At 58.3% G+C, this 56441-nt stretch carries 55 protein-coding genes (2 of these 55 only partly in view); 42 read left to right on the top strand and 13 right to left on the bottom strand.

Annotated elements, in window-relative coordinates; translation table 11 throughout:
• The 3 genes from AC07VG_RS12775 to AC07VG_RS12785 all read right to left on the bottom strand — a co-directional run.
• On the bottom strand, positions 1-1182 hold the 5' portion of the coding sequence (locus AC07VG_RS12775; RefSeq protein WP_495003928.1) for an OprD family porin. The gene continues 147 nt to the left of window position 1, outside the view; 1182 of the gene's 1329 nt are visible here — the first part of the coding sequence; the start codon lies at positions 1180-1182; the stop codon falls past the left edge of the window.
• Between the two features lie 65 nt (positions 1183-1247).
• Complete coding sequence (locus AC07VG_RS12780) at positions 1248-2792, bottom strand: MFS transporter (RefSeq protein ID WP_495003927.1); 1545 nt, start codon at positions 2790-2792, stop codon at positions 1248-1250.
• A gap of 10 nt (positions 2793-2802) precedes the next feature.
• The gene (locus AC07VG_RS12785; RefSeq protein WP_495021283.1) at positions 2803-4011 is read right to left on the bottom strand and encodes an aspartate transaminase; all 1209 of its coding nucleotides are present in this window, start codon (positions 4009-4011) and stop codon (positions 2803-2805) included.
• 309 nt (positions 4012-4320) lie between these two features.
• On the opposite strand from AC07VG_RS12785, the gene nac reads away from it, so the two are divergent.
• The 13 genes from nac to AC07VG_RS12850 all read left to right on the top strand — a co-directional run bounded on the left by nac (position 4321) and on the right by AC07VG_RS12850 (position 15309).
• Positions 4321-5226 (top strand): nitrogen assimilation transcriptional regulator NAC, encoded by a 906-nt coding sequence (gene nac / locus AC07VG_RS12790; protein ID WP_495003925.1) that lies wholly within the window; start codon positions 4321-4323, stop codon positions 5224-5226.
• 114 nt (positions 5227-5340) lie between these two features.
• Positions 5341-5763, top strand: coding sequence for an acetyl-CoA carboxylase biotin carboxyl carrier protein (locus AC07VG_RS12795; protein ID WP_495021284.1), 423 nt, complete (start codon positions 5341-5343; stop codon positions 5761-5763).
• A 31-nt stretch (positions 5764-5794) separates the two neighbouring features.
• Positions 5795-7147 carry an acetyl-CoA carboxylase biotin carboxylase subunit gene (gene accC, locus AC07VG_RS12800; protein WP_495021285.1) on the top strand — a complete coding sequence of 451 codons (1353 nt, stop codon included), beginning with the start codon at positions 5795-5797 and terminating at the stop codon, positions 7145-7147.
• A complete protein-coding gene (gene pxpB / locus AC07VG_RS12805) occupies positions 7144-7815 on the top strand; it encodes a 5-oxoprolinase subunit PxpB (RefSeq protein WP_495003922.1) in 672 nt (223 codons plus the stop codon). Before accC ends, pxpB begins: the two co-directional genes overlap by 4 nt.
• Positions 7812-8783, top strand: coding sequence for a 5-oxoprolinase subunit C family protein (locus tag AC07VG_RS12810; protein WP_495003921.1), 972 nt, complete (start codon positions 7812-7814; stop codon positions 8781-8783). The genes pxpB and AC07VG_RS12810 overlap by 4 nt, the downstream gene beginning before the upstream one ends.
• A 12-nt stretch (positions 8784-8795) precedes the next feature.
• On the top strand, positions 8796-9200 hold the full coding sequence (locus AC07VG_RS12815) for a biotin/lipoyl-containing protein (RefSeq protein ID WP_495003920.1): 405 nt from the start codon (positions 8796-8798) through the stop codon (positions 9198-9200).
• A 19-nt stretch (positions 9201-9219) separates the two neighbouring features.
• Positions 9220-9987, top strand: coding sequence for a LamB/YcsF family protein (locus AC07VG_RS12820; RefSeq protein ID WP_495003919.1), 768 nt, complete (start codon positions 9220-9222; stop codon positions 9985-9987).
• Positions 9988-10151: 164 nt separating this feature from the next.
• Positions 10152-10904 carry an SDR family oxidoreductase gene (locus tag AC07VG_RS12825; RefSeq protein WP_495003918.1) on the top strand — a complete coding sequence of 251 codons (753 nt, stop codon included), beginning with the start codon at positions 10152-10154 and terminating at the stop codon, positions 10902-10904.
• Positions 10905-11029: 125 nt separating this feature from the next.
• Entirely contained in the window at positions 11030-11731 is a 702-nt protein-coding gene (locus AC07VG_RS12830; RefSeq protein WP_495003917.1) for an amino acid ABC transporter permease, read from the top strand.
• A 6-nt stretch (positions 11732-11737) separates the two neighbouring features.
• Positions 11738-12478, top strand: a complete 741-nt coding sequence (locus AC07VG_RS12835; RefSeq protein WP_495003916.1) for an amino acid ABC transporter permease — start codon at positions 11738-11740, stop codon at positions 12476-12478.
• A gap of 27 nt (positions 12479-12505) precedes the next feature.
• Entirely contained in the window at positions 12506-13234 is a 729-nt protein-coding gene (locus tag AC07VG_RS12840; protein ID WP_495003977.1) for an amino acid ABC transporter ATP-binding protein, read from the top strand.
• 57 nt (positions 13235-13291) lie between these two features.
• Positions 13292-14125: an ABC transporter substrate-binding protein gene (locus AC07VG_RS12845; protein WP_495003915.1), complete on the top strand. Its 834-nt coding sequence runs from the start codon at positions 13292-13294 to the stop codon at positions 14123-14125.
• 293 nt (positions 14126-14418) lie between these two features.
• Entirely contained in the window at positions 14419-15309 is an 891-nt protein-coding gene (locus AC07VG_RS12850) for a LysR family transcriptional regulator (RefSeq protein ID WP_495003914.1), read from the top strand.
• 7 nt (positions 15310-15316) lie between these two features.
• Here the strand turns inward: AC07VG_RS12850 and AC07VG_RS12855 are convergent, their stop codons facing one another.
• A complete protein-coding gene (locus tag AC07VG_RS12855) occupies positions 15317-15799 on the bottom strand; it encodes an Lrp/AsnC family transcriptional regulator (protein WP_495003913.1) in 483 nt (160 codons plus the stop codon).
• Between the two features lie 181 nt (positions 15800-15980).
• Here AC07VG_RS12855 and AC07VG_RS12860 point away from each other — a divergent pair, with 181 nt between their 5' ends.
• From AC07VG_RS12860 to AC07VG_RS12905, 10 genes are all read left to right on the top strand, one after another.
• Positions 15981-17261 carry a cystathionine gamma-synthase family protein gene (locus AC07VG_RS12860; protein ID WP_495003912.1) on the top strand — a complete coding sequence of 427 codons (1281 nt, stop codon included), beginning with the start codon at positions 15981-15983 and terminating at the stop codon, positions 17259-17261.
• A 26-nt stretch (positions 17262-17287) separates the two neighbouring features.
• Positions 17288-19975: an alpha-ketoglutarate dehydrogenase gene (gene mdeB / locus AC07VG_RS12865; RefSeq protein WP_495021286.1), complete on the top strand. Its 2688-nt coding sequence runs from the start codon at positions 17288-17290 to the stop codon at positions 19973-19975.
• A gap of 42 nt (positions 19976-20017) precedes the next feature.
• The gene (gene metC, locus AC07VG_RS12870; protein WP_495003910.1) at positions 20018-21193 is read left to right on the top strand and encodes a cystathionine beta-lyase; all 1176 of its coding nucleotides are present in this window, start codon (positions 20018-20020) and stop codon (positions 21191-21193) included.
• A gap of 92 nt (positions 21194-21285) precedes the next feature.
• Positions 21286-22128 (top strand): ABC transporter substrate-binding protein, encoded by an 843-nt coding sequence (locus AC07VG_RS12875; RefSeq protein ID WP_495003909.1) that lies wholly within the window; start codon positions 21286-21288, stop codon positions 22126-22128.
• Positions 22129-22169: 41 nt separating this feature from the next.
• Complete coding sequence (locus tag AC07VG_RS12880) at positions 22170-22865, top strand: amino acid ABC transporter permease (RefSeq protein WP_495021287.1); 696 nt, start codon at positions 22170-22172, stop codon at positions 22863-22865.
• A gap of 2 nt (positions 22866-22867) precedes the next feature.
• Positions 22868-23557, top strand: coding sequence for an amino acid ABC transporter permease (locus AC07VG_RS12885; protein ID WP_495003907.1), 690 nt, complete (start codon positions 22868-22870; stop codon positions 23555-23557).
• A 5-nt stretch (positions 23558-23562) separates the two neighbouring features.
• Positions 23563-24318: an amino acid ABC transporter ATP-binding protein gene (locus AC07VG_RS12890; protein WP_495003906.1), complete on the top strand. Its 756-nt coding sequence runs from the start codon at positions 23563-23565 to the stop codon at positions 24316-24318.
• A 132-nt stretch (positions 24319-24450) separates the two neighbouring features.
• Entirely contained in the window at positions 24451-25764 is a 1314-nt protein-coding gene (locus tag AC07VG_RS12895) for a dihydrolipoyllysine-residue acetyltransferase (RefSeq protein WP_495003905.1), read from the top strand.
• A gap of 74 nt (positions 25765-25838) precedes the next feature.
• Positions 25839-27314, top strand: coding sequence for a dihydrolipoyl dehydrogenase (gene lpdA / locus AC07VG_RS12900; RefSeq protein ID WP_495021288.1), 1476 nt, complete (start codon positions 25839-25841; stop codon positions 27312-27314).
• 98 nt (positions 27315-27412) lie between these two features.
• Positions 27413-27871 (top strand): Lrp/AsnC family transcriptional regulator, encoded by a 459-nt coding sequence (locus tag AC07VG_RS12905; RefSeq protein ID WP_495003903.1) that lies wholly within the window; start codon positions 27413-27415, stop codon positions 27869-27871.
• A 440-nt stretch (positions 27872-28311) separates the two neighbouring features.
• Here the strand turns inward: AC07VG_RS12905 and AC07VG_RS12910 are convergent, their stop codons facing one another.
• The 4 genes from AC07VG_RS12910 to pnuC all read right to left on the bottom strand — a co-directional run bounded on the left by AC07VG_RS12910 (position 28312) and on the right by pnuC (position 32301).
• Complete coding sequence (locus AC07VG_RS12910; protein ID WP_495003902.1) at positions 28312-28872, bottom strand: lipid-binding SYLF domain-containing protein; 561 nt, start codon at positions 28870-28872, stop codon at positions 28312-28314.
• Between the two features lie 166 nt (positions 28873-29038).
• On the bottom strand, positions 29039-29524 hold the full coding sequence (locus tag AC07VG_RS12915; RefSeq protein WP_495003901.1) for a Spy/CpxP family protein refolding chaperone: 486 nt from the start codon (positions 29522-29524) through the stop codon (positions 29039-29041).
• 419 nt (positions 29525-29943) lie between these two features.
• Positions 29944-31536, bottom strand: coding sequence for a lactate dehydrogenase (locus AC07VG_RS12920; RefSeq protein WP_495021289.1), 1593 nt, complete (start codon positions 31534-31536; stop codon positions 29944-29946).
• A gap of 171 nt (positions 31537-31707) precedes the next feature.
• Positions 31708-32301 (bottom strand): nicotinamide riboside transporter PnuC, encoded by a 594-nt coding sequence (gene pnuC, locus AC07VG_RS12925; protein WP_495021290.1) that lies wholly within the window; start codon positions 32299-32301, stop codon positions 31708-31710.
• A gap of 278 nt (positions 32302-32579) precedes the next feature.
• On the opposite strand from pnuC, the gene AC07VG_RS12930 reads away from it, so the two are divergent.
• The 3 genes from AC07VG_RS12930 (at position 32580) to AC07VG_RS12940 (ending at position 36398) form a co-directional block, all read left to right on the top strand.
• The gene (locus AC07VG_RS12930) at positions 32580-33767 is read left to right on the top strand and encodes an RDD family protein (protein ID WP_495002107.1); all 1188 of its coding nucleotides are present in this window, start codon (positions 32580-32582) and stop codon (positions 33765-33767) included.
• A 770-nt stretch (positions 33768-34537) separates the two neighbouring features.
• Complete coding sequence (locus tag AC07VG_RS12935; RefSeq protein ID WP_495002108.1) at positions 34538-34981, top strand: hypothetical protein; 444 nt, start codon at positions 34538-34540, stop codon at positions 34979-34981.
• 175 nt (positions 34982-35156) lie between these two features.
• Positions 35157-36398, top strand: coding sequence for a M20/M25/M40 family metallo-hydrolase (locus AC07VG_RS12940; RefSeq protein ID WP_495021291.1), 1242 nt, complete (start codon positions 35157-35159; stop codon positions 36396-36398).
• A 55-nt stretch (positions 36399-36453) separates the two neighbouring features.
• On the opposite strand, the gene AC07VG_RS12945 is transcribed toward AC07VG_RS12940, so the two are convergent.
• A complete protein-coding gene (locus tag AC07VG_RS12945) occupies positions 36454-36741 on the bottom strand; it encodes a HigA family addiction module antitoxin (RefSeq protein WP_495021292.1) in 288 nt (95 codons plus the stop codon).
• A gap of 469 nt (positions 36742-37210) precedes the next feature.
• On the opposite strand from AC07VG_RS12945, the gene AC07VG_RS12950 reads away from it, so the two are divergent.
• From AC07VG_RS12950 to AC07VG_RS12990, 9 genes are all read left to right on the top strand, one after another.
• Positions 37211-37789 carry a LysE family translocator gene (locus AC07VG_RS12950; RefSeq protein ID WP_495021293.1) on the top strand — a complete coding sequence of 193 codons (579 nt, stop codon included), beginning with the start codon at positions 37211-37213 and terminating at the stop codon, positions 37787-37789.
• Positions 37790-37872: 83 nt separating this feature from the next.
• Complete coding sequence (locus AC07VG_RS12955; RefSeq protein WP_495002112.1) at positions 37873-38640, top strand: COG4705 family protein; 768 nt, start codon at positions 37873-37875, stop codon at positions 38638-38640.
• A 28-nt stretch (positions 38641-38668) separates the two neighbouring features.
• Positions 38669-39118, top strand: a complete 450-nt coding sequence (locus tag AC07VG_RS12960) for a hypothetical protein (RefSeq protein ID WP_495021294.1) — start codon at positions 38669-38671, stop codon at positions 39116-39118.
• 141 nt (positions 39119-39259) lie between these two features.
• Entirely contained in the window at positions 39260-39925 is a 666-nt protein-coding gene (locus AC07VG_RS12965) for a response regulator (RefSeq protein WP_495021295.1), read from the top strand.
• The gene (locus tag AC07VG_RS12970; RefSeq protein ID WP_495002115.1) at positions 39901-41259 is read left to right on the top strand and encodes an ATP-binding protein; all 1359 of its coding nucleotides are present in this window, start codon (positions 39901-39903) and stop codon (positions 41257-41259) included. Before AC07VG_RS12965 ends, AC07VG_RS12970 begins: the two co-directional genes overlap by 25 nt.
• Before the next feature lie 174 nt (positions 41260-41433).
• Positions 41434-42471 carry an isopenicillin N synthase family dioxygenase gene (locus AC07VG_RS12975; RefSeq protein WP_495021296.1) on the top strand — a complete coding sequence of 346 codons (1038 nt, stop codon included), beginning with the start codon at positions 41434-41436 and terminating at the stop codon, positions 42469-42471.
• A 27-nt stretch (positions 42472-42498) separates the two neighbouring features.
• A complete protein-coding gene (locus tag AC07VG_RS12980) occupies positions 42499-43314 on the top strand; it encodes a MetQ/NlpA family ABC transporter substrate-binding protein (RefSeq protein WP_495002117.1) in 816 nt (271 codons plus the stop codon).
• Positions 43311-44129: a methionine ABC transporter ATP-binding protein gene (locus AC07VG_RS12985; RefSeq protein WP_495002118.1), complete on the top strand. Its 819-nt coding sequence runs from the start codon at positions 43311-43313 to the stop codon at positions 44127-44129. Before AC07VG_RS12980 ends, AC07VG_RS12985 begins: the two co-directional genes overlap by 4 nt.
• Entirely contained in the window at positions 44126-44797 is a 672-nt protein-coding gene (locus AC07VG_RS12990; protein ID WP_495002119.1) for a methionine ABC transporter permease, read from the top strand. The genes AC07VG_RS12985 and AC07VG_RS12990 overlap by 4 nt, the downstream gene beginning before the upstream one ends.
• A gap of 63 nt (positions 44798-44860) precedes the next feature.
• Here AC07VG_RS12990 and AC07VG_RS12995 read toward each other — a convergent pair whose 3' ends face one another.
• Entirely contained in the window at positions 44861-45604 is a 744-nt protein-coding gene (locus tag AC07VG_RS12995) for a GntR family transcriptional regulator (RefSeq protein WP_495002120.1), read from the bottom strand.
• 143 nt (positions 45605-45747) lie between these two features.
• Between AC07VG_RS12995 and AC07VG_RS13000 the strand changes: the two genes are divergently transcribed.
• The 5 genes from AC07VG_RS13000 (at position 45748) to AC07VG_RS13020 (ending at position 51220) form a co-directional block, all read left to right on the top strand.
• Entirely contained in the window at positions 45748-46596 is an 849-nt protein-coding gene (locus AC07VG_RS13000) for an ABC transporter ATP-binding protein (protein ID WP_495021297.1), read from the top strand.
• Positions 46593-47594 carry an ABC transporter substrate-binding protein gene (locus tag AC07VG_RS13005; RefSeq protein WP_495021298.1) on the top strand — a complete coding sequence of 334 codons (1002 nt, stop codon included), beginning with the start codon at positions 46593-46595 and terminating at the stop codon, positions 47592-47594. Before AC07VG_RS13000 ends, AC07VG_RS13005 begins: the two co-directional genes overlap by 4 nt.
• A gap of 8 nt (positions 47595-47602) precedes the next feature.
• Positions 47603-48352, top strand: a complete 750-nt coding sequence (locus AC07VG_RS13010) for an ABC transporter permease (RefSeq protein WP_495021299.1) — start codon at positions 47603-47605, stop codon at positions 48350-48352.
• A 50-nt stretch (positions 48353-48402) separates the two neighbouring features.
• Positions 48403-50772 carry a CehA/McbA family metallohydrolase domain-containing protein gene (locus tag AC07VG_RS13015; RefSeq protein WP_495021300.1) on the top strand — a complete coding sequence of 790 codons (2370 nt, stop codon included), beginning with the start codon at positions 48403-48405 and terminating at the stop codon, positions 50770-50772.
• Between the two features lie 118 nt (positions 50773-50890).
• Entirely contained in the window at positions 50891-51220 is a 330-nt protein-coding gene (locus AC07VG_RS13020) for a DHCW motif cupin fold protein (protein ID WP_495002125.1), read from the top strand.
• On the opposite strand, the gene AC07VG_RS13025 is transcribed toward AC07VG_RS13020, so the two are convergent.
• The 3 genes from AC07VG_RS13025 to AC07VG_RS13035 are packed head-to-tail and all read right to left on the bottom strand — an operon-like array spanning position 51207 to position 54841.
• The gene (locus AC07VG_RS13025) at positions 51207-52175 is read right to left on the bottom strand and encodes an FAD:protein FMN transferase (protein WP_495002232.1); all 969 of its coding nucleotides are present in this window, start codon (positions 52173-52175) and stop codon (positions 51207-51209) included. The two genes, AC07VG_RS13020 and AC07VG_RS13025, sit on opposite strands and share 14 nt — an antisense overlap.
• A complete protein-coding gene (locus AC07VG_RS13030) occupies positions 52165-54345 on the bottom strand; it encodes a PepSY domain-containing protein (RefSeq protein WP_495021301.1) in 2181 nt (726 codons plus the stop codon). Before AC07VG_RS13030 ends, AC07VG_RS13025 begins: the two co-directional genes overlap by 11 nt.
• 25 nt (positions 54346-54370) lie before the next feature.
• Positions 54371-54841, bottom strand: a complete 471-nt coding sequence (locus AC07VG_RS13035) for a DUF2271 domain-containing protein (RefSeq protein WP_495021302.1) — start codon at positions 54839-54841, stop codon at positions 54371-54373.
• A gap of 197 nt (positions 54842-55038) precedes the next feature.
• Between AC07VG_RS13035 and AC07VG_RS13040 the strand changes: the two genes are divergently transcribed.
• A complete protein-coding gene (locus tag AC07VG_RS13040) occupies positions 55039-55698 on the top strand; it encodes a response regulator transcription factor (RefSeq protein WP_495002128.1) in 660 nt (219 codons plus the stop codon).
• Positions 55695-56441 carry the 5' portion of an ATP-binding protein gene (locus tag AC07VG_RS13045; protein ID WP_495002129.1) on the top strand. It continues 597 nt past the right edge of the window, so the window shows 747 of its 1344 coding nt (coding positions 1-747); its start codon is at positions 55695-55697; its stop codon lies off the right edge, out of view. The genes AC07VG_RS13040 and AC07VG_RS13045 overlap by 4 nt, the downstream gene beginning before the upstream one ends.

A 56441-nucleotide genomic window follows, 5' to 3' on the forward strand; every position in this document is an offset into this window, starting at 1 on the left:
GTCATCTTCCCACTCTTTTTTGTCGCCAGTGGGGGTGCGAATGTTCGAGCCGCTTTCGGACACGCCGAGAAAACTTAACCCGGGAATTCCGACGGCCGCGAAGTCATAGCCGTAACGAACCTGCCAGGTGGTTTCCCCGGCGCGCTGGAACTTGCCGATCATCGACTCCGTCATGAAGTAAGCGGTCGAGCCGTCACCCTGGTTCAACCAGACGGCGTCGCTGGCGCCACTGACCTGCTGCAGGCCAATGGCGAAGGTATGGCCGCTGACCAGGTAGGTGAACTGCGCGCTGCTCAGACGACTGTCGACTTTGCCTTTGGTCACGCCGTTGCCGTAGTAGCCAAAAGTGTAGAAATCAGGGTCATGGCCGTTGGCGCCATCGGAGCGGTTATCGAAATGACGCAGGTCGGTGCGAAGGGTCCCGGGACCGACTTGCCAATCGTATTTGAGGCCGAGGAAGTTCTGTTTGTAGAAGTCCTGGAGGTTGCCGTAGTAGTACTGCAAGGTCAGGTCTTTGGTCGCTTTGTAATCCACGCCAGCGTAATAGAACTTATTGACGAACTCGCCGGTCAGCGCGTTATTCGCACCAGGAATGGACATACCCATCTCGTGAGTGACACCGCGACCTTTGACATGGTCCAACTGACCGAGAACGAAGGTGAAGTTCTCCAGGTCCCTGGATTGGATCTGCCCGCCGTTGAACGTTTGCTGCAGCAAGCGGTCAGTGGACATCACCACCGGCAGCATCGGCACCAAGGTGCCGTATTTCAGTTCGGTATTGGAAATCTTTGCTTTGGCGGTCAGGCCCAGGCTGCCGAACTCGTCGACCGCTCGGCCATTATCGGTGGGGAAAACGTTACCGGTGAAGGTATTACCTTGCGGGTTGTAATGCCGTCCTTTGCCGGAGTCCAGACGTATACCCCACATACCGATGGCATCCATGCCGAATCCGACCGTGCCTTGAGTGAAGCCGGACTGAAAGTTGGCGATGAAGCCCTGACCCCATTCCTGGGTGTAATTGGGGGCGGCGGCACCACTGCGGTTGTCGGCATTACTGAAAAAATTGCGGGCCAGTACGTTGAGCTTGCTGTCTTCTACAAACCCAGCGGCATAACCCTGTTGAGCGATGATCAGGCCGCAAATGCCGGCCACTACTTTAGGTGCGCGATTGAAAAGCTCCATCGGAGTCATCCCCATGATGTTGTCGAGTGTTGTGAGAGGGCAGTCAAAGGCGGCAGCAAAGGTTTTTATTGTTTTTCAGGAGCAGCAGTGGTCGGTGTGACGTTCAGTCTCACCGGCGGCAAACGGTGCAGAATAAATAGCGCCAGTACGCCGATACCTGCGCATAGCAATAGGCCGACACCCACCGATTGGGCCAGTGCGTCCCGTGCCAGGTTGAGCCATTGGGGGGGCTCAAGACGGGCGGGGAGAGGGTGCAAGAGTGCCTGCGGGTCGAAGTACTCCCTCAGCCCTTCAGTCTGTCCCTGAGCGATAAACAGACGTTGCAGGTTGGCGCTGTACAGCAGGTTGACCAGAACACCCATGCTGGCGGTTCCGAGTAACCCGCCGACCAGTCGCAAGGACTGGGTCAGCGCGGTAGCAATCCCCAGGAACTGGCGCTCGGCGAGGGTTTGGGTGAAGACGGTCAGGTTCAACAGGATGAAACCCAACCCCAGCCCCGCCAGCAATATCAGGCTGAGCAGGCGGTTGAACGACGCGTCACGCCCGGCCATGGCCAGACCAATGCAGGCCAGCAGCAGTGCTACAAAACCAAACAGCGGCAACAGGTTCGGATTGCGCAGGCGGGTGACGATGCGCCCGTTGACGATCGCGCCGAGGGTAATGCTCAGCGCCAGCGGTGTAATCAGCAATCCTGCATCCTGCGGTGAATACCCATAGCTGCCTTGCAGCAACAACGGCAGGTAAAACAGCAACGAAAACATGATCGCGCCGGCCGCCATCGACAACAGAAACAACAGGCGCATGCTCGGTAGTCTGAGCAGTGCCGAGGGCAACAGCGCATGAGGGCAGCGCCGCTCCCAGAACCACAACGCGACGGTCGCTGCCACACCGCTCAATCCGAGTGCCAGACTCAACGTCAAGCTGGAATGCCCCAACCACTCGACGAACAATTGCAGGCTGCCCAGCGCCAGAGCGATCAACACTGCGCCTGGCCAATCCAGGCTGATTTTCGTCCGTTGTTGCGGGCGGTAATAAGGTAGGTAGCGCCAGGCAAAAAGCAGCGCCAGGCAGCCCAGCGGCAGATTGAGATAGAACACCGAGCGCCAGCCAAAGGCGCCCGTCAGGTAGCCGCCGAATCCGGGCCCGATGGCGTTGACCACACTGAACAGGGCGCTCAGTAGCATCTGCCAGCGCAGGCGTTGTCGAGTGTCTGGAAACAGTTCTGGAATGCAGGCGAACGCCGTGCCGATCAACATGCCGCCACCGACACCCTGCAAGGCGCGGCCGATCACCAGCCACAACATATCGTTGGCCAGGGCGCAGGCCAGTGACGCCAGGGTGAAGATCAGTGTGGCGGCAATCACAAATGGCTTGCGGCCATAATCATCACCCAGTCGGCCAAAGATCGGGATGGTGACGATCGATGCCAGCATGTAACCCGTGGCGACCCAGGCATAAAGCTCAAAGCCTTTGAGCTCGGCGACGATGCTCGGCAAAGCGTTGCCGATCACCGTCTGATCCAGCGCCGAGAGCATTAACACCAACGAGATGCCCAGCATCGCGAGCAATGCCTGAGTGAAGCTCAGGGGAGGGTGGGGCGCCACGGTCATCGTCGGTTCCTCAGCTTAGCGCCGCAACGGCCGCGGCAATACGCGCGCAACCTTCATCGAGGGTCTTGATGTCGGTGGCTATCGACATCCGGAAGAATGGAGCCAGGCCATAGGCGGTTCCTGCCACGACGGCAACCCCTTGGCTTTCCAGCAGGTACATGACCACGTCGTAGTCGCTGTCCAGTTGCTTGCCTTGGGCGGTGGTCTTGCCGAGCAAACCGCTGCAGTTGACATAGAGGTAGAACGCACCGTCGGGCTTGCGGCAACTCAGGCCGTCAATGCCGTTGAGCAGGTTCAGGCAGCGATCACGGCGTTGCTGGTAGACCTGCACACTTTGCTTGACGAAACGTTGGTCACCGTTGAGCGCTTCGACGGCTGCCGCCTGGCTGACCGAGCAGGCGTTGCTGGTCGATTGCGATTGCAGCGTGGCCATGGCACCGATCAGATCGGCCGGGCCTGCGGCGTAGCCGATACGCCAACCGGTCATGGCATAGGTCTTGGATACGCCGTTGATCAGCACTGTGCGCTCGGTCAACGCCGGTTCGATGGCGAGGATATGCGGGTTGTCCAGGCCTTCATAACGGATGTGTTCGTAGATGTCGTCGGTCATCAGCAATACATGCGGATGCTCAAGCAGTACATCGGCCAGGGCTCTTAGCTCGGCGGCGTTGTAGCTGGCACCTGTCGGGTTGCTGGGGGAGTTGAGCAGCAGCCAGCGGGTGCGTTTGGTGAGCGCGCCGCGCAGTTGCTCCGGGGTCAGTTTGAAGGCGTTTTCTTCGGAGCAAGCGAGGGTAATAGGTTCACCTTCGCAGGCCAGCACCATGTCAGGGTAAGACACCCAGTAAGGTGCGGGGATCAGTACTTCATCACCCGCGCCCAGGGTGGCGGCGAAGGCATTGAAAATCGCACTCTTCGCGCCGCTGGTGACCAGGACCTGATTCGCACCGTAGGTCAGGCCGTTTTCCCGTGTCAGTTTGTCGACAATCGCCTGGCGCAACTGCGGGGTCCCGGCGTTTTGCGTGTAGCGGGTTTCGCCCCGTTCGATGGCGGCACTGGCGGCCTGCCGAATGTGCTCTGGCGTATCAAAGTCCGGCTCGCCGACAACCAGGTTGATGATGGACTTGCCTTGCCGACGCAGTTCGTTGGCGCGATCGGAAGCGGCGCTGCTGGGGGATGGTTTGATACGTTGCACACGGGCGGCGATGCGGGAGGTGGTCACGTGTCGTTCCTCGTTGATGACGTTGACGAGGCACTACAGTACGAGCCGTCACCCGGGCAGCCATAAGACGAGATCGTTCTGGTCGGATAGGAATCGCTTATGGCTGGAACTGAACAGTACCCGCACCAGAGTGGTGCGCTTCGGCCTGTATGGCCATTGCGAGTGTCGATCCCGGCAACACTGATCGATCTATAGCAAAGGCTTATGGTTGAGCTTCACAGTCAAGTGTGCGCCCGAGGTTTCGGGCTGGCCTGCCTCTTGCTAAAGCCTTTGGGCTGCCTCCCTTTTTCGAGCAAGAGCACCGCCACCGTGAATCTGCGCCGTTTGAAGTATTTCGTGAAACTCGTCGACATCGGCAGCATGACCCAGGCTGCCGATGTGCTGCATGTCGCGCAGCCGGCACTGAGTCAGCAATTGGCGACGCTGGAGGCAGAATTGCAGCAGCAATTGTTGATCCGCACCAAACGCGGCGTCACTCCGACCGAGGCGGGGAAGGTACTTTATGGCCATGCGCAAATCATTTTGCGCCAGTGCGAACAAGCCCAGAGCGACATCAATGCAACGGGGCACGCTTTGTCCGGACAGGTGTCGGTCGGCCTGGCGCCAGGCACGGCGGCTTCCGCGCTGTCCTTGCCCTTGTTGCGCACCGTGCGCGAACGTCATCCGGGCATTCTGCTGTATCTCAATGAAAACTTCGGCACCACCCTGAGCGAGTTGATCATGAACGGCCGGATGGACATGGCCGTGCTCTATGGTGGGCGAGAAGTGCATGGTTTGAGCTTCGTCTCGCTGCTTCGCGAGAACCTCTATCTGGTGAGCGCCGATCCTTCTGTCCGTGCGCGCGAAGAGATTGCCCTGGCCGACCTGGCGGACATTGATATGCTCCTGCCGCGGCCCTACAACGTCATGCGTCGGTTGGTGGATGAGGCCTTCCAGCGCATCGGTATGAGCGCGCGGGTGGTGGCTGAAATCGAATCTTCGATCACCTTGACCGCCGCCGTCGCCGAGCACTTCGGTTCGACGATCCTGCCCGAATCTTCGGCGCGAGTGATGGTCGCCGCCACCTCGGTGCATATGTGTCGCATTGTCGAACCCGAGATCGAGGCGCCACTGGCCCTGTGTTTATCCGGTCACCTGCCACTGTCCGTGCCTGCCCAGGCGGTCAAGGCAATCCTGTTGGAGCTGGTCGCCGAGATGCGCGGTAGCCTGATCTGAGTGGTCATAAGGCGCGCTTATCACCCCAAAGCCAAAGCGTCTTGGTCGTTTTTCGGCGGGATCGCTACATTGACCCCATCCACTCAGACACGCTCGACAGGCAGGGGCCCAGGCATGGATTCAGAACGTATCAAGGGGTTGATCGATTTACTGGCTGAGTCTGATCTGCTCGAACTCAGCCTGACCGAAGGCGACAGTACGATTCGTCTCTTCAAGCAGGCAGGGCAGGTGCTGGCCGCCGAGCCGGTTGTCGTCCCTGCGCCGATACCGACCCTGGACTCAGCCACGACAGCGCCCCCCGCAGCGCTCGAGATCAAGGCCAGCCTGTACGGCGTTCTGCATCTGACGCCCGCCGCCGGGGAAGCGCCGTTCGTCACGCTCGGTGAACAGATCGAAGCGGGTCAGACCCTGGCGGTCATCGAAGCCATGAAAATGTTCCACCCGCTCAAGGCCAAATCCGCTGGCAAGATCAGCGCAATCCTTGCCCAGAGTGGTACCGAAGTCGAAGCCGGTCAGGCGTTGTTCCGTCTCGGCTGACTCCAAGCCCATCTTCTTTCAGGTGAATTCAATGTTCGACAAAGTGCTGATCGCCAACCGTGGCGAAATCGCCCTGCGTATTCAGCGTGCCTGCCGTGGCCTGGGGTTGCAAACCGTGGTGGTGCACTCCGAGGCTGATCGCCACGCCCAGTATGTGCAAGACGCTGATCAGGCACTGTGCCTTGGACCGGCCGCACCGAGCCAGAGTTATCTGAATCAGACCGCGCTGCTGTTTGCCGCCAAGGTCAGCGGCGCTCAGGCGATCCATCCCGGCTATGGCTTTCTTTCGGAGAACGCCGGGTTTGCCGAGCGCATCGAGCTCGCTGGCCTGACCTTCATCGGTCCGAGCGCGGCATGTATTCGGACTATGGGCGACAAGGTCGCCGCCAAACGGGCGATGCGCGATGCCGGCGTACCCTGCGTGCCCGGGCCTGATTCGGTCATGCCAACCGACGATGACAGCATCCTCGCCATCGCCCGGGAAATTGGCTACCCGGTGATCGTCAAAGCGGCGGGCGGTGGCGGTGGACGCGGCATGCGCGTGGTGAACGAAGAGGTCGAACTGCTCGATGCCATTGCGCTGACCGGTGAGGAGGCGCGGCTGGCGTTCGGCAACCCGGAACTCTATATCGAGAAGTTTCTCGGTCATCCACGGCATGTCGAAATCCAAGTGTTATGCGATGCCCATGGCCACGCGATCTGGCTGGGTTGTCGGGATTGCTCCTTGCAACGTCGGCATCAGAAAGTCCTGGAAGAAGCGCCTGCACCGGGAATCGACCCGGATCTGATTGCCAAGGTCGGGGAACGCTGCGCGGCGGCTTGCCGGCAGATCGGTTATCGCGGTGTCGGCACCTTCGAGTTTTTGTATGAGAACGGCGAGTTCTTCTTCATCGAGATGAACACTCGGCTGCAAGTCGAGCATCCGGTGACGGAGATGACGACGGGTATCGATATCGTCCAGCAGCAACTGCGCATGGCCCGAGGCGAAGTGCTTGAGCTGCGCCAGCAGGACGTGCAACTCAATGGTCACTCACTGGAATGCCGGATCAACGCCGAAGACCCGATCACCTTCATGCCGACGCCGGGGTTGATTCAGCGCTGGGAAGTCCCCGGTGGCTTTGGTGTGCGGGTCGATTCCCACGTCACCACCGGGTATCGGGTGCCGCCCTACTACGACTCGATGGTGGCCAAGGTCATTACCCACGGCGCGACCCGCGATGAGGCCATGGCGCGTATGCGCCTGGCCCTGAGTGAAATGCGCGTGGAGGGCATCTCGACCAATATCCCCTTGCACCGCGAGATTCTCGACGATCCGGCGTTCTGCTCCGGTGGCGTGGACATCCATCACCTGGAGCGTTGGCTGCAACAAAGGAGTGCGACATGAGTACTGCTTCTGTATCAAAGAGTCCGCTCATCAGTCTGCTGGGGTCCACGGCTTTGCTGTTCGAAGCACCGGGTGAGCTGGATCTGGCGCCGCAACAACGTATTTGGAGCCTGGCCCTGCAGGCCGGGCAATGGGCCGAAATAGACGAAGCCGTTCCGGGCATGAACAACCTGATGCTGACCTTCATCAAGCCGCCGCGCGACCTCAACCGGCTCTGCGAGCGCCTGCTGGAAGCTTGGGATGCCTGCGATCCGCTGCCGCTCGCAGGGCGCATCGTCGAATTGCCGGTGATATATGGCGGCGAATACGGTCCTCACATGAGTGATGTGGTGGCGCACACCGGACTGGACATCGACACCATCGCCAATCTGCATTGCGAGCCGCTGTATCCGGTGTATGCCTTGGGCAGCCATCCCGGCTATTGCTATCTCGGTGGTATGGATTCGCGTCTGGCTACACCACGACGGCAAGTGCCGGTGCTTAGTATCGCCGCCGGCTCAGTGTCGATCGGCGGCGTGCAGACCGGTGTTTCGGCATCAGCCGGTCCCAGCGGCTGGAACACCATTGGCCGGACCGAAATGTCATTTTTTGACCCAAGCCAAAACCCTCCGGCCATGCTGAGGCCGGGCGATATGTTGCGCTTGCGCATCGAGAGGATCATTCGATGATCGAGATTTTATCGGCCACCGCTCTGGCCACCGTGCAGGATTTCGGCCGCTTTGGCAGCCTCGGTTACGGGGTGGGGACCTCCGGCGCGATGGACCAATTGGCGTTGGCATTGGGCAACCTGTTGTTGGGGAATCTCGAAGATGCGGCGGCTATTGAAATTCCGCTGTTTCCGTTCGAGGTGCGGTTTGTTCAGGACTGTGCATTCGCGGTAACGGGTGTCGCCTGCGAGGCCAGCCTGGATGATCAGCCGCTCCCGCCATTCTGGGTGGCACAGGCGAAGGAAGGGCAGGTACTGAGCCTTGGCTATCCGACCTCCGGCAGTCGAGCCTATCTGTGTCTGGCGGGGGGCGTCGACGTACCGCAGGTGCTGGGTTCACGCAGCACTCAATTGCGCGGTGAGTTCGGTGGACTGCAAGGACGGGCCTTGCAGCAGGGCGACCGGCTTTCGGCGCTGCGCCCTGGAGTCAGTGTGCTACCCACCGATTTCGGGGTGGTGTCGCCGAGTCTGGCGTTGCCATTGCAGCTCGCCGGGTTGCCGGCCATGCGCGTACTGCCAGCTGCCGAATATGAGTACTTCCTGGAGGCCTCACGTACGGCATTCTGGGCTGGAGAGTGGAAAGTCACCACCCAGAGTAACCGTTACGGTTATCGGCTCGAAGGCGCACCGATCTTGCCCGCGGCCCCCCTGGAGATCCGCTCCCACGGCATCGTTCCGGGGGTTATTCAGGTGCCCCACGGTGGTCAGCCGATCATCCAGATGCGCGACGCGCAACCCAGTGGCGGTTATCCGAAATTCGGCACGGTGATCGAGGCAGACCTCTGGCGTCTGGGGCAGGCACCGATTGGCAGCAAGGTCCGTTTTATCGAGTGCAGCTACAGCGAAGCTATCGCGGCCCTGGAAGATAATCAGCGCTACCTCGAAGAAGTTCGACGTCTGGTCGAGCTTCACGGGATGGCCTCGCGTTAAGGATATTCAAACATGACAAATCAGGACATCCGACAGTTGGCGGCGTGGCTCAAGGAGGCGCACCTGACTGGCGCGGAAATACATCGCCCAGGGCTGCATCTGATGCTCAAGCGCGGCGCCGACGAAATTGCGAGGTCGGTTCAGCCCGCGACGCCGGTGGTCTCAACGGCTGAGGATGAGCCGCTACTGAAGACACCAGGCCTGGGCCGGTTGTTGCTGGCGCATCCTGAACAGCCCGACGTTCTGGCGTCGCTTGGCAGCCGAGTGGAGCAAGGGCAACTGGTGGCCTTGCTGCAAGTCGGCGACCTGCTGTTGCCGGTACGTAGCCAAAGGGCTGGGCGGGTTGCCGCGGTGCTGCTGCCCTGTGGCACCACCGTCGGTTATGGCGAGGCGTTCATGCGCCTGATAGCAGCATGAGTGTGTGAGGGGAAAAGCGATGAACATTGATTTGAACGCTGATCTGGGCGAGGGCTTCGGACCTTGGCGCATGGGTGAAGACGAAGCGTTGATGAGCCTTATCTCATCGGCGAACGTGGCGTGCGGTTTCCATGCCGGTGATCCGCTGATCATGGACAACACCGTACGCCTGGCGAAGGCTGGCGCCATTGATCTGGGCGCCCATGTCGGTTTCCCGGACCTGATGGGCTTCGGGCGTCGGCGGATGAACATCGAGATCAGGGAGCTGGCGACCTACGTGGTCTATCAACTCGGTGCCCTGGCGGGGATGGCGGCGGTCAATGGCCACCGCATGACCCATATGAGCTTTCACGGTGCGCTGGGCAACATGGTCGCAGCCGATGCAACGCTGGCGGAGCCATTGATCTGTGCGGTGGCCGCTTTCGATCCGACGCTGATTGTCAGCTCATCGAGCAGCCGGGCGATTGAAAACGCTGCCGAAAAATGTGGTTTGCGAGTCGCCACGACATTTCTCGCCGACCGCGCCTACGACGATGACTGCCTGCTGGTCCCGCGCAACATACCGGGGGCGGTGATCAAAGAACCAGGGGCCGTGCTGCAGCGGGTTCGACAGTTGTTGGAGGAGGGTAGCGTCACCAGTCTCAATGGCAAGCGGATTGCCGTGCCCGCGCACTCGATCCTGCTGCACGGCGATACGCCTGGCGCGGTGGAACTGGCGCGCACGATTCGTCGTGAAATCGAGCAGGCCGGGGGGTGTATTACGCCGATTTCGCAGTTGCTGGCGTAACGGTCGCACAGTCATAAGCAGGGCTTATCGCCACACAGTCATTCCGTCTTGGTATCCGGCCTCCGTGCTGGATAGAGTCGAAGTCATCGAGATCAGCCAAGTGATCCACACATAATCGGTCGGTACAGCCTTGCGTTGTCGACCCGTAACACGAGGACAGAGACATGCCGTTTTCAGATTACAAAACCGCGCTGGTGACCGGCGCGTCTTCCGGTATTGGTGCCGCAGTCGTCGAGCGCCTGTGTCAGGAGGGCGTGCAGGTGCATGCCTTGGCCCGCAGTGCTGACAAGCTGCAAGACCTCGCCGCCAAGACTGGCTGTATCGCTCATGCTATCGACGTGACCGACCTGGCTGGGCTGACACGCCTGTTCGAGGCGCAGCAGTTCGACATTCTGGTGAACAACGCTGGTGTTGATAAACCGGGTTCGATTCTCAAGGCCGACGCCGAAGGCATCGACTTGCTGATCGATGTCAATCTGCGTGCGGTATTGCACCTGGCGCGTCTGGCGTTGCCGGGGATGGTGGCACGTGATTGCGGCCACATCATCAACATCAGCTCGATTGCCGCGGCGTACAACTTCGGCGGCAACTCCACGTACCACGCAACCAAGGCTGCCGTGAGCATGCTGTCGCGGCAACTGCGCATCGATGCCTTCGGCAAGCGGGTGCGAGTTACCGAAATTTGTCCGGGTCGAGTGGCCACCGACATTTTTGCCCACGTCCACGGTGACTCCGAAGAGACCTACAAGCGTTTCGTCGAAGGCTTCGAGCTGCCCCAGGCCAAGGACATTGCCGACGCCATTGCCTTTGCCATTGCCGCACCGATTGCGGTCAACGTCGGGCACATGGAAATCACCCCGACCCTGCAAGTGCCTGGTGGTCTCTCGACGGCCCGTCCACAGGATTACCCAGGCTGAGCTTTCCCTTCGCAACACGCGCTGCATAAGAACGGAACAATCCGTCATCGCGGCACTCACGCCACGGCCGAGCCTGGCGACTTTGTTTATTTCTGCCCTTAGCCCAATGCCGATGGGGATTGACCATGAAGCATGACTTCGATTTGGCCGCGGTTCTGCAAGGTGAATATGCCGAGCTGATCGTCAAGGGCATCGAAATAACTCTACAACTGGCGCTGTTCGCCTGGTTGCTGGCGATGGCCCTGGCGCTGTTGCTGGTGACCGTACGGTTGACCGGCAACAAACTCGCGGATCGTCTGGTGGCGGGTTACGTGTCTTACCATCGCAACGTGCCGACGCTGGTGCAGTTGATGCTCTGGTATTTCGGCGTGCCGACGTTACTGAGCGAGTCCACGCAGCTTTGGCTGGCGAATTACAGCAGCGAATATCTGTTCTCGGTGATTGCGTTGGGGTTGTGTCAGGCCGCGTATTTCTGCGAAGACATCCGCAGCGGACTGCGTGCCATTCCGGCCGGGCAGACCGAAGCTTCCCGGGCGCTGGGGTTAGGGTATGTGCGCTCGATGCGCTACGTGATCCTGCCGCAAGGTGTACGCAATTGCCTGCCGTCGCTGATCAACCACACCGTGCTGTTGTTCAAAAACACCAGCCTGGCCATGGCCATCGGCGTGGTCGAGCTGACCTACGCCACCCGCGAGGTCGAGAACTACACCTTCCGCACGTTCGAGTCATACCTGGTCGCCACGCTGTTCTACCTGGTTTTTTCACTCTTGTTGATGGGGCTCGGCGCGTTGTTGGCGCGACGCTTCAGCAAAGCGCTGGCGAGGTAGACGACGATGTTCGATGTCTTTTCGATTGTGCAGCAAAACTGGACCTTGTTTCTCATCGGTCAGTACCCGCACGGCCCTTTGGGCGGATTGGCGAGCACGTTGATTCTGGCGGCGCTGGCCCTGTTGCTGGCATTCCCTTTCGGCTTGCTACTGGCTTTGGCTCGGGTTTCGCCGTGGAGCGGACTGCGCTGGGCCGCCACGGTCTGGGTCTATGTGCTGCGGGGCATCCCGCTGTTGATGGTGATCTTCTGGACCTACTTCCTGGTGCCGTTGTTGATCGGCCATAACATCACCGGATTCGTGACCATGCTCTGCACGCTGGTGATCTACCAGAGTGCCTACCTGTGCGAAATCATTCGTGGCGGCATTCAGGCGCTACCAACGGGACAGTACGAGGCGTCCCGGGCGCTGGGTCTGGGTTACCTACGTACGACGATCTGGGTGATCTTGCCGCAAGCCTTGTACAACGCGCTGCCTAGCCTGATCAGCCAGTTCGTTTCCATTATCAAGGAAACCTCGCTTGGCTATGTCATTAACGTCCAGGAGGTGACTTTTGCCGCCAACCAGGTCAACAACCAACTGCTGACCAAGCCGTTCCAGGTGTTTTTTATCCTGGCGATCATCTACTACCTGCTCTGTTTCGGCCTGACCCATCTGGCCGGCTGGGTGGAGCGCCGTATCGCTCGCAAGCGTCTGGGCAACGGCGGTCCGGCCGCGGCTGCCGAGATCCTTGCTGGTTATCGATAATTGAAGAGGGTTGCGTCCATGCATCCAATGATCATGTTTTCGAGCGTCAATAAATGGTATGGCGAGTATCACGCGCTGACCGATATCACTGCCGAAGTGAAACCCGGTGAGGTGGTGGTGCTCTGTGGTCCGTCCGGTTCCGGCAAGTCGACGTTGATTCGCACCGTCAATCGTCTGGAAAACATCCAGAAGGGCCAGATCCTGTTCGATGGCCAGGATGTACACGGCACCGATGCTCAGGTTAACCGGCTGCGCAGTCGAGTGGGGTTCGTGTTCCAGAGCTTCAATCTTTTTCCGCACCTGTCGGTGCTGGAAAACATCACCCTGGCGCCCAGCAAAATCCGCAACTTGAAAGGCTCGGCCGCCAAACAACAGGCCATGCAATTGCTTGATCGGGTAGGGCTGGCACACAAGGCGGGGGCTTATCCGGCGCAGTTATCCGGCGGTCAACAACAGCGAGTGGCGATTGCCCGAGCGCTGGCCATGGATCCTCCGGTGATGTTGTTCGATGAGCCCACCAGTGCCCTCGATCCGGAAATGGTCGGTGAAGTGTTGAGTGTGATGAAAGGGTTGGCCAAGGATGGAATGACCATGATGTGCGTGACCCACGAGATGAATTTTGCCCGTGAAGTTGCTGACACCATCTGGTTTATGGACGCGGGTCAGATTCTGGAAAAGAGCACGCCCGAGAGCTTCTTCAGTCAGCCCGCGCACCCGCGGGCACAACGATTTATCGCCGATCTGCGCGCCCATTGAGTCGCCGGGATTTTGCGCCCTCTGCCCTCTGAATTTCCCATCCCCAGGAGTTTTTCCATGCGTATGAAATATCTGCTTGTCACGCTGGCGTTAGGTCCTTTGGCTGTTGCGGTAGCGCAGGCCGATCAATTGAGCGATATCATGGCTAAAAAAACGCTGAGTTGTGGGGTGTACGCCGACGTGCCACCGTTCTCTGCTCCAGATCCGGAAACCCGCGAACTGGTGGGGATGGACGTCGATTTGTGCAAGGCCCTGGCCAAGACCATGGGCGTGGCGCTGGAGCTCAAGCCGCTGTCTGTTGAAGCACGGATTCCCGAGGTGAAAATGGGCCGTGTCGATGTGATTTTCGCCAACTTGGCCTACACCAAGACCCGTGCCGAGCAGATCCAGTTCAGCGATCCGTACTACATCGCCAAGGAAACCCTGGTGGTGCGTGCGGCCAATGCCGACCAACCGAAAAGTTTCTTCAAGGACAAACGCATCAGCTCCACCAAAGGCTCGACTTCCGAGCAATCGATTCGCATCGCGGGTGCCACGCCAGTGACCTTTCAGGATACCGGTTCGGCTTACATGGCCTTGCAGCAGAACAAGGTTGTTGGCCTGGTGACCAACACCATGACCGCCCTGAAACTGGTCAACCAGGCTAAAGAGAGTGGTGTCGAGTTGGCGCTGGCCAAGGAACCGATGGCGCTTGAACCGATTGGGGCGGGTATGCGTAGAGATGAGCCGGCCTTTCTGGCCAAGGTGAACGAGTCACTGATAGCGATGGATAAGGCCGGTGAAATCGACCTGATCTGGGACCGCTGGATCGGACCGAATACGGCCTACAAAATGGTCCGCGAGGACAAGGTTCAAAGCCTCAGTAATCTGAAGTTCGATCCCTTGCCTTAAACGTTCACAGGTTGTGTCCAGATCAGGGAGCGTCGCCAAGGACGGCATTGCTCAAAGATGAAATTTCCATCGATGTAAGCATTGCGAAATAATCTTTCTCTTGTTGCGATTATAGGGAGTGTTTGTTCTGTAGGTGGACTGGCTTGTAGCATAAATTGAAAGGTAATTTTTCCAGCTCAGGTATAGCCTTTATCGGTATTAAAGCCGTGTCGGTACGAGCCAGATCCCTCGCTGAGGGAGACCTGATTCCAGGTCACACTCGTTGCGCAACATGAGCAGAGCGAGAGGTTGCCATGCTGGAAATTCGTCACCTTATGGGCATGCAGATGCTGCGCGAGACCGGCAGTATGCTTGAGGCAGCCAAGAAGCTGCAGTTGACACAGTCGGCGCTGTCCCACCAGTTCTCGGGATTGGAAAAACGACTGGGCACCTTACTATTCGAGCGTAGAAGCCGGCCCGTGCGGTTCACTCGTACCGGTAGGCGAATTCTGAAACTGGCTGATTCCCTTTTGCCAGAGCTGTTTTCCATCGAACACGATCTGGTTGGACTGGCCGACGCTGCCAATGGCCGGATCAACATGGCGGTGGAAAGCGCAGACTGGGCCCACTGGCTGATCCCGCTGATAAACCGGTTTCGGGGGGAGTGGACAGAGATCAAATTGGACGTATTGACGCAATACCCCGCTTTACCCTTCGCTGCGCTTGATGGGATGGACGTCGATCTACTGCTGACAACCGAGAGCACAAGGCTTCCAGGCATTGTCAGTGTTCCTTTGTTTACCTATGAGGTGTTGTTGGGCGTGGCCAACAATCATCCATTGGCCAGAGAAGCCTTTATTGCGCCCAGCGATCTTGCCAATCAGGTCCTGATTACTTCTCCAGGTGAACGTCGCCACCTTCCGGTCTTTGAGAAGTTTCTAACGCCTGCCGGTTTCGAACCGGCATCACATCGCCAATCGGATTCTTTGGTGTCACTCACCCATCAAGTGGCGTCCGGTCGCGCTGTTTGCTGCCTCCCTGAATGGGTGATACGAGGCGTGAGTGCTCGTGGCGTTTTATCAGCCAAGAAGCTGGGCAGCGAAGGGCTGCATGTGACGCTGTATGCCGTTCTTTCCCAAGAGGCCTTGAAGGCCCCGCACATGCGCCATTTCCTCCTGGCGGCCCAAGAAGGGCCGCGAGGTTAACGCCGATTTACCGAACACAAATCTTGCTGGAGGCCTTTAGCTCCAGAAGCGAGAAGCTTGACTGCATCTCCTTCACGCCCGGAACGGTTCGCAAGCGGTTGAGGGCAAATTTGGAGTAGCTTTCTAGGTCCTCTGCCAGCACCTGGAGCATGTAGTCGTGCTGCCCGGAAATGTTATGACAGGCGATGACCTCGGGCATTTCCAAGACCCATTTTTCAAATGTGCGGCATGTCGATTCTGTATGGTTTTCTAACAGAATGCTCACAAACACCACCACCCCAAGCCCTAGCAGATGCCTGTCCAGGACGGCTTGGTAGCCGCGAATCACGCCGATCGTCTCCAGGCGTTTCAGGCGTTTCCAGCACGGTGAAGGTGAGAGCGAAACGCGCTCTGCCAGCTCCGAATTGCTCAGCCTGCCATCGTCTTGCAGGATTCTCAGGATTTTTATATCTATATCGTCTAGTTCAATTTTTGCGTACTTAGATTTCATGTTTGCTCTTCGTTGTAGAAGGATATTTCTCATATTAGGTTTTATGGGATGCAAATGGAAAGAATCTTTTTTGCGGTTATGGATACACTGGATTTGCCCACGACGAAGCTCGAATCCCTCGTCAGACAGGCCTGCGGGCGGGGGCGTGTGGTCTCGATTCCAATACCAAGAAGAGGCGCAAATGTCTTACTCCAGCTACCACAAGAAGAAAATCGCTGATCAAGATCTGCATCCGGAAACGCTGATGATGTCGTATGGCTACGACCCGTTTCTGTCGGAGGGTGCGGTCAAGCCTCCGGTGTTTCTGACCTCTACCTTTGCCTTCCGCACGGCTGAAGACGGCGCCGAATTTTTTGATATCGTGTCGGGCCGCAAGCCGCTTCCGGAAGGTGAATCCGCGGGCCTGGTGTACAGTCGGTTCAACCACCCCAACCTGGAAATCGTTGAAGATCGTCTGGCGATTCTCGACGGGGCTGAGGCCGCGGCTGTGACCTCAAGTGGTATGGCGGCTATCGGTGCTGTTCTGCTGGCTTTCCTGCGGCCGGGTGATCAGATCGTTCAGTCGGCCCCCCTGTATGGCGGCACTGAGACACTGATTGCCAAGATCCTGCCGAATTGGGGAATCGGTTCTCACGGTATTGAAAACGGCTTGTCCCGCGAGTCTATGCGCGATGCACTGGAAGCAGGCGCAAGCCAGGGGACTGTGCGAATTTGCTACATCGAGACACCTGCCAACCCAACCAACTCGCTAATCGATTTTGAAGGGCTGCTCCAGGAAATCCATGCCTTCAGCACTCGGCATGGATATCGTCCGATTGTTGTCTGCGATAACACGCTGCTTGGGCCGATTTTCCAAAAACCGATCGAGCACGGCGTTGATCTTTGTGTCTACTCGTTGACCAAGTACGTGGGCGGTCACAGTGATTTGGTTGCCGGTGGCATTACTGGCAGCAAGGAACTGATCGCCAAGGTGCGCAGTATCCGTAGTGCGTTTGGTTCCCAGCTGGACCCACATTCATCCTGGATGATTTCGCGCTCGATGGAGACCTTGGTTCTGCGCATGAACCAGGCTGCCCGTTCAGGTTCGACTATTGCGCACTGGCTTGCAGACAACCCGCACGAAAAAGTCACGGTGCTGCACCCCGAACTCATCAACGATGAGATCTATCAAACCGTTTACAAACGTCAATGCACCGGGCCTGGCTCCACCTTCTCGTTCATCTTGGCGGGTGGTCGTGAGCGAGCGTTCAAGTTCATCAATGCCCTGACGCTTTTCAAGTCTGCCGTCAGTCTCGGGGGCACGGAGTCGCTGATCTGTCATCCAGCCTCCACCACACAGTCTGGCGTGCCCGCCGAGTTGCGCAGCAAGGCCGGCGTTTCTGAAGGACTGATCCGCATATCAATCGGTCTGGAGCACGAAGTGGATCTGATTGCTGACCTCGAAAATGCTCTTCGCAGCTGATTAGCGCACCCATTGCGGGGTAATAGATGAATAGCATGACGAAAGAGGTCATGGCAGTGCAGAACGCCGGCGATATTGATCCTTCTGAAACGCGGGAATGGCTGGACGCAATAGATGGCCTGGTTCGTTCCAATGGTCATGAGCGTGCCCAGTTCCTTCTGAAGAAAATTGAAATTCATGCCCAGGAACTGGGCGTGGCGACACACACAGGGCCGTATTCGGCTTATCGCAATAGCATCCCCCTCGAGTCTCAGGGTGGCTATCCGGGCGACTTGATTGTCGAAGAACGATTGATTGCCATCATGCGATGGAACGCGCTGGCCATGGTGGTCCGCGCTAATCAGGCGTATGGCGATCTGGGTGGCCATATTGCAAGTTACGCTTCGGCAGCGGAAATTTTCGAAGTGGGCTTTCAGCACTTCTTCAAAGGCCCCGATGCGCCTGGCGGCGGTGATTTGGTTTACTTCCAGCCGCACTCCGCGCCAGGTATTTATTCGCGGGCCTTTATGGAAGGTCGGTTGAGCGAGGAGCAGTTGTCCCGCTACCGACAGGAGATCAATGGCGGTGGGCTTTGCTCTTATCCCCATCCTTGGCTGATGCCTGAATTCTGGCAGTTTCCAACAGGTTCGATGGGCATTGGTCCTATGAGTTCGATTTACCAGGCTCGCTTCATGCGATATCTGGAGAACCGGGGTTTGGCTGACACGAGCGCTCGTCACGTTTGGGGTGTGTTCGGCGACGGCGAAATGGATGAGCCCGAATCGATTGGCGCTCTGACACTCGCGGCCCGGGAGAAGCTCGACAATCTGACCATGATCATCAACTGCAACTTGCAACGCCTGGATGGCCCTGTTCGCGGCAATGGTCAGATCATTCAGGAGCTGGAATCGCTGTTTGCCGGCGCCGGCTGGAATGTCATCAAAGTGCTTTGGGGCTCGGACTGGGACGCGCTGTTTGCGCGCGATACTGACCATATACTGCTCCGTCATTTGGCGGCGACGGTGGACGGCCAATACCAGACGCTGGGTGCCAACGATGGCGCGTTCAATATCACCCATTTCTTCGAACAAGATCCGCAGATCAGAGCCCTTGTTGCTCACATGACACCGGATGAAATCGATGGGCTGAAACGTGGCGGACATGATTTCAAAAAGCTGTTTGCTGCGTTCGCGGCAGCGAAAGCCCATAAGGGACGGCCAACGGTCATTCTTGCGAAAACCAAGAAAGGCTACGGCATGGGCGGGGCGGGCGAGTCCCGGATGACCTCTCATCAAGCGAAGAAGCTTGACCTTGAAGCACTGAAGGCTTTCCGTGATCGGTTCAAACTGCCATTGACGGACGAGGCCGTTGCCGAACTGCAGTTCTTCAAGCCGGAGCCGGGCAGCGTGGAAATGCAGTACCTGCACAAGCAGCGCGAAAGGCTCGGTGGGGCGCTGCCTGTGCGGCGTCCCCGTGGCGATTCTCTGCCGATTCCCGCTATGGAGAGCTATGCGAAGTTTGCTCTGGAGGCGGAAGGCAAGGAGATGTCGACAACGATGGCCGCGGTGCGGATCTTTGGGAGCCTTCTCAAGGATTCAATTCTGGGGCCACGCCTGGTACCGATTGTTGCGGACGAGGCGCGTACCTTTGGTATGGCGAACATGTTCCGTCAGATAGGCATTTATTCGCCGCTCGGCCAACTCTATGAACCGGAAGACGCCGCCTCGATGCTCTGCTATCGGGAAGCGAAAGACGGTCAATTGCTTGAGGAAGGGATTACCGAGGCCGGGGCGATATCGTCCTGGACGGCGGCGGCAACGTCTTACAGCGTGCATGGTATTTCCATGTTGCCGATTTACATCTACTACTCGATGTTCGGGTTCCAGCGAGTTGGGGATTTGATTTGGGCGGCCGCGGATCAGCGCGCCCGTGGTTTCCTGTTCGGCGCTACCGCCGGTAGAACCACACTGGGTGGTGAGGGACTTCAGCACCAGGATGGCTCGAGCCACATCATGGCGGCTTCGATCCCGAACTGCCGTGCATACGACCCAGCGTTCGCCGGCGAGTTAGCCGTGATCATGGACTACGGCATGCGGCAGATGCTGGAACGCCAGGAGGACGTTTTCTATTACCTGACGGTGATGAACGAAAACTATGCTCAGCCGACACTGCTTGAGTCGGTACGCGAAGATGTAGTCAAGGGTATGTATCTCTTCAAGGAGCAGAACCTTGAAAAGCCCCGTGCTCGGGTAAGGCTGCTCGGCTCCGGGGCCATTTTCCTCGAAGTTCAGAAAGCTGCGCAGATCCTGGCGGAGCAATGGCAGATCGAGAGCGAACTTTGGAGCGTCACCAGTTTTAGCGAACTGGCACGAAATGCTCGCGAGGTTGAACGTGACAATCGTCAGAATCCAGAGCGTGAGCGGCAGACTTCGCACGTCCAAAAATGCCTTCAAGGAACGTTGCCGATCATCGCGGCAACCGATTATGTCCGGGCGTTGCCTCAGCTGATTTCAAGCTATCTGGACGGTCGTTACGTGGCACTCGGCACTGATGGCTTTGGTCGCAGCGATACTCGCAGCGAGCTGCGAGCGTTCTTCGAAGTCGATAGCAAGAGCATTGTCCTGGCTGCACTTGATGCGCTGGTTATTGACGGCACTTTGGAGCGTTCCGTATTAGCTGACGCGATTCAACGATTGGGAATCGACACTGGCATGGCTGCCCCCTGGAATTGCTAATGGAAGCCGCTACGGGTTGATAACTGATTAGAGGAATTGCAGATGGACGATTTGACGTTTCATGCAGAAACACTTCTGACCCATTCGGGGCGGGAGCATCACCAGGTGGGCGGAACTGTAAATGTGCCGGTGTATCGGGCATCCACACTGCTGTTTCCAACGGTGAGTGCTTTGCAATCAGTGCAAGGGACAATCAATACTTATGGCCGACACGGTAGTCCGACAACCCGTTCATTGGAGCGTGCACTGTGTGACTTGGAAGGCGCTGGCGGGGCGATGTTGACGCCCAGTGGGCTCTCTGCGGTCACGACGGCGTTGCTGGCGAGTCTTCAGCCAGGTGACCATCTGTTGATGACTGATTCGGTCTACGATCCGACCCGTGCTTTCTGTAACGAAACCTTGAAACGTTTCGGTATTGAAACGACGTACTACGATCCGATGATCGGAGCGGGTATTGCGCAGTTGATGAGGTCGAACACTAGGGTTGTATTTGTCGAGTCTCCTGGGTCATTGACGTTCGAGGTGCAGGACGTTCCGGCCATTGCGCAAGTTGCTCATGCGCACAATGCGATTGTGATTATCGACAATACCTGGGGCACTCCATTACATTTTGCTTCGTTCAAGCATGGTGTCGATATTTCTGTTCATGCGGCGACCAAGTACATCGTGGGGCATTCAGATGTGCTCATGGGTGTCATCATGACCACGGAGGAGCAATATCCGAAAGTTCGGGCGTTTTACAAACACCTGGGTGTTTCGGTCAGCAGTGACGATGCCTATATGGCATTACGTGGCCTGCGCACTTTAGCGGCTCGGCTTGATCGTCATCAAAGCAACGCCCTGGCCGTTATTGATTGGCTGAAGAGTCAGCCCGAAGTTGATAGCGTCCTGTCGCCGGCTTTACCTGGTTGCCCTGGCCATGAACTGTGGAAGCGGGACTTCACAGGTTTTAACGGGTTGTTTGGAGTGATATTCAACGCGCTCCCGGAGTCAGCCGTCAGCGCCATGCTTGATGGCATGAAGATTTTTGGCATGGGATACAGTTGGGGAGGGTATGAAAGTCTGATCATCCCGGCAAACCCGTCAGCCTACCGCAGCGCTACGACGTGGAAAGCCCATGGACCTTTAATAAGGTTTCATATAGGGCTCGAGCACCCCAACGATTTAATTGAAGATCTTAATCAGGCATTTTGGAGGTTGCGAACACTCAATAATTGATACTGAAAAAGTAATGCCCGTTTCCAAAACAATAACAGCCTTGGCTATATAGCTTAAGTTCTGCCGTGCTTTCAATCTAAGAAGGATAAAAAATGAAACACAGTAACGCATTAAAAGCTACTTGGAAAATCACACTCGTCGTTGTCACGCTGGGTATGGCCAGCTGGGTCTCCGCTGATCAACTGAGCGAGATAAAAACCCGAGGAGAGTTGACCTGTGGTGTTCTCGGAACCGATGAGCCATTTAGTTACATCGGTGACCCCTCCAGCCGACAAATCGTGGGTTACGATGTTGATCTGTGCAAGGCTGTTGCGGACAGTCTCGGGGTAAAACTGACGCTCAAGCAACTCGCGGTAGCGGCGCGTATCCCCGAGTTGCAACAAGGTCGAGTGGATATCCTGGCCGCTACGCTCACCCGCACCAAGGAGCGTGAAGAGCAGATCGACTTCTCGGCTTCAACGTTTGTGACCGGCGCGAAAGTGATGGTCAAAACATCCAGTGGGGTTGATGAACTTAGCCAGTTGGCTGACAAACGGGTGCTCACGGTCAAGGGCACGACGATGGAGCAAAACATTCGCAGCACCTTGCCGACGGCGAAAGTGATTTCCTTCGACACTGGGCCACAGGCGCTTCTCGCCCTCAAGCAAGGCAAGGGGGTAGGGTTCGCGACCGACGAGGCAACGCTTGTAAAGCATTTTGCCGAATTGGGTGACGATGCGAAAAACTACAAAATCATCGCTCAAAACCTTTCAACCGAGAACCTGGCGCTTGGCATCAGGAAAAACGAACCCGCCTTTAAGGCACAGGTCGACAAAGTGCTGCTCGGCCTGGAGTCATCAGGGGAGGCGCAGAAGATTTTCATGAAGTGGTTCGGCCCCGATACCAAAATGAAGTACGCGACTCGCTCGTTCAAGTTTGAACAAAGCGCTAACTGATTGGACAGCAGCCCGGCTTCGGCCGGGCCACGGACTTGATCATGAAAAACTTCGATCTGTCGATGCTGTTGTCTGGGCAGTATCATGAATGGCTTGTCAGCGGAATCTTTCTCTCGGTACAGCTGGCTTTGATTACGCTTGTATTGGCAGTGCCATTGGCCATCGCCATTGCTACCTTGAGGATGGCGCCGTTCGCCATACTGAGGGGAGTCGCCATTACGTATGTCGAGGCGATTCGAAATGTTCCGCTCCTGGCACACATGCTGTTCTGGTACTTTGGGGCGCCAGAGTTTCTCCCCGATGGCATAAAGGAATGGCTGTACGACCATAACTTTGAAGCGGCGAGTGCGGTGGTCGCGCTGGTACTCTATACCGCCGCATTTATGTCCGAAGATATCAGAAGCGGATTGCGCTCAATCCCCAAGGAGCAGATGGAGGCGGGTAGAACCTTGGGCTTTGGGTTCATGAAAACGATGCGACTGGTCATTCTTCCTCAGTCGCTTCGTGTCACAGTTCCTCCGCTGATCAACCAAACGCTCAACCTATGGAAGAATACAAGTATTGCCATGGTTATCGGTGTTGCAGAGCTGATGTACCAGGCGCAACAAGTGGAAAGCTCTACTTTTCGAGGGTTTGAGTCGTTTGCCTTCGCCACCGCGGGTTATATAACAGTCTCTCTGTTGATCTACGGATTTTCTTTTGTCTATCAACGGCGCTATCCGGTAAGGAGTGTTTAATCATGTTAGATGTATTGCACACCTACGGTCTCTATTACTTGATAGGACAGTACCCAAATGGCCCTCTGGGCGGACTGTTACTGACGTTGATCCTGGCAGCGGCAGCGCTTTTGCTGGCTCTCCCTGTCGGAGTCATCTTCGCGCTTTGCCGTATCAGTCCATTCCCGCTTCTACGTGTGCCCGTCACCGCAATCACCTACTTGATTCGCGGAACACCGCTGTTAATGATAATTTTCTGGGCTTATTTTCTGCTGCCGACCATAACGGGGGAGAGGACTGACCAATTTACTACCATGTTGGCAGCGTTGGTTATTTTCGATGCTGTTTACCTGGCGGAAATTATTCGGGCGGGGATTTTAAGTCTGCCAAAGGGCCAAATGGAGTGTGCGCGTGCATTGGGCTTGAGTTATGTATCTGCGATGGCGTTCGTCGTATTGCCTCAAGCATTTAGAAACATGCTTCCCTCGCTGGTCAATCAGTTTGTTTCAACGGTGAAAGAGACATCGCTCGGGTATATTATCAGCCTGTCAGAAGTTTCCTTTATCGCTTCGCAGATTAATACAATGATGCCCACAAAACCGGGTGAGATTTACGCGATGCTCGGCCTGACTTATTTTGTGATGTGCTTCAGTCTTTCGCGATTTGCCTATTGGTTAGAAAGACGGCTCGCCGTTCGTACGGTAAAGGTATAACTACAATGATTAAGCTTGATAAGGTGAATAAGTGGTACGGCGAGTACCATGCCCTGGCGGATGTCAGTGAACATGTTGCCCAAGGCGAAGTGGTCGTCGTCTGCGGCCCCTCAGGGTCCGGAAAATCCACCATGATCCGTACACTCAATCGTTTGGAGGCGATCCATGACGGCAACATCTACATCAATGGTGTTGATATTTATGATCGCAAGGCCAGCGTCAATGAACTACGTAGCCGTATTGGCTTCGTCTTCCAGCAGTTCAACTTGTTCCCTCATCTTACAGTACTTCAAAACTGCACATTGGCGCCGACACGTATTCGAAAGTTAACCAGGAAAGAAGCTGACGAACTGGCAATGAGCCTGCTGGAGCGCGTAGGTTTGGCGCATAAAGCCTGCGCCTATCCAGCCGAGCTGTCCGGAGGGCAGCAACAGCGGGTGGCTATCGCACGGGCATTGGCGATGAATCCCCCGGTGATGCTGTTTGACGAGCCGACCTCGGCGCTCGACCCGGAAATGGTTGGCGAAGTTCTTCTGGCAATGAAGTCTCTGGCCAAAGAAGGGATGACGATGGTGTGTGTCACTCACGAAATGGGGTTCGCTCGTGATGTGGCTGACCGGGTCATATTCATGGATCAGGGGCGCATCCTGGAGAGTGCCCCGCCCGATAAGTTTTTCATCCAGCCTGAGCACCCGCGAGCGCAGCGATTCCTTTCTGATATTCGCTCGCCATTTTCCAACGCTTTGCCAAAAGCATCGTGAGTGGATGCCTGAGGGGGTATGGCCTATCCGACCATACCTTTTTAGGTTCTCAACGTAGCGTTAAATAAGAATCTCGATTTTGTCGCAGGTTGTCAGGGGACTGTTGTCTCCAGTGCTTTGGGGGTACTTGAAGTGACTGATTTTTTTGAAATTAAAGTTCCTAATATCGGTGACTTTAAAGAAGTTAGCGTTATTGAGATTCTGGTAAAAGTAGGTGATGCTGTATCGATTGATGATGCCCTCGTCATACTTGAGACGGACAAGGCCGCGATGGAGGTGCCGGCTTCGAACGCCGGTACGATTACCGAGGTCAAGGTAAAGCTAGGTGACCAGGTTTCAGAGGGAAGTATTATTGTCGTTCTTGAAGTCAAAGACTCTTTAGTGTCGGCAAACGCTCTCGCCGTCGTAGAGAAGCAGATCGGGTTGAATGTTGTTGAACCGATTTCCATGCCGGTCGGCAGTATGCCAGAGACGGCAATAGATATCCCTGTTGTCCATGCGAGTGTGCAGCCTTCAAATGCGACTCATGATGTTTCGGCCGTTCACGCGAGTCCGTCAGTTCGTAAGTTCGCCAGATCCTTAGGCGTTGCTCTCAATCAAATAAAGGGGAGCGGCCTGAGAGACCGGATTCTCAAAGAAGATATCGAGAATTTTATTAAATACAAACTCGATGCTCCGGCGACGCCGAATAACGTCGGCGCGGGTATCGGCGGTATAGATCTTCTTCCGTGGCCGACAGTTGATTATGAAAAATATGGCCGGGTCGAAAGAAAACCGCTGAGCAGGCTGAAAAAGATTTCTGGCTCCAACCTTCATCGTAATTGGGTGATGATTCCTCATGTAACGAATAACGATGAAGTGGACATTACTTCCTTGGAAGCGTTGCGGGTCCAACTTAACACGGAAAATGAAAAAAACGGCATAAAGGTCACGTTGTTGGCGTTTATGCTGAAGGCCGCAGCTGTTGCGTTGCAGCAATTCCCCGGCTTTAACGCATCCCTGGAAGGTGATCAATTGGTGTTGAAACACTATTGTCATTTGGGCTTTGCCGCTGATACGCCGAACGGCTTGGTCGTTCCTGTTGTTCGCGATGTTGAGCAGAAAGGCGTCCTGCAGATCGCCAAGGAAATGACAGCGTTGGCCCACTTGGCTCGTGAGGGCAAGTTGAAGTCCGATCAAATGCAAGGCGGCTGTTTCACAATATCCAGCCTTGGCGGGATTGGTGGGACGACCTTTACCCCGATTATCAATGCGCCGGAAGTTGCCATTCTTGGTGCTGGTCGAGCATTTATGAAAGCGCATTGGAACGGTAAAGAGTTCGAGCCGAGACTGACAATGCCGCTGAGCTTGTCCTGGGATCATCGAGTGATTGATGGTGCCGAAGCTGCCCGGTTTCTTACCTTTTTCGGCAAGTTGCTGAGTGATTTTCGACGGGTCGCGATCTAGTCATATGAGCAGCCAGGGGCTGATCTTTTACCGGCCCGGCTTAGATGTAAGTTCAAGATGGGAGGAACGGCAGCATGGGCAAACAAATTGAGATAACGGTGCCGGATGTCGGTGACGTCAAAGATATTGAGTGTGATGTCCTGGTGCTTGGCGCTGGCCCGGGGGGGTATTCAGCGGCGTTCCGCAGTGCCGATTTAGGCAGGAAGACGGTCCTGGTAGAACGCTATCCAAGTTTGGGAGGGGTTTGCCTGAACGTTGGGTGTATTCCCTCGAAGGCGCTTTTACATAACGTTGCCGTTTTGGAAGAGGCGCGGCATCTCGCGGACAATGGCATCGTATTCGGTGCGCCTTCGATCAGTCTTGGCCAACTGCGGCGCTACAAGGAAAAAGTGGTCAGTCAGTTGACAGACGGCCTGGCAGGCATGGCTAAGATGCGCAAGGTTGAGGTCATTCAGGGCCGCGGTAGCTTTGTGGATGCTCATCATCTTCAGGTGGCGCTTACCGATGATGATGGTAAAGAGAATTCCAGCACTAAAAAACTTATTCGCTTCAAGCAGGCGATCATTTGTGCAGGCTCACGAGTCAGCAAGTTGCCGTTCATACCTGAAGATCCCCGAATCGTTGACTCAACCGGCGCATTGCAGCTTCCTGAGATACCCCAGCGAATGCTGATTATCGGTGGCGGTATTATTGGGTTGGAGATGGGGACTGTTTATTCCGCGCTTGGCGCGCGTCTTGATGTCGTCGAGATGCTGGATGGTTTGATGCCTGGGGCTGACCGCGATCTGGTAAAGGTTTGGTTCGGTAAAAACCGGCATCGTTTTGATCGGGTCATGTTAAAGACAAGGACGGTTGCTGTTGAGGCGATGGCTGACGGTATTTGGGTGACGTTTGAAGGCGACGAGGCGCCCACGGATGCACAGCGTTACGACCTTGTATTGATGGCAACAGGTAGAGTCCCTAATGGTTTATTAATCTCGGCAGACAAAGCCGGGGTCATGGTGAACGAGCGTGGTTTCATTCCGGTAGATAAACAAATGCGCACCAATGTGCCGCACATTTTTGCTGTCGGGGACATTGTTGGCCAGCCCATGCTCGCGCATAAGGCTGTTCATGAAGCCCATGTGGCTGCTGAAGTCGCGCATGGAGAACGGGCTTATTTCGATGCCCGAGTGATTCCCTCGGTTGCTTACACTGACCCCGAAGTGGCGTGGGTGGGGCTGACTGAGGATCAGTGCAAAGATAAAAAAGTGTCCTATGAAAAAGCGCTCTTTCCCTGGGCTGCTTCAGGACGTGCGATTGCCAATGGTCGGGAAGAAGGGTTCACCAAGTTGCTCTTTGATAAAACAACCAAGCGCCTCATTGGTGGCGGTATTGTCGGAACGCACGCGGGTGATTTGCTGGGTGAAATTTGCCTGGCCATCGAAATGGGGGCTGATAGCATTGATCTTGGAAAGACAATCCATCCGCATCCAACCTTGTGTGAATCAATCGGTCTGGCAGCAGAGGCCTTACACGGGATGTGTACCGATCTACCTCCAAAAAAGTAGTCCTCTTTAAGCGCTGAACGACTGGGTTAGTGATATTTAATTCAACCCGCTCACAGTCACTTTAATTAGATGAAAAACCCAACATGCGGGACTTGAAGATGGCTGACCTGGGCAGTACCGATCGCGCTATTTTGGAACTTCTTCAGCAGAACGGTCGTTTAACCAATGCCGAAATTGCGTTGCGTATCAACTTGTCTGCTCCCGCTTGTTGGAAGCGCTTGAGACGCCTGGAGGAAGAAGTAATAGAAGGCTACTACGCCAGTTTAAAGCGAGCGGCTCTGGGTTTTAATGTTTTGGCTTTTATCAGTGTGACGTTGAGCTCCCATTCCGCAGAGGCGGCCCTGAAATTTGAAAAAGATGTCGGCGATTTTAAACATGTCCTTGCTTGCCACAACCTGTCCGGTAAGTACGACTATCTGCTACAAGTCGTGGCTGCGGACATGGAAGAGTTTCAGTCTGTTGTCATGCGCCGAATCCAGTCTTCAGGAAATATAAAAATGATGCAGACGGGTTTTTCGTTGAGGGAAATAAAGCGATCAACCCGATTACCGATTTAAGCGGGTTGATATTTCAATGTCGGGTGAATCAATAATGTTCAGGCGACTTGGCTTCAGCCATAAGATTCTCAACTATGATATTGTCGAAATCAATCTCCTCAACGAGGCGGGTGTTGAAAGCTTGCAATCAACACTCGGCTCTTGTGCCGATCTGCAAACCCAGATGGCTCGTCTCAGACGGTGGGTGGGTGATTTTCGGATTTGATGATGCCTGGCCTCAATGTATTTACTGGGGAGAAGAGCCGTGCTCGGGTGATTAGCTGGCGTACCCATTGGTTAATGCGTTCAAGCGCATCCGTCACGAGTCGGTAGCGGCTGTGAGTCGATTCGCCAAGAGGTGCCGCTATATCAGCGACAGGCAGTTTCTTCTTGGTCACTTGATTGAGCGCTTGTTGCCCTAGGTGCCATTGCAGTCTGCCACTAGTAGTCACCCGGGGGGGTCAACGTTTGATCAGTGAAATCTTGGTGCCTTCGATGCTGACGCCCGCCATCAGGCCCTGCTGGTCGAAGACAAACGCATAGGCATCGTCCTTCAAGGTCGAGGTCGACAGATTTTTCGAGATCCCTTGGTTAACCAGGACAACGGTGGGACCTACACCCACTTCCCAACCCTTGGTTTCATGGACATAGTTAACCGCTTTGTCAGTCATCAGGAACACCGCGTAGGCATAAGACTGGGCACCGATCTGCAGTCCCCATGAACCGGTTACGGAGTTGTAGTAACCGTCCACGTTCGAGCCACTGAACATGACCCCCTCGCCATAACTACCACCAAACACCAGGCCTGCTTTGACGACGTTCGGAAATACCAGTACAGCCTTGGCGCTGTGGGAGATGGTCTCGGCAAAAGGGTGAGTCTTGTAGAGCATTTGCAGGGCTTGCCGGGCGTCTCTGTTCAGATCCTCGGCGGTAGCGGCGTTTGCACTATTGAGCAAGCCCGTTGAAAGCAATGACAGGGTTGTCGCCGCGATAAAGAGAAATGAACGCAGTGAGGTGGTCATGGTTGTACTCCACTATCCGCGATATGGATGAGCACGGTCATGTCGATGGCCTGTTCATGGCCGTATCTGCGAACATCCGATCATTATTCGGCCACGACCGAGCATTGAGCAGATTAGGCGTCGCTAGCGACCCACGTCTGTTCGGTAGCGCACAACACGCCGCACATCAATGAAATCTATCCGCGACTTCGTGCCGTTCCCCCCGTTCACTGCGAAACAGTGTATCGGCGATTTTTTTCTGGTCGGCGGAAAGCGTGCCGTACAGCACGCTAAACGAAGTAGCAAGCTTCTGCAGATTGTCTGCGTGCACCTGGGCCAGCTTGGCATAGGAGTGCATCGCCTCATCGGCATTTAACGATGGCAGTTTCTGCGCCTGATCCAGGTAGGCTTTATCGGTGACATTTGCATTATCACGCAGGGTTTTCGCATAGGCTTCCCACTGGGGGGACTGTTTTTCGGTGATTTTCAGTTTGGCGTGCAGTTCGTTGATCCGCTTTTCTACCAGATCTTTGTATTTTTTGGCGTGATGGGCGGCAGCTTGAGAGACCGCGTCAGAACTTCTCGCTGCCATCGTCTGTGCTGAGAAAGAAGCGCTGAGAGCGGCCAGCATCAACACCGCCGGCATGGATGCTTTGAATGCGAAGTTTTTCATATTCTCATATCCGGATTAAGGGGGGCGCGGCATCTATGTCCCCTAACCTTACCACTAAGCGCGGCAGCGAACCGACGAACTGTCGGTGGCCTGTCATCGTTCTTTCTCCGGCATTCAGGGATTTTGCTGTGCCAACGACACTTGCCCATGGCAATGAGAGCAGCCGCTAATCCGTTGCATTGGAGAACGATCAAATGAAACGCACGACCCTATGGATCCTGGTACTTTCCAGCGCCCTTCTATTGGGGGGCTGTTGGCCTTATTGGCATGATGACGGGCGTGGCGGGCATGAGCATGGCCGCTACTTCGGTGACGAGAGAGGAGGGAGTCAGGAGTATCGCGGGTAAATTCACCGCAACAGGGCGGTTAAAGACCCGCCCTGTTGCCGATGTGACCTGGGGTAAAGCTGACCGCCAGGGTCAGCTGTTGAGCTTTTTCGGGTACGAATCCAACAGTACCTTGTCCTGCAGGCCGGCCAGGATCTCCTTCAAGCGCGCAGCGCCCGCGGGTGTCTGGTCTGTCTTGTCCGGGTGCAGTGCCTTTTCCAGCACGTCGAGGAAACTCTGGGTTTTCGAGGAACTGACGGGCGTCGTAGTTTGCTCTACCAGATGGCCCGTCACGTATTTGGAAATCCGGGTGGATTGGCTGGCCGACTGGCTGACCGACGCATTGGTCAACTCACCCTTTTTATAACTGATATTGGTCTGGCTGCTGGCGTTGTCGTCGACCTGGTAGAACAGGTAGTTCTGCGAGTCCGCATTGCTGGTCAGCTTCAGCTTTTGACCCGGGTACAACGCCTTGTGATAGCTGGCGTTCAGGTTCGATTGCTGGTCCTGCTCAATGGAGCGATTCTGCGGATCATGGCCGCTGAGTCGAGTGGTTTGGGACACGTTATAAGCAAAGGTATCCCGCTCGCTGAGACGCATCGGGTTGCTCGCCTGGGTTGTCTGTGTCATCGACGCGGAGAAGTCCGCCATGCCGGTCAACAGGTTGCGGTCCAGAGCGGTGGGCGCCAGTGGGTCGACGGTTGCCGGCGTGGAGGTCCCACGGCTGGCGGGATAGTTGCTGTTAAGGGAGGAGAATGCATCCTTGAACATCGACATCAAATCGCGGTCGGCGTTACCTCGGGCGGCGGCGGCATCGATCTGCTTGAGGTAACTCTGCAGGGCCTTGGCCTGTTGACTGGCATTGCCGAGAATCGCCTGGTTCTTCAGGTCCACGGACAGTTGCAGATCACCCGAAGGTCCACTCATGCGCACCGAGCGTTGCTGGTTGTCGGCGTGGAAATCCAGGGTCTGGACGCCTTTGTCATCCAGCTTGAGCTTGGTGCTCAGGTCGACCGACGAAAATACCTTTGAATCAAACTGGGTCAGGGCATCCAGTTTCAGTTGAGGTGGCTCGGCGGTCAAACCGTCGATCGCGGTCTGGAAACCGTTGGCCATCTTGGCCAGGGCCGCGCTCTCTTCATTCGTGAGGTCGCCGCCCTCCACCTGGGCCTGCACGGCCATTCCACCGTCCTGGTTCGCCAGGCTCAAGGTCACGGTTTTACCGCTGGCGGTCTTGAGGGTCAGGCTGATCGTGCTGTCGGCGCTGCTGCTGTGCAGCTTGGCTTGCGCGGCCAAAAGCTCGGCGGCGTTGAGCGGTTTGCTGCCGGACTGCGGGACAACCGATTGCGAGATGTTCTTTTTGCCGTCGGCCAACTGCGCCAGCAACGCCGCACCCAGGCCGGCAAAGCGGGCGGAGTTGGACGTACTGGCAAGGTTGCCGCCCATCGTGAACGACACCTTGTCCAGCGGACTGTTTTCCCAGGCAGGTAGCAGCACGGCGTTAGGCAAGGCTCCACGGGCATTGTAGGTGTTGATTTCGACCACATTGGTCTGGCCGAGAATCACGCTGGACGCCGGTGCGGAAACGGCCGCGGTTGTTTCGACAGACTGGACGCCCGCCGGCGGATTACCAACAAGCTGGGAAGGGTTCAGCGTCAAAGCATTGATCGACGATATCCCTGTCATGGAACCTCCTGGGGCAAGAGAATTGCTCTATGTACAGGAGTGTATCGACTACGACACAAATAACTTTAGAGCGTCGGCCACGGGTCGAAGCGCCTTTGTCCAGCGCATTGAGGGGCAGTGACCGCAGGCTTGGGAGCCTATCCCCGGATACCGTGTCGCTATCATGCTCGACTAGAGTCCGCTGAGCCTCGGGAGCAGCGGTTGCTCCTGGTATTTCAGATCTTGTTGCCAGGCCCGCAGGCCATAGATCGCCAGCGCCACGAACCCGGCGTACAGCGCCGCCGTCAGTTGCAGGTCCTTGAACAGGAACAAGCCGACGTAGATCACGTCCAGCACAATCCACAGCCACCAGTTGGCGACATACTTACGCGCCGCCCAGACGCTGGCCACCAGGCTGAAGGCGGTGAGCGAGGCGTCGACCCAAGGCACTGCCGCATCGGTAAAGCGGACCATCAGGCCCCCCAGCAGCGCAGCGCCCACGGCTCCGCTAAGCAAGCCGAGCAGGCCTTCGCGCAAGGACAATCGGGCAACATGGACTTTGCCAGCGCTCAGCCCGCCCTGGCTCCAGCGCCACCAGCCATACCCTTGCAGCACGGCGAAAATGCCTTGCAGCAAGGTATCGGAATACAGCTTGGCGTCGTAGAAAATCCAGGCGTACAGCAGCACGGCGATGACGCCGACCGGCCAGCACCAGCGAATACGCCGGGCGGTCAGCCAGACGCCGAGGACATTGACCAGGACAGCGATGATTTCAAGTGTGGACATGCAGGGGGTCCTTGACGGAAACACTAGCGGCGTCTCGTGCCCAGGCGCGGGGTGAGAGGCCGACATAGTTTGGTGTCGGAATCGATACTTATCAATGAATTAGCGCAACATCTTCTGAATGGGCCTTTCCAGGTCAAAAAATAGTGCGAAACATTTTGAATATATTTCGTTCTGGACAAATTGACGCCATTGAATTGTCGCCATAGTATCGCCGCCGGCTGATGGCATAGAGCTATCTGAAGGGCGCTCAGTCGCCTCCCTTGTATCGAGATCCCGACATGGACGTTCGTCAGTTTGCCTTCCCGGCTCGCCAGCCTTGTCAGGCCGGAGAAGTGGGTTCAAAAACCATTCTGTGGAACGAAAGCATGGATCCTTGGCGACCTCAGGATAAAGTGCCGGAGCTGTACGACTTGAAGGTGGCCGTATCTCCATCTTTGCCATGGAGTACCGATCCTGGCAGGGCTGGTGATTCCTTAGCGGCTCGCTGGCCTCGGTTTTTCGCTCGAATTTTTGATGTGTGCTGGGAAATTGCACTCGTAGCCGTAATTTCGGGTTTTGTATTAGCTAAGTATTTCCCTGGTTTCTTTGATTGGACTCATAAACCAGGAGCCGCTCAGTTGCTCCGCGTCTTATTCCTCCCGATGGCGCTTATAGTAGATGCTTTGTTACATCGGGTGGCCGGAAATACACCCGGCAAGGCATTGTTCAGGCTAAAAGTTGAAGCATTAGATGCGAAGTCATTAGATTTTTACCAATACCTCCATAGGAACTCTTTAGTGTGGGGTAGCGGGCTCGCTTTTGGGCTGCCTTTAATTAACTTATTGACGATGGCGAGTCAGGCGCACCGGCTGGGAAGTGGGCGGCAGGCGAGTTATGACGAATCCTTAAATTTTTGGGTACGTTCAAGGCCTTTAACCAGGGTGCGTAAAATTGCTTCTGGTTTCGTCTTTGTGGGGGTTTTGGGAGGTATCTCAGTATTAAGTTCCTTGGATCCGACTGCTCAGCGTGAATGGGTACAGTACATCATGCAAAAAAAGAGCTATGTTTGGGAAAATCCACTTACCCATCTTGATGCGAAGCTTGAGCCATGGTGGGGCGTTTCTACTAAAGCAAACAAAGAGGGCCAGCCAATATATGTGTTCTCCGAGAATACCGGCCGAGCCAAAGTTGTTTTTGCTATGGAGCAGAGAGGTTATACCCTGGATGAGTACGTACGTGCATTTCAGAAGAGTACGGCTGTTGATGTGCGCTTCTCGGACAGGGGACGTTTTTTTGAGAGAGCGGGACGTCAACATTGGCAAGGTTATGGCGGAATGGTTAAGGGGGAAGGTGTCCGGCTTAAAGTTGAAATTGTTCAGTCGGGTTCCATTTTTTGGAGAGTTGTGACAACCCAAACAGCTCCGTATGATTACACCGATGTATTAGTAGAGAGGCTCCGCGTTGCGCTTTGGAGTACGGTAAAGTAGTCGGTGGTGCAAAAAATGGGGCACATGCTTAATTTTTTTGTATATCGATTCTTCCCAGTCTCGGCCCTTGTCGGGACGGAAACGGGGACACCCATTTGCCGGTCTCGCGTTAAGGTTATAAGCGGTCATGCAGGGTGATTGCCACCTGATACATGTCCGCCTGCGCGATAAGGGTTTGATGGAGGAGTTGTGACGATTCTCCCCGAAAAAAATGGACTAGAGTCCTACGTGTTCACTAGTCGTTTGGGTATTTGTCCGGTTGCAGTTTTTTGAAGCTTAGAACTGTGTATTTGCGATAAGCGAAAAGGGCGGCAGTTATTAAATTCCGACACGGCTGTGCGTATTTAGGCCGGTATTCAGGTCGGGCGTGTGCCGGCATAGTCGGAGCGCGCCGTAGGGCTTCGAATAGGCGGCGTTCTGTGCTCCAGGCGCAGCCCAGCAACTCTCAATCAGCACGCGAAATAACCTTCTGAAAAAACTCATATTTCCCACACGCTTCAGGCATGGGAGAATATTGCGTGCGCCAAATGGCAGGGCTACAGTTCGGCGGTCGCTGCAAATTCAGCGACTCGGGTTTTGCAGCCCGGATTTTAAGAAGGCGCACAGTGCCGCGTAAGCGGTTTTTGTGCTCGCGTTATGGCGAGCTGTGCGCAGGAGGCTTCGGCCTACCGGTTCCTTCTTACCGGTCTGCAAACCTGTGTACGGCTCGCCACCTTTCGTTTTGCAGCGTGGAGATGACGAGCTCCATTTAGTTAAGAAGGAGCGTCACCATGTCAAAGAAAATCACCCCCGATCCACCAACCCTTCGCAAAACCCTCAGTACCGCCGACAAAGGCCTGTACCTGCGCAAACTCCCAGATACCCCATCCAACGAGCCCGAGCCGTTCCCGGCCAACACGCCTCGTTTGCTCGACACCCTCGCGTTCACCTGCTCCAAACCCGTCACCCCCGAAGCCCCCTATAAACCCACGCTGTTCGCCATCCAACCGGGCATCAACGCCCAGGACGCACTGACCTACGTTTCCAATCTGCTCGAAACCGCGGAACTCAATGGCGATGAAATCAGCCTGCATACCAACCCCGTCGAGCGGGCGTTGTTCTGGGGCATGCTGCATTCGGTGGAAGTGGCGCGTGCGGTGGTGGATGCCTTGCTTGAGGGCTCGTCCCCGTCCAATCAGCTGGCGTCCGCGCTGGACAAGCGTTCGGTTGATTGAGCTAGTGAGACGGCATTTCAGATGAGCTACAACCGCGAACCTGAATAATATTGCCGTGCGGTAGATTACCGGGTTATAGAGAGCGGCCTGGACAAGGTAGGCTTGCCAGCCGCCCTTTCAATCCGACATTCGAACAGCACCACGCAACACTCCAACAAAAAACAAGGATCCGTTCATGACGTTCAATCTCCCCCGCACCGTATTGGCCACCACCCTCGGCCTGGCCCTGGCCTGCGGTTTCGCCGCCCCGGCCTGGAGCGCCGAACCCCATAAACAAATCCAGGCCGACGCCGAACAGTACAAGGCCGAGGCCTTGAAGTTGCTGGAGCGCCTGGTGAATATCGATTCGGGTTCCGGCTACGAGCCTGGTCTGACCCAAGTGCGTGATATCGCCGTTGATGAGCTGAAAAAACTCGGCGCCACCATCGAACTGGTCCCCGATGCTCACGCCAGCAACAGCCATGTGCTCGCCACCTTCAAGGGCACCGGCAAGGCAAAAATCCTGCTGATGGCGCATATGGACACGGTGTTCAAGGAAGGCTCGGCGAGCGAGCGGCCGTTTCATATCCAGGACGGTCGCGCCTATGGCCCCGGCGTGATGGATGACAAGGGCGGTATCGTTGCCGGGATCTATGCCCTCAAGGTGCTGAAGAACCAGAACTTCCAGGACTATGCGCAGATCACTTTCCTGCTCGATGCCAGCGAGGAAACCGGCTCGGAGATCGGCTCCGAACTGATCCGGAAAACCGCCAAGGCCCACGACGTGACCCTGAATCTGGAACCCGGTCGTCCGGCCGACGGCCTGGTGGTCTGGCGCAAGGGCAGTGCCACCGCGGTGGTCGAGGTCAAGGGCAAGGCCGCGCACGCCGGCGTGGCACCGGAGTTGGGGCGCAACGCGGCGATGGAGGCGGCCCACCAGATTCTGCAACTGAGCAAGCTGGGCGACGAAGAGAAGAAAACCACCATCAACTTCACCGTGCTCAAGGCCGGGGACCGGGTCAATGTGATTCCTGACCAGGCCACCGCCAAGGCCGATGTGCGGGCGGCGCTACCGGAGGAGTTCGACCGGATCGAGAAGGACCTGGCACGGGTCTCGGCCAACAAGCTGATTCCGGAAACCGAGGTCAAGACCAGTCTGCTGCGCGGCCTGCCGCCGATGCCGCAAACCGCCGCATCCGATGCGTTGGTGACCATCGCCCAGGGGATCTACGGCGAACTGGGCCGCAAGCTGACCATTGAGGGCAGTGGCGGGGCGGCGGATGCCAGCCTGTCGGCGGGTGTGGGTACACCGACACTGGACGGGTTCGGGATTGTCGGTGGCAATATCCATACCCCCGAGGAATACGCCGAGGTGGAAAGCGTGTCCCCCCGGATCTATCTGCTGAGCCGCATGATCATGGAACTGGCCAAGCGCTAGGGCTTGGCTTTATCAGATCGTTCCTGCAAAGTTGGGAACGACCTGAGTGTTTACATCAGTTTCCCTGGGCATAACGCTCAATCGGTGGTTGCTCGCGATGTTCTGCTTGCCACAGATCATAGTCTGCTTGAATGCTCAGCCAGAGACGTGCAGTACTGATCCCCGCACACTCTAATCTCACAGCAAGATCTGGGCTGATGGGAGCATGACCATGCAGGATTCTCGAAAGAGTCTCTCGAGCAAAGCCCAGATGGCGAGCAAACTCGGTGAGGGTGGTCCCCAGACCTGGTATCACATCTTCGAGAAGAATCCCGCCAGGATGAGGTGGATTGAACATACCCATGAACGACCTCTGTTTGATTCAAGCGAACCAATGATCCAATCGGGCAGGAAACGCTTCTGTCGGATGCAGCTTTGATCTGTGTCGAAATTTCTCTTTTCGAGGTCGTCTAACGACAAATCGTCTGGCTACTGTGCAATTGGGCTACGCCGCTGACCTTGTTCCGGGCGGTTGGCGGGGGCTGGGACAGTGCGGGTGTGGTGGCCTTGGCGATCAACTTCGCTCCGGTCATCGACGACAACCTCTGTATGGCGCGTTCTTCCGAGAGCTTGCCAGCGTCACCGTCCTGCTTGCTCATCAAGGTCGCCCAAGCGCTCCAGGCCCTGAGTTCATTGCGTCGCCAGGGGGGGTAAAGGCGATTGGTGGGGAGAGGAGTGACCAGGGTACACCGAGGTGCTTGTTCAGCTAGTGATCCTGTATAAGGACGGCTACGAATGTGTGCGGGGGGGTTATGTCTTATCTTACAAGCGCAATGCTCACGATACTGTTGGTGCCTGGACCGACCAATTCGCTGTTGCTGCAGTCGGGGGTCAGCCGCGGCCTGGGTGGTTATTCGCTGAAGCTGATTGTTGCCGAATGGACGGCTTACCTGATCCAGATTACCGCCTGGGGTCTATCCATCGATGCGCTGACGGCAAATTACGCCTGGGTCATGGTGGCGACGAAGATCCTGGCGGTGGTTTTTCTGTTCTACATCTCGCTGAAATTGTGGTTTTCCGCGCAGACGGATGTATCTGGAAAGCCCTCTGTCATCTCGGTTTCGGCACTGTTCCTGGCCACCCTGATCAACCCGAAAGGCCTGTTTTTCGTTTCGTTCGTGGCGCCCGCCGAAACATTCATGCACATGCAAAGTTATCTTTCATTCATGGCAATCTTTTCCCTGATGATTTTTCCGGTGGGCATTGTCTGGGTGGGGCTGGGGGCTGTCTTTGGGCGAAATCTTCCGTCGCTGATCTCGGGCAGTCGGGTCAACAGGGGTGTTTCGCTGGTGATTGGCGGCTTTGCCAGTGTGATGTTGTACAGCCTGGCGTCGAAAGTGATATCGGCCTGACGGCCCCCCTCAGTCTCAGCTAAGTTTCCCCGGGTAGTCTCCTCCCTGCGCCGCTTGTGGCGCCGTTAAGGAGACGTCCCCACATGAAAGCGCTGACCACAGCCGACTGGCTGAACAAGGTCCCGGAAGTGACGCTGTCCTTCTGGATCATCAAGATCATGTCCACCACCGTGGGCGAAACCGCTGCCGACTTCCTTGCCGTCGACGCCGGCCTGGGGCAGGGCCTGACCAGCATCGGCATGGCCGTGTTGCTGGCCATTGCGCTGTTTGGCCAATTGCGCACTCGTGCCTACACCCCCTGGATCTACTGGCTTACCGTGGTGCTGGTGAGTGTGGTCGGGACGCAGATCACCGATGTGCTGACCGACAAGCTGGGCATCAGCCTGTATGTCAGCACGGCGATCTTCTCGGTGTTGCTGGCGATCAATTTCGCTATCTGGTTCGCCCGCGAACGCAACCTCTCCATCAACGAAATCGTCACGCCGCGCCGGGAGTGGTTCTACTGGACCACGGTGCTCTGCACCTTCGCCCTGGGCACGGCGGCGGGCGATCTGGCTACCGAGGCGCTGGGTCTTGGCTTCACCCTCGGTTCGATGATTTTCGCCGGGTTGATCGCCTTGACCCTGGTGGCCTGGCGCCTGGGCGGCAACGCTGTCCTGACCTTCTGGATCGCCTACATCCTGACCCGCCCATTCGGCGCTTCCCTCGGCGACTTGCTGACTCAGGCCAAGACCTATGGCGGCCTGGGCATGGGCGCGGCCTGGACCAGCGCTATCTTCCTCAGCGTCATCCTGATCCTGGTGTTGGTCGCGCAGTTCGGCGTCAGCCATCGCAAGCTTGTCACTCAATAACTTGTTCAAACAGCCCCAAGGAATTGTCATGCTCAAGGTTCAAACCGTTATGCGCAAAGCCGCTGTTCTTTCCGTGATTATCGTGCTCGGCCTGGCCGCCGGTTGCTCCAAGCCCAGCGATGCCGCCAAGGCTGCAGCGGCATCCAGTCTGGCCAGCACGCCGGCGGCTGCAAGCCTGGCCAGCGCCTCGAAACTCGGCGATCTGTCGGCCTTCCAGGGCATCGCGCTGGATGTTGCCGCGCTGGTCGACAAGAACGACCTGGCCGCTGCCAAGACGCGGATCAAGGACCTGGAACTGGCCTGGGACTCCGCCGAAGCCGGTCTCAAACCGCGTGCCGCCAGCGATTGGCACGTGCTCGACAAGGCCATCGACAATGCGTTGGAAGCCCTGCGCGCCGGTAGCCCGAAACAGGCTGACTGCAAGGCGACGATGGATGAGTTGCTGAAAACCTTCAACACCATGCAAGGCAAAAAATGATCCCATGTCCTCTGACGTGCGTGCTGTAGGCCGGATAAATCGCTTCGTACACGGCTGAACAGGTGCTTCAATGCAGGCTCGGCAATCATCACGCAGGTGCGCCGCGTATGAGTGCCGGGCCTGTTTTCAGTGGAGAGGGATATGCGGATATTACTGGTCGAAGACGATCCGATGATCGGCGAGGCGATCCAGGGCGCATTGAAGGACGCCAGCTACGCCGCCGACTGGGTCCACAATGGCAACACCGCCCTCGCTGCGCTGGACGCCCAGCATTATGACCTGGTGCTGCTCGACCTCGGCCTGCCAGGCAAGGACGGACTCGAAGTCCTGGGCTGTATTCGTGCCCGCGACCATGACGTGCCGCTGTTGATCATCACTGCCCGCGACAGCCTTGACGATCGCCTGCATGGCCTCGATGGCGGTGCCGACGACTATCTGCTCAAACCCTTCGAGATGGCCGAACTGCTCGCCCGCATGCGCGCCGTGCTGCGGCGCAAGGGCGGCACGGCGTTGTCGCTGCTGAGCAACGGCGTGGTTTCTCTCGACCTGGTCTCGAAACAGGCCCGTAGCGAGGAAACCGCCGAGGTCCAGCTTTCCAGTCGCGAGTTCGCCTTGTTGCAGGCGCTGTTGATCCGTCCGGGTGCGATTCTCTCGCGCAGCGACCTCGAAGACCGGATCTATGGTTGGGGTAACGAAGTGGAGAGCAACGCGGTGGAGTTTCTGATCCACGGATTGCGGCGCAAGTTGGGCAGTCACGTCATCAAGAATGTCAGGGGCATGGGATGGATGGTTTCAAAAAGCGCCTGAGTGAGTCGGTCCAGCTCAGGTTGTCGGTTTCGCTGTCGCTGGCGATCCTGGTGGTTGCGTTGCTGGCCGGGGTGTTCGCCTTTGTCTCGGCTTTCGACGAAGCCCTCGAAATGCAGGACAACACCCTGCATCAGGTGGCCGTGCTGTTCGAGCGCCAGCAGATGACGTTGGTCTATCCGCGGCCGGAGCGCATGATTGCTGGCGACGATGAAGAGTCCCGGGTGACCGTGCAGTATCTGGGCGAGGGTGGTCGAGCCGCGGTCGATGTCGAAGCCGGCGGACCGCTGCCGTTGCCGGCGAATCTGGCCGATGGCCTGTCGACGCTCGCGGTCGCTGGCGAACAGTTCCGGGTGCTGGTCAGGACCCTGGGCAACGGCCAGCGTATCGCCGTTGCCCAGGAAACCGGCGTCCGCGACAAGGATGCCCGGGAGAGCGCCTGGCGCGGACTCTTGCCGTTTCTTATCCTGTTTCCCGTGTTGCTGTTGGTGGTGACGGATCTGTTGCGCAAGTTGTTCCGGCCCATTGTGGTGCTGGCGGCCGAGATCGACCAACGCGGCGATCAGGAGCTGCACCCCATCGACGAAACCCCCGTGCCCACCGAAGTCCGGCCCTTCGTGTTGGCGATCAATCGCCTGCTCGGCCGTGTCGCCCAGTCGATGGACAGCCAACGGCGCTTCGTCGCCGACGCTGCCCACGAATTGCGCTCACCGCTGACCGCACTGTCCCTGCAGGCCGAGCGGCTGGCCGCCGCCGAGATGTCGAGCCTGGCCCGGGAGCGTCTGTTCGCCTTGCGCCGGGGCATCGAGCGCGGCAAGAGCCTGATCGAGCAACTGCTGGCGCTGGCCACCGCCCAAGCGAACGCGACGCCGTCCGGCGCACCGGTCTCGGTGCGCGCGGTCTATCGCCGGGTGCTGGAGGATTTGTTGCCGCTGGCCGAACTCAAGCAAATCGACATTGGTGTCGAGGGCGCGGAGGACGTCTACCTGGCACTCAACGAGATCGACCTGTTGGCGCTGGTCAAGAACCTGGTGGACAACGCCATTCGCTATACGCCCATGGGTGGCCGGGTCGACCTGTCGGTGAGCCGGGAGCAGGGTGGGGCGTTGTTGCAGGTCAAGGACAACGGCCCCGGCATCGCCATCGAGGAGCGCGAGCGGGTCTTCGATCCGTTCTATCGCAGCCTGGGCAGCCAGGAAGTCGGCTCCGGGTTGGGACTGTCCATCGTCAAGGCCATTGCCGAGCGCACCGGGGCGCGCATTCGCCTGGCGTACTGCGATGAGGTGGCGCAACGCGGGTTGTGCGTTTCGCTGTGGTGGCCGTTGACACCAGCCTAAGCTAATGCAAAAAAGATATTTATTGATGGTTTTTAAGATCGTATAGCTTTAACCCGGCGTTGTTCAATCGCTGGGTTCCTTGTCGTTTTCCCCTGCCTTGAACAGCTGTTTATCGACGTGTCAGTTCGACTGATAGCGGGATGAATATTTTTTCAAATCACAGGGGAGTGAACCATGTCGAATTCGCTGGTTATCACCACGCTGCCTTTGCTCGACCTGTCCTTGCTCGACGGCAACGCCACACAGCGTCAGAGTTTTCTCGACGGGCTGCGCCATGCCGCGCGGGATGTGGGGTTCTTTTACCTGACCGGACATGGCATCGACAACGCGTTGTTGCAACAGGTGCAGGTCTATGCGCGGGAGTTCTTCGCCTTACCCGAGGCAGCGAAAAACGCGGTGGGCATGATTCACTCGCCACACTTTCGTGGGTACAACCGGGCGGCCTCGGAGATCACCCGAGGCCAGCCGGACCTGCGCGAGCAGTTCGATGTCGGCGCTGAGCGCGAAGCCCTGGCGCTGGATGAAAACACCCCGCGCTGGGCCCGCCTGCAAGGCCCGAACCTGTGGCCTGCCGAGCTGCCACGACTCAAACCGTTGCTGCTGGAATGGCAGCAGGCCATGACCGCCATGTCGCTGCGCCTGCTGCGTGCGTTTGCCCAGGCCCTGTCGTTGCCCGAAGCGGCCTTCGACCCGCTGTATGGCGACAAGCCCAATGAACATATCAAGCTGATCCGCTACCCCGGTCGTGCGCAGAGCGAAAGCCGGCAAGGTGTGGGTGCCCACAAGGATTCCGGCTTTCTCAGTTTCCTGTTGCAGGACCAGCAGGCCGGTCTGCAAGTGGAGGTCGAGGAGGGTCGCTGGATCGATGCGTTGCCCCGGGAAAATACCCTGGTGGTGAATATCGGCGAACTGCTCGAACTGGCCACCAACGGCTATTTGCGCGCCACGGTGCATCGGGTGCAATCGCCGCCAGTGGGCCGCGAGCGTTTGTCGATGGCCTTTTTCCTTGGCGCGCAACTGGACGCGGTGGTGCCGCTGTATCCCTTGCCGACGGCGCTGCAACGCGAAGCGCGCGGACCGGCCAGCGATCCGGCCAATCCGCTGCTGCGCGATGTGGGCTGGAACTACCTCAAGGGCCGTCTGCGCTCGCACCCCGATGTCGCCCAGCGTTTCTACGCCGATGCGTTACTGCCCAAGGCGCTGAGCGCCTGACTCTTCACTTGATCAAGGACTATCAGTATGTTGAAAAAAACCGGATTGACCCTGGCGGTATGGGCGGGCCTGTTCTCTTCGTTCGGCGCCCTGGCGGCTGAGCCACTGCGGGTGGCGGCGGACCCGGTGCCCCATGCGCAGATCCTGGCGTACGTGCAGAAAATCGACCCGCAGTTGAACATCAAGATCATCGAGATTCCCAACGGTGTGAACTCCAATGAGTTGCTGGCCCATGGTGATGTCGACGCCAACTACTTCCAGCACCTGCCGTACCTCAAGTCCCAGGAGCAGGCCCTCGGACAGCAGTTCGTGGTGGCGGCGAGCGTGCATATCGAGCCCTTGGGGATCTATTCGCACCGGCACAAAAATTTCGACCAGGTGCCGCAAAACGGCACCGTCGCGTTGCCCAACAATGTCACCAACCTCAGTCGCGCCCTTTACCTGCTGCAAGACAATGGCCTGATCAGACTCAAGCCCGGCTTCAACGATCCGGCCACTGACCAGGCGACACCCAAGGACATTGCCGAGAACCCGAAACAGCTGAAGATCCTCGAGATCGAATCGCCGCAGTTACCCCGCGCCCTGGAGGATGTGGACCTGGCGGTGATCAATGGCAACTACGCGCTGGAGGCTGGACTGTCGCCAGCCAAGGATGCCCTGGGCCTGGAAAAGGCGGCGCACAATCCGTACGCGAATATCCTGGTGACCACCCCGAAATTGCAGGATGACCCGCGGATCAAGCAACTGGCCAAGGATCTCAACTCGCCCCAGGTGGCGAAGTTCATCACCGATACTTACTCGGGGTCGGTGATTCCGGTGGTGGTTGCGGGCAGTCAGCCATGATCCGCATCGAGCAGTTGAGCAAAAGCTACGGCGAAGGCCAGGCGCCGGTCCTCGACCAGGTGTCGCTGAGTATCCCGGACGGCGCGATCTACGGGATTGTCGGGCGTAGCGGTGCCGGCAAGTCAACCTTGCTGCGTTGCCTCAATCTGCTCGAACGTCCCAGCAGTGGGCGGGTGGTTATCGACGGCCAGGACCTGACGTTGTTGTCCGCCCCGGCATTGCGGCAACAGCGCCAGCGCATCGGCATGATCTTCCAGGGGTTCAACCTGCTGCATTCGCGCAATGTCTTCGACAACATCGCCGTGCCGCTGGAGATCGCCGGCACCGACAAGGCTGCCCGCCAGGCGCGGGTGCGTGAGCTGCTGGACCTGGTCGGCCTGGGGGACAAGGCCGAGGCCTTTCCTTCACAACTGTCCGGCGGGCAAAAGCAGCGGGTAGGCATTGCCCGGGCCCTGGCGGTGCGCCCGGCGTATCTGCTCTCGGATGAAGCCACCAGCGCCCTCGACCCGGAAACCACGGCGTCGATCCTTGAGCTGTTGCGCGATATCAATCGCCGGTTGGGGCTGACCATCGTGCTGATCACCCATGAGCTGGACGTGGTCAGGTCGATCTGCGATCACGCCGCTATTCTGGATCAGGGGCGGTTGCTGGAGTCGGGAGCGTTGGAACCGTTACCGGCCGACCGGGGCGCACCTCTCGGTCATTCCTTGCTGTCGAGTTACAACCTGCCGTTCAAGAGGGCCGTCCCGCCGTTGAAACTGGCCAAGGTGGTGGATTTTCTCAAGCAACGCGAGATCAGGGCTGAGCCGTCATGAACCGGACAATCGACTGGAACGAGATTTTCCAACTGCTGCTCAATGCCACGGGCGAAACGCTTTATATGGTGTTGCTGGCAGGACTCTTCACCCTGTTGATCGGCTTGCCGCTCGGGGTACTGCTGTTCGTCAGTCGCCGCCGTGGCCTGTACCCCATGCCCCGGTTGAACAGCAGCCTCGGCGCGTTGGTCAACCTCGGTCGTTCGCTGCCGTTCGTGGTGATGTTGATTGCCTTGATTCCACTGACCCGGCTGATTGTCGGCACCACCCTGGGCAGCACCGCCGCCGTGGTGCCGATTACCATCGGTGCCTTTCCGTTCTTTGCGCGTATCGTCGAGAACGCCATGGATGACGTCGACAAGGGGCGGATCGAAGCGATCCTGTCCATGGGCGGCGATATTCGCCATGTGATTTGCAAGGTCCTGTTGCCCGAGGCCCTGCCGGCTTTGCTGGCGGGGATCACCCTGACCCTGGTGATGTTGATCGGCTTCTCGTCCATGGCCGGGGTTATCGGTGGCGGTGGGTTGGGGGATCTGGCGATTCGTTATGGTTATCAGCGTTTCAACAATCAGGTGATGGTCGCCACGGTGATCGTCCTGGTGATTCTGGTGCAGGGCGTGCAAAGCCTGGGCGATCGGCTGGTACGCTCCCTGGCGCATCGACGGTAATCGCCGTACGACCTGTTGTCGGCGCTCGCCAGGCCCAGGAACAGGCCTGGGCGTCCCCTGGTTTCAAGGGCTGGGGCTGGACTTGAACACACCGCTGAGGACAAACGCATAACGCTCCGGGCGGATAAAGAAGGTGGTCCGATCACAGCAGCGGCCGTCGGCAAAATACGAGGTGCGTTCCATCACCAGCAGCGCCGCGCCGCGTTTGACATTCAGGGTATTGGCCAGGTGTCTGTCGGCCTCCTGGGCGCGAATAGCCATATCGGCGCGGGTGACCGGGGAGCCGGTGATTGACTCCAGGATCGCGTAGATCGGACGGTTCTCGACCGCGCTCCAGACCACGTCCGCCAGTGCGGCCGGCAGATGGCTGCGGCCCAGGGCAATGGGTTCGTCGTCGACAAAGTGCAGGCGCTCCAGCAACAGGCAGTAATCGGCCTCTGCAAACAGAATGCGCAGCGCCTCGGGAACCGGCTGCAACTGATAATCGAGGACGCGCATGCTCGGCTCGAGACCTTGCAACAACAGCGCCTCATGAAAGCTGCGCAGGGCATCGAGACCATGGCGGACCTGCTTGGCGGCGACAAAGGTACCTTTGCCTTGCTTGCGTTCCACCACGCCATCATCGCTGAGCTTGCCCACGGCCAGGCGAACGGTCACGCGGCTGACCGCAAAGCGCTGACCCAACTCGGCCTCCGAGGGCAGCTTGCCGCTGGGCTCATAGGCGCCGCGCTGAATCTCCTCCAGCAACTGGTGGGCGATCTGTTCGTAGAGCGAGGTGCTGCTGTCACGAAGAATGGGCGTGGACACTGCGGGGTTCCGTGATCGAAGAAGCGTCGTGCTCAGGGTGCGGCCTTCACTTCTAAGGTTATAAAAATAGGTTATTGGGACGACTTGTATTAATACGTATTATGTCAGGTATTCCCATTGTAGACGACCTGATGATACTTGCCATGCCAGAAACCATCCTTCGTACGCCACCGCCGGCCGATGCATTGAGCGTCGAGCACATCAGCTTCAGCTACGCCAATGGGCAACGGGTGTTTTCCTCGTTCAGCCTGAGCGCGGCCCCCGGCGAATTTGTTGCGATCCTCGGGCCGTCCGGCTGTGGCAAGACCACCTTGCTGAACCTGTTGTCGGGTTTCGTCCAACCGCAGGCGGGGCAGATCCGCCTGAACCAGGCCACGGTGAGTCCCGAGCGTTCGGAGTTGGGTTATGTGTTCCAGGCGCCGCAGTTGTTTCCCTGGCTGACAGCCCTGGAGAACGTGCGTTTCGGCTTGCGCATGGCCGCCGATGTCAGCGAGTCGCAGCAGCGTGAGCAAGCCATGCAGTACCTGCGCCTGGTCGGCCTGGAGCAGGCCGCGCAGCGCTTGCCGCATCAGCTTTCCGGTGGGATGCAGCAGCGTGTCTCGTTGGCTCGCACCCTGGCACTGGAGCCGGAGGTATTGCTGATGGACGAGCCGTTCGCCGCGTTGGACGCCATCAGCCGCAACCACATGAATGAAGAAACCCTGCGCATCTGGGCCGAGCTGGGCCAGACCGTCTTGTTCATTACCCATGATATCGACGAGGCGGTGTTCCTCGCCGACCGGGTGATTGTCCTCAATATCGCGCCGGGCGGTATTCACAGTGAACTGAAGATCCAGCTGCCACGCCCGCGCTCCAATCTGAAAACCCGCCGCTTGCCGGCGTTCCTCGATTACCGCAATGAGCTGATGGAGCGTATTTCCCAGGTCATGGCGTTGTCCGAGGCCCGCGTTTGTTCTCCCTCTCTCTCCCTTGAAGCCGAGTCGATCCAATGATCAAACCTACGCTGCTTGCTCTTTTATTGTCGATTGTCGCGGTGGCCGGCAGTTCATTGGCAGTCGCCGGGGAAGCCAAGCCGCTGCGGGTGGGATATGTCTTTGCCATGGCCAATGCCCCGGCGTTGATCGCGGACAAGGAGGGCTATTACCAAGAAGAAGGCCTGAACGTAGACCTCAGGGCACTGGGGGATGGTCCGGTGATTCAGCAGGCGCTGGCCGCTGGTGAACTGGATGTGGCCTATGTCGGCACGCCGCCGGTGTACCAGTGGTTTTCCCGTGGATTGCAGAGCCGGATCCTGGCCAAGGTCAATTACGGCCAGGCGGCGGTGATTGTCGACAGCAAAAGCCCGATCAACTCATTGGCCGAGCTCAAGGGCAAAAAACTCGCCGGGGTCAAGAAGGGCAGTGGCATGGACGTGCTGCTGCGCGGTTATGTGCTCAAGGAGAAGGCTGGGCTCAACCCGGACCATGACCTCGACATTATCGACATGCCCCCGGGCAATATGAACGCCGCCCTGGAGCGCGGCATCGTCGATGCGGCGTTTTCCTGGGAACCCTTTGTCAGCCAATCCTTGCTGCGTGGTTCGAGCCGGGTCCTGTTCGATGTCAACCAGGCCTTGCCCCAGTACCCCTGGTATGTGGTGATCGCGTTGCCGCAAACCTTGCAGGAACGCCCGGATGACGTGGTGAAACTGTTGCGCGCGCATCGCAAGGCCATCGCCTTTCTCAACGAGCATCCCGATGAGTCGAATCGGATCATCGCCGAGGCGTTCAAGCTCGAAGCGGTGCAAGGGCCCGATGGCAAGACCATCGCCCCACAAACCATTGTCGCCCAGGCCCGCACCCGACTGGGTTGGTCGGCTGACCTGGAGGTCGCGGACATCCAGTTTATCCAGCGCCTGATGAACTATTCCCATGACCTGGGCTTTATCGACAGCACGCTCAAGACCGAGCAGATCGTCGACACCACCTACCTGGAAAAAGCTTCGCGCTGAGTCTGCCCATGTCCTTGCCAAAACCGAATTGGGGATGGGCGTCGTTGCCATTCCTGCTGTTGATCTGGGTCGCCCTGGCCAGTCGTTTTCCCACCTACATCCTGCCGCAGCCTTGGGATGTCGCCCGCGAGGCGTTGCGCTGGCTGGACGACGGTTCGCTCTGGCAGCACCTGCGAGCCAGCGTCCTGGAGGAGCTCGGCGGGTTCTGCGCGGCGGTCATCGTCGCCATGCTGCTGGGCGCGGCGGGCGGATTGTCCTCGCGTTTTCGCGACTTCATCGCGCCGCTCAACAGCCTGTTCATGGCCATCCCACCGATCGCCTGGGCGCCGTTGATCATGATCATCTTCGGCCTGGGCTATGTGTCCATCGTGCTGGTGATCTTCATTGCCGCGGTGTTCCCCATGGCGGTGACGATCCAGGAGGGCGTGCAGGGTATTCGCGGCGGGGAAGTGCGCGCGGCCCGCACGCTGGGCGCCAGTCCCTGGCAGTTGCTGGCCCATGTCTACCTGCCGGCGTCGCTGCCGTTCGTCACGGCGGCCCTGCGCATCGGTTTCAGCCAGGGGTGGCGGGCGCTGGTGGCGGCGGAAATGATCGGCGCCTCCCAGGGCATTGGCTGGATGGTCTCCACCGGGGGCCAGATCGGCAACAGCAGCCAGGTGCTGCTGGGCATTGCCCTGATCGGGCTGATCGCCTGGCTGATGGAGAGTTTCGTGTTCCGGCGCATCGAGCGTCATTACCAGCAATGGCGCGAGCAATAAGTCGCCGGTGCCCCCCTTCAAACCTTCAATGATCCTGTACGAGGTGTCATGTGAGTAACCTGTTCGATCCCCGCGAAGCCGGGCATTACATAGCCCCGCAAGGTCTGTACGAACGCAACAAACAACGGCCGTTCCTGGGGGCGATCAGCTGTGATCGCCAGATCCTGGTGGCCGGCCAATGGGACGAAATCACCTTGGTCTACGAGGTCGGCGGCAGCGGGCTGGCGGACGGTGCCTGGTTGAAGCTGGCGTTCAAGTTCTACTCCGACTGGGCCTTGTTCCAAACCTCGAACCCGGCGGGTCCCAACTACGTCAGTGCCGAGTATCAGGCCGGGGAGTTGGTGCCCGGGCAGAGCCAGGCCACTGTGCAGCACCTGAAGGTGCGTTTCGACCAGAAGGGCCATGAGCGGCCCTTCCAGAAAGCGCTGATCATCGACATCGTCGACGGCTACCTCAATCCTGGTGACCGCATCGTCATCCGTCTCGGCGACCGGCGCCAGGGTGGCGCGGGCACGCGGGTGCAGAGCTTTGTCGAGAAGGACTTCCGCTTCCGCCTGTTCATCGATCCGCTGGGCAGCTCGAAGTTTGCCGAGGTCCCCGGTGATGTGTTGTTGGATATCGTCCCGGGGCCGGCGCAAAGCGTTCAATTGATCGTGCCGCGGTTGGTCAGCGCCGGCGAGGCGTTCGACGTCCTGCTGCGGGTCGACGATGCCTGGGGCAATACCTGCCGCCAGTTGCCGCTCGAGGGCCTGCTGAGCCTGACCGGTCCGCAAGGCGAACAGCGGCAGCAGCCGTTCCGCCTGGCAGCCGAAGGTTGGGCGATTGCCCGGCTTGAGGGTGTGAAGTTCGGCGCGGTGGGCGAGTGGCAATTGGCGGCCGAGGTGCAGGGGCCGTTTGTGCGCGGGGCCCGGGCCTTTGTCACGGTCGATCCGGCCGGTAGCGCATTGCGCCCGCTCTATGCGGACCTGCATGTGCACTCCGACGACACCGTGGGCACCAACGACACCTTGTACAACCTCAGTTATGGTCGTGATGTTGCAGGGCTCGACGTGCTCGGTTATACCGCCAACGATTTCAATATCACCGAGCAACGCTGGGACCAGGCGGTCAAGCTGATTCACCAACTCAACGAGCCGGGTCGATTTGTCTGCTATCCCGGCACCGAGTGGTGCGGCAACTCCTGTGCCGGCGGTGATCGCAACGTGGTGTTCCTGCACGATCGCAAGCCGGAGTTTCCTTTTGACAACCAGGGCCGCCTGGTACGGTCCTTCGAATGGAACGAATTCACCGCCGGGACCATCAAGCCCGGGGCTTGGCCAGTGGACGAGTTGTATGCTGCCTATGCCAAGGACCCTGAAGGCCATCTGATGATGCCGCATGTGGGCGGGCGTCGTTGCAACCTGGACTGGCATCACCCGGAGCTGGAGCGTCTGATTGAAGTGGGGTCGGCGTGGGGGCAGTTCCATTGGGTCTATGCCGAGGCCCTGCAACGTGGCTATCGGGTCGGGGCCGCGGCCAACAGCGACGAGCATCAGGGCCGTTGTGGCGGCGGCGTGCCGGCCACGGCGGTGTTCGGATCGCGCGGCGGGCTGACCGGCGTGGTCGCCGAGCGTTTTGACCGTGCCAGTGTCGGCAAGGCATTGCGTGCCCGTCGGACCTTCGCCACCACCGGTGAGCGCGCGTTCGCCAGTCTGCGCCAGGGTGCGCACTTTATGGGTGAAGTGTTCACTGCACGGGCCGATGCGACGCTGGATTATCGTTTGCTGGGGGAGGCGGGCTGGGAGCAGGTCGAACTGTTTGACGGCGAACGGCGGGTCTGGTCGCGCAACCTGCATGAGGAACTGGGCTTCTCCGGTCACGGCATTCGCCTGCGCCTGGGTGGTGCACGGATCAAGGACCGTTATCGCGGTGCCTACTGGACCGGCGAGATCCGCGTAACCGGTGCGGTGATCAAGGGCTTCCGGGCATTGGGTCTCGACCATCCCGAGCAGACCGTATGGCGCAAGGACGCGACGACACTGGCGTTTCGCACCGATACCAATGGCGATACCGACAGCATCGAAATCGACCTGTCGCAACTGGCTGGCGCGACCTTGCAGATTCAAAGCCGTATCGACAACTACATCAAGGTCGGCGACCCGTCCGAGCCGCAACCTTATGTGCACGCCCCGACACTGCTGATGGAGTTGCCCGGTGAGCAGTTGCTGGCGCGAGGGCAGGTAATCGAGGAACTGCCGGGGGCGGAGTTGAAGGTGTCCCTGGAGCGGACAACCGATGCGTTGTTACCGCGTGAGGTGCAGGGGACGATCGAATTGGCGGCGTTGCAGTTGGCGGCGGGGCGTGAGCATCCGTTGTTCATTTGTGCTCGGCAGCGGGATCAGTCGAGGGTTTGGACTTCGGCGTTGTTTTTGACGGTGTAGGAGCCCGTCTGGACGCGGAGGGCGCCAACTCGCGGCGTTCGATCCTGCTGATCTGTATCTATTCAACCTCGCGGCGGCTTGATACGGTCTGTGGCTCTTTTCGGCGAGGAATAACTCCATGGATCTTACGGCTATCCCCTTCGGTACGACGGATTGGTCGACTATCGAGCCTGTCGCCCATCCGGGCCAGACGGGGACCGCCTATTGGCGGACCTGTCAGTTTGGCAGTGCTCGTGTGCGGATGGTCGAGTACAGCCCCGGATACCTGGCCGACCACTGGTGCTGGAGAGGGCATATCCTGTTGTGCCTGGAGGGCCAGTTGGACACCGAACTGGAAGATGGTCGCCGGTTTACCCTGTCCGCGGGGATGAGCTATCAGGTCGGCAATAATAACGAGGGGCATCGTTCGTCCACTGCGTGCGGAGCGAAATTGTTTATTGTGGATTGAGCTCTGCAACCTGTAACGTCCCATCAGAAACGTATATTTCCTTGAGCTTTTGCCCGTCGCGTAATACGAATAAGGCAACCATTCCGCGTTCCTGAGCCAAGCGTGGACCTGCCTTTTCGCCCAGTACCATCAGCGCCGTGGCCCAGGCGTCGGCGAGCAGGCCGGTTGGCGCCACTACGGTGACGGATGCGAGGGTATTGCACAACGGTGCGCCGGTCGCCGGGTCCATGGTGTGGGCATAGGAGCGACCGGCTAAATCGACCCATTGTCGATAGTCCCCGGAGGTTGCAATGGCGGCGTCGCTGAGATCCATCACCCCCATCACTTCACGTACGCCCCGGTTGGGCTTTTCCAGGGCCACGGCCCAGGCGCTGCCGTCGGGTTTGAGACCACGAGCGCGCATGTCGCCGTCGATACCCACCAGGTACCGGGTGATGCCAAAATCTTCCAGGCTACGGGCCAGTTCATCGACGCCGAAACCCTTGGCGATGCCGTTCAAATCAAGGTTCAGCGGCGCGCGCTTGCACACCTGATTGCGTCGTGAATCGACCACCAGGGCCGCGCTCGCCGATCGACGGGCTGGCGACGGGCTGGTCGCGGACGGCTGTAGCATGACCGTCGGTTCGCCGGGGCCGAATCCCCAGGCGTGTACCAGGTCACCGACAGCGATGTCGAAGGCTCCGTTGGATTGCTGGCTGATACTCAGCGCCGCGGACAACACCTCGATCATTTCTCTGGGTACCGGCACCCATTCCTGTTCGGGGGCGGCGTTGAGGCGATTGAGATCGGAGTCGGCCTTCCAGGTTGACATCTGCTGATCGACTCGGCCGACGGCGTGCGCCAGGTCCCGGCCGATGGCATCGACATCGATCCCGGTATCGGCGTAGAACAAGGCCGTGTAGCGGGTGCCCATGGTTTCGCCATTCAGGCTGTAGCGTTGCAGCTCAGTAGACATCTTCACGGTAGCGTCCTTGTGTCTTCAGGGTCAGCACACTGAGCTCTAGAGGCGCGAGTACTTCATCCAGCGCCTGCATCACGCCCTTGGCCATTTCGCGACTGCCACACACCAATACCTGCGCGCCTTTCTCAATCAACCGGCGTAGGGCCAGTGCATCGTTGATCAGCCTGTCCTGTACATAGCTGCGGTCCTGGGCCTGGGAAAAGGCTGCGCGTAACGCCGTCAGACGCCGGTCCGCCAGGTAGCGCTTGAGCTCCGGTTCGTAGAGAAAGTCCGAGGCCGGGTGGCGTCCGCCCCAATACAGGTGCATCGGGTGCCGGTCCTTGTTGTTACGGATAAAACCGGCCAAGGGACCGATACCGGTACCGGCGCCGATCAGAATCACCGGCTGGTTGCCCGCCGCCGGGCGAAATTGTGGGTTGGGCTGGATAAAGGCATCGATCTGCGCGCCCATTTCCAGGTCATGCAGAAACGCCGAGCACACGCCGTCTTCGTGTTTACGCACGCAGATCTCCAGCACTCCGTCCTCCGAACGACTGGCCAGCGAGTAGAAACGTGGCACTGCGCTGCCCGGGGGCAGGACTCCGACCAGGTCGCCGGCCTGGAAGCTCGGTAGCTCGCCGGCGGCCTTGAAGCGCAGCACCTGGGTCGGCGCATTCACCTGTTCACCGTAGACGGTGCGTTCGGTCAACAGCAGTGGTTGGGTGCGCGGACGTTCGGGGGCATGGACCAGTGTCAGGTCATGTCCCAGTTTCTCACCCAAGGCATGGCCCCAGCGGGCGAACTCCTGGGAGGATTGGCGGTTGATGGTTTCAAGTTCCAGCAACGCCGTGCCACCGGCTTGCAGCATTGCGTCCTGGACTTGATGGGCGAACTGGCAGAAGCGGGCAAACTGTCGATCGCCAAAGCCCAGCACGGAAAACGGCAGGCCGGGTTTGACGCCCGTCTCACCGAGTCGCGTCAGGAACCGCGCCGCCGAGGCCGGCGCATCGCCGTCGCCGTGGGTCGCGGTGAGAATGAACAGGCGCTCGGCGCCGTGGTATTCGCCAGTCCATTCATTCATCGAGGTGCTGTGTACCCGATGACCGGCCTGGTGCAAGGTTTCATGCAGGGACTTGGCAAAACCCCAGGTGCTGTTGTTTTCGCTGCCGACCAGAATCACACAGTCGGCCGATTGCGCATCGCTGTTGTGGCCCAGCTGCGGCCCGCTCTTGCGGCGGCGCCACCACAGCAGGATGCCGGTCACGCTCATCAACGGGACGCACAGGGCGCAAGCGCCGAGCGGCAGGCCGAGCCACCAGAGGCCTTCAGCGGTATGCAACTGGTACATCCATTCGTAAGCGTTGTGCATCGCGTCGTGGGCCTGATAGGACAGCCAGGCGCCGTTGGCCGGGTCCACGTAACCGTCGCCCTGGGCCGTGCGCAGGGTAAATACGTCCCGCGGGTTGTCGGGGCTTGGGTAAACCAGCTCGCGCAGATCGTTCAGGTCGGTGCTCCGCAAGGCTTGCAGGCTCGCTATCGGTAAGGCTGGGGCGGCGCTGACCTGACTGGGGAAGGGCGGTTCATCCTGGCTACCGTCGGCGACCAGCCCCAGGGTCGTGGCGGACATGTACAGCCCGCTCAATGCCGACAGCAGCAGGCCGAGCAAAGCCAGGCGCCCGATTTCCGAGTGCCAGCGCTGGCTGAAGGTTCCCCGCAGCGGACGTAGCAAATTGCGCCAGCCACCCAGGCGCCGCGCCAGCAATAGCGCGCCAGACACCGACAGTATCAGGATGAACAGCGCGCCGACGGCGGATACGGCGTGGCCGGGTACGCCGAGGAACAGCGAGCGATGCAGGTCTTTCACCCAGCGCGTGAAGGACGACGGCGCATAGGGCGCCAGGCCCAGGCCGGTCAATGGGTCGACGATGTCCATCGCGGCTTGGCCGTTCTGGTTGTGGTAGACGATCACCGTTCCGGACGTGGTGCGGCGGATCTGCTCCACGCCAGGGAAATGCTCGGCGACGCGCCCGACCAATTGCCCGACATTGACTTGCCCGGTGGCGCTCGGAGCGCTATGCAGGCGCTCCAGGGCCGGGTCAATCGACAGCAGTGCGCCGCTGATGGCCAGGAGCATAACCAGCAGGGCGGCCACCAGGCCGGGCAGTGAGTGGAACTGGCGAAGCATGTTCAGCCTCCAGAAACGGCAGGTATTACAGGTCGTAGGTAAATGACTTTACGTAGGTGCTACCGGTGGTTGGCCTGCCCGCCCCGTTGGCGGTCAGGGGCACGCTGACGTCGGCGCGGCCTTCGCGTTGGTTCTCCACGGCGCTGTCGACGCGAATCTGAAACCCGGCATCGATCAAAGTGTCCGCCAACTCAACGCTGACTTTGAGGGTGTCGCCGCTGCCGACGCTGGCACCGCTGATCCCATCAAATTCAGCGGGTTTTTGGCCGCTGCCACGGGCCCAGTCGCTCAGGTGCCGGTAATACTTGGCCTTCCGGCCGGCGACCCAGAGCGTTTTCTGGTACTGGCCATTGCCGTCGGTGAGGTAGATCGCCAGATAGGCCTCGCTACCGCCGTAGTCCTTGAGCAGGGTGGTCAGGGTCACTTCACGGGCCTGTGCCAACTCCGGCAGGGCAAGGGCGCCGACGAGGCAGGTTGCAGCAATGAGGGTCTTCATGACGGTATCCTGTTTGAGCGGTGTGGCCAGAGTCTGGAGCTGCCGGCTGACAGCAACCTGAAGCTTTGGAAATAGCTGCCGGAGGCGGCGTCTGTGGCATACCCTAGAGCGCATTCCTGACAACCACCTGAATCTTCAGGTTCACGTCAGCAAAGGCAGCTAAGGTGTGCCACGACAACCATCACGAGAGGTGCCGCATGCGGGTTTTGCTGGTCGAGGACGCAGTAGGGCTGGGGGATGCGGTGCGCGAGCAGATCGCCGATGACGGCCACGCCGTGGATTGGGTGCAGTGCCTGGACCATGCCCGCAGTAGCGTGCGCACCACGCCTTACGACTTGATCCTGCTCGACCTGATGCTGCCGGACGGTCGCGGGCTGGACTTTTTGCGTCAGCAGCGCTCGGCGGGGGATGTGACCCCGGTGATCATCCTGACCGCCCAGGATCAGATATCCGAGCGCATCGCCGGCCTGAATGCGGGGGCCGACGATTATCTGGTCAAGCCCTTCGATCTGTTTGAACTCTCGGCCCGGGTGGCCGCAGTGGCCCGACGCTATAGCGGTAATCCCAACCCGCACATCAGGCTTGGCGAGCTGCAGGTCGATATGAGCGCCCGCACGGTCCTGCGCGATGGTCTGATCGTCGACCTCACGGCCCGCGAGTGGGCGCTGTTCGAGGCGTTTGTCCAACGTCCCACCGCACTGCTGTCCAAGTCACAGCTTGAGGAGCGGTTGTATGCCTTTGGCGCCGAAATCGAGAGCAATACCATCGAGGTCTATATCAGCCGTCTGCGCAAAAAACTCGGCCGTGAAATGATTGAAACCGTGCGCGGCATGGGCTACCGGTTGATGTCCGAATGAAACCTTCCGCAAGTCTGCAGAAACGCCTGGGCGTGGGTCTGACCCTGGGCATGACCTTGCTTTGGCTGGGGGGGACCGTCGGCGCCTGGCTGGTGGTGCAACATGAGCTGAACGAGGCGTTCGACAGCGCGCTGGAAGAAACCGCGCAACGCATCCTGCCGCTGGCGGTGCTGGAAATCGGTAGCCGTGAACGGGGGCCGGAGGCACAGCACGTGCCTACCCTGAGAATGCACAAGGAATATCTGGCTTACCGGGTGCGCGATGCCGCTGGCGAAATCCTCATGCAGTCCCATGACGCCAGTCCGAAGATCTTCAGCAAACCGCCGAGCGAAGGCTTTTCCACGACGCGTCAGTACCGCCTGTACGGCGCCAGTGCGCGGCATGGAGAGGTATTCATCGAGATCGCCGAGCCCCTGAGCCATCGTCGTGAAGCCGCGCGTGAAGCACTGGTTGCCTTGTTGCTGCCGTTGCTGGCGCTGATTCCCATCAGTCTGCTGGGCACCTGGCTGTTGGTGCGGATCAGCCTGCGCAGCGTATTGGCCTATCGCCGGGCTGTCGAGGTTCGTGGTGTCGGTGATCTTTCGCCGATCAAGGTGGCCCGCCTGCCGGCTGAAATCGATCCGCTGGCCGAGGCGGTCAATCACCTGCTGGAGCGCTTGCGCAAGGCGTTGGAGACCGAGCGCAGCTTCACCGCCAACAGCGCCCATGAATTGCGTACGCCCCTGGCCGCGACCCTGGCGCAG

The sequence above is a fragment of the Pseudomonas sp. GW821-FHT03C07 genome (assembly GCF_059420925.1).

Excerpts from the sequence above, each read along its gene's own strand:
- pxpB (WP_495003922.1), top strand. The coding sequence starts at position 7,144 with ATGAGTACTGCTTCTGTATCAAAGAGTCCGCTCATCAGTCTGCTGGGG.
- AC07VG_RS12965 (WP_495021295.1), top strand. The coding sequence starts at position 39,260 with ATGCGGATATTACTGGTCGAAGACGATCCGATGATCGGCGAGGCGATC.
- AC07VG_RS12880 (WP_495021287.1), top strand. The coding sequence starts at position 22,170 with ATGAAAAACTTCGATCTGTCGATGCTGTTGTCTGGGCAGTATCATGAA.
- AC07VG_RS12820 (WP_495003919.1), top strand. The coding sequence starts at position 9,220 with ATGAACATTGATTTGAACGCTGATCTGGGCGAGGGCTTCGGACCTTGG.
- AC07VG_RS13005 (WP_495021298.1), top strand. The coding sequence starts at position 46,593 with ATGATCAAACCTACGCTGCTTGCTCTTTTATTGTCGATTGTCGCGGTG.
- AC07VG_RS12815 (WP_495003920.1), top strand. The coding sequence starts at position 8,796 with ATGACAAATCAGGACATCCGACAGTTGGCGGCGTGGCTCAAGGAGGCG.
- AC07VG_RS12910 (WP_495003902.1), bottom strand. The coding sequence starts at position 28,872 with ATGACCACCTCACTGCGTTCATTTCTCTTTATCGCGGCGACAACCCTG.
- AC07VG_RS12830 (WP_495003917.1), top strand. The coding sequence starts at position 11,030 with ATGAAGCATGACTTCGATTTGGCCGCGGTTCTGCAAGGTGAATATGCC.
- AC07VG_RS12980 (WP_495002117.1), top strand. The coding sequence starts at position 42,499 with ATGTTGAAAAAAACCGGATTGACCCTGGCGGTATGGGCGGGCCTGTTC.
- AC07VG_RS12985 (WP_495002118.1), top strand. The coding sequence starts at position 43,311 with ATGATCCGCATCGAGCAGTTGAGCAAAAGCTACGGCGAAGGCCAGGCG.
- AC07VG_RS12950 (WP_495021293.1), top strand. The coding sequence starts at position 37,211 with ATGCTCACGATACTGTTGGTGCCTGGACCGACCAATTCGCTGTTGCTG.
- AC07VG_RS13035 (WP_495021302.1), bottom strand. The coding sequence starts at position 54,841 with ATGAAGACCCTCATTGCTGCAACCTGCCTCGTCGGCGCCCTTGCCCTG.
- AC07VG_RS13030 (WP_495021301.1), bottom strand. The coding sequence starts at position 54,345 with ATGCTTCGCCAGTTCCACTCACTGCCCGGCCTGGTGGCCGCCCTGCTG.
- AC07VG_RS12955 (WP_495002112.1), top strand. The coding sequence starts at position 37,873 with ATGAAAGCGCTGACCACAGCCGACTGGCTGAACAAGGTCCCGGAAGTG.
- AC07VG_RS13020 (WP_495002125.1), top strand. The coding sequence starts at position 50,891 with ATGGATCTTACGGCTATCCCCTTCGGTACGACGGATTGGTCGACTATC.
- AC07VG_RS12915 (WP_495003901.1), bottom strand. The coding sequence starts at position 29,524 with ATGAAAAACTTCGCATTCAAAGCATCCATGCCGGCGGTGTTGATGCTG.
- mdeB (WP_495021286.1), top strand. The coding sequence starts at position 17,288 with ATGAATAGCATGACGAAAGAGGTCATGGCAGTGCAGAACGCCGGCGAT.
- AC07VG_RS12840 (WP_495003977.1), top strand. The coding sequence starts at position 12,506 with ATGATCATGTTTTCGAGCGTCAATAAATGGTATGGCGAGTATCACGCG.
- metC (WP_495003910.1), top strand. The coding sequence starts at position 20,018 with ATGGACGATTTGACGTTTCATGCAGAAACACTTCTGACCCATTCGGGG.
- AC07VG_RS12810 (WP_495003921.1), top strand. The coding sequence starts at position 7,812 with ATGATCGAGATTTTATCGGCCACCGCTCTGGCCACCGTGCAGGATTTC.
- AC07VG_RS13000 (WP_495021297.1), top strand. The coding sequence starts at position 45,748 with ATGCCAGAAACCATCCTTCGTACGCCACCGCCGGCCGATGCATTGAGC.
- AC07VG_RS12850 (WP_495003914.1), top strand. The coding sequence starts at position 14,419 with ATGCTGGAAATTCGTCACCTTATGGGCATGCAGATGCTGCGCGAGACC.
- AC07VG_RS12975 (WP_495021296.1), top strand. The coding sequence starts at position 41,434 with ATGTCGAATTCGCTGGTTATCACCACGCTGCCTTTGCTCGACCTGTCC.
- AC07VG_RS12885 (WP_495003907.1), top strand. The coding sequence starts at position 22,868 with ATGTTAGATGTATTGCACACCTACGGTCTCTATTACTTGATAGGACAG.
- AC07VG_RS12940 (WP_495021291.1), top strand. The coding sequence starts at position 35,157 with ATGACGTTCAATCTCCCCCGCACCGTATTGGCCACCACCCTCGGCCTG.
- lpdA (WP_495021288.1), top strand. The coding sequence starts at position 25,839 with ATGGGCAAACAAATTGAGATAACGGTGCCGGATGTCGGTGACGTCAAA.
- AC07VG_RS13040 (WP_495002128.1), top strand. The coding sequence starts at position 55,039 with ATGCGGGTTTTGCTGGTCGAGGACGCAGTAGGGCTGGGGGATGCGGTG.
- AC07VG_RS12890 (WP_495003906.1), top strand. The coding sequence starts at position 23,563 with ATGATTAAGCTTGATAAGGTGAATAAGTGGTACGGCGAGTACCATGCC.
- AC07VG_RS12905 (WP_495003903.1), top strand. The coding sequence starts at position 27,413 with ATGGCTGACCTGGGCAGTACCGATCGCGCTATTTTGGAACTTCTTCAG.
- pnuC (WP_495021290.1), bottom strand. The coding sequence starts at position 32,301 with ATGTCCACACTTGAAATCATCGCTGTCCTGGTCAATGTCCTCGGCGTC.
- AC07VG_RS12970 (WP_495002115.1), top strand. The coding sequence starts at position 39,901 with ATGGATGGTTTCAAAAAGCGCCTGAGTGAGTCGGTCCAGCTCAGGTTG.
- AC07VG_RS13010 (WP_495021299.1), top strand. The coding sequence starts at position 47,603 with ATGTCCTTGCCAAAACCGAATTGGGGATGGGCGTCGTTGCCATTCCTG.
- AC07VG_RS12860 (WP_495003912.1), top strand. The coding sequence starts at position 15,981 with ATGTCTTACTCCAGCTACCACAAGAAGAAAATCGCTGATCAAGATCTG.
- AC07VG_RS12945 (WP_495021292.1), bottom strand. The coding sequence starts at position 36,741 with ATGGGTATGTTCAATCCACCTCATCCTGGCGGGATTCTTCTCGAAGAT.
- AC07VG_RS12990 (WP_495002119.1), top strand. The coding sequence starts at position 44,126 with ATGAACCGGACAATCGACTGGAACGAGATTTTCCAACTGCTGCTCAAT.
- AC07VG_RS12930 (WP_495002107.1), top strand. The coding sequence starts at position 32,580 with ATGGACGTTCGTCAGTTTGCCTTCCCGGCTCGCCAGCCTTGTCAGGCC.
- AC07VG_RS12960 (WP_495021294.1), top strand. The coding sequence starts at position 38,669 with ATGCTCAAGGTTCAAACCGTTATGCGCAAAGCCGCTGTTCTTTCCGTG.
- accC (WP_495021285.1), top strand. The coding sequence starts at position 5,795 with ATGTTCGACAAAGTGCTGATCGCCAACCGTGGCGAAATCGCCCTGCGT.
- AC07VG_RS12835 (WP_495003916.1), top strand. The coding sequence starts at position 11,738 with ATGTTCGATGTCTTTTCGATTGTGCAGCAAAACTGGACCTTGTTTCTC.
- AC07VG_RS12780 (WP_495003927.1), bottom strand. The coding sequence starts at position 2,792 with ATGACCGTGGCGCCCCACCCTCCCCTGAGCTTCACTCAGGCATTGCTC.
- AC07VG_RS12935 (WP_495002108.1), top strand. The coding sequence starts at position 34,538 with ATGTCAAAGAAAATCACCCCCGATCCACCAACCCTTCGCAAAACCCTC.
- AC07VG_RS13025 (WP_495002232.1), bottom strand. The coding sequence starts at position 52,175 with ATGTCTACTGAGCTGCAACGCTACAGCCTGAATGGCGAAACCATGGGC.
- AC07VG_RS12825 (WP_495003918.1), top strand. The coding sequence starts at position 10,152 with ATGCCGTTTTCAGATTACAAAACCGCGCTGGTGACCGGCGCGTCTTCC.
- AC07VG_RS12845 (WP_495003915.1), top strand. The coding sequence starts at position 13,292 with ATGCGTATGAAATATCTGCTTGTCACGCTGGCGTTAGGTCCTTTGGCT.
- AC07VG_RS12875 (WP_495003909.1), top strand. The coding sequence starts at position 21,286 with ATGAAACACAGTAACGCATTAAAAGCTACTTGGAAAATCACACTCGTC.
- AC07VG_RS12920 (WP_495021289.1), bottom strand. The coding sequence starts at position 31,536 with ATGACAGGGATATCGTCGATCAATGCTTTGACGCTGAACCCTTCCCAG.
- AC07VG_RS12855 (WP_495003913.1), bottom strand. The coding sequence starts at position 15,799 with ATGAAATCTAAGTACGCAAAAATTGAACTAGACGATATAGATATAAAA.
- AC07VG_RS12795 (WP_495021284.1), top strand. The coding sequence starts at position 5,341 with ATGGATTCAGAACGTATCAAGGGGTTGATCGATTTACTGGCTGAGTCT.